The sequence below is a fragment of the Stenotrophomonas humi genome (genome assembly GCF_001431415.1).
GTDB classification, from domain to species: domain Bacteria; phylum Pseudomonadota; class Gammaproteobacteria; order Xanthomonadales; family Xanthomonadaceae; genus Stenotrophomonas; species Stenotrophomonas humi.
The window spans coordinates 1-50,475 of the sequence record NZ_LDJI01000014.1 but is presented as its reverse complement, the minus strand read 5'-3'; the positions used below and the strand labels follow the sequence as shown (position 1 = coordinate 50,475).

Sequence of the window (50,475 nt, the reverse complement as noted above, 5' to 3'; positions counted from 1 at the left end):
GTTGGCCACCACCGAGGTGAAACGGTTCTGGATCGCACCGAGGTCAGCACGCGTGCTGTTGATCGAGCTCAGCGCCTTGTCCACGACTTCCAGTGCCTGCTGAGCACCAAGCACAGTGCTCACATCGAGTGATTGCACGTTGGCAGCGGTGGCGGTGGCGGGGCTATAGGCCGCCGCGGCAGTTCCTGCCGGCCAGGTGGTGCCGGTGGCGTCACTGCGCAACAGAGCGATATCGGCAGCGGCAACGGCCTTGCCTTCCTTCACCGAGCTCAGCTTCATGGTGCCGTCGGCGTTGGCTTCGGCATATATGCCTGCTTCACCGATTTTCGCATTGATGGCCGAGGCCACGGCCTTTGCAGCGTCTCCGGTGTTGGTGCCAGCCTTCAGCTCGACGGTGCCGATATCCACGCCCATCACCTTGCCGCTGATGCGCGTGCCGTCGGCACCGGCAGCTGCAATAGCTGCAGTGGCACCGGTGGCGAAGGTGGCGGTGCCCAGTGATGCGGTTTTGGCATCGACCACCTTGTCGATGGCAATGGACTGGCCCGCATTGGCGCCGACCTGGAACAGCTGGCTGGAGAACGTGCCGTCCAGCAGCTTGGTGCCGTTGAACTCGGACTGCTTGGCAACGCGGTCGATTTCGCTGACCAGCTGCGTCACTTCTGCCTGCAGTGCCTTGCGGTCGCTGGCGGAGTTGGTGGCGTTGGATGCCTGCACGGACAGCTCACGCACGCGCTGCAGGTTGTTGCCGATTTCGCTCAGCGAACCTTCGGCAACCTGCGCCAGCGAAATGCCGTCGTTGGCATTGCGGATGGCAACGTCGGTGCCGCGGATCTGGGTGCCGAAGCGCTCGGAGATGGCCAGGCCGGCGGCGTCGTCCTTGGCGCTGTTGATGCGCGAACCCGACGACAGGCGCTGGATGGTGGTGGCCAACGAGCTGCCGCTGGTGCTCAGGTTGCGCTGAGCATTGAGCGACATCGTGTTGGTGTTGATGACTTGTGCCATGAGGAGAGGTCCTTGAGCAGTTGCACGTACGGTGGGTTAGGCGGTCCTGACGTGCTTCAGGAGCGACTCATGTCAGCGCTGCAACAGGCTGAGCACGTTCTGGGGAACCTGGTTGGCCTGGGCCAGCATGGCCGTGCCGGCCTGCTGCAGGATCTGGGTGCGGGTCAGCTCTGCGGTTTCCTTGGCGAAGTCGGTATCGCGGATGCGGCTGCGCGATGCGGACAGGTTCTCCGAGGAGGTCTGCAGATTGGCGACCACCGAGGTGAAGCGGTTCTGGATGGCACCGAGGTCGGCGCGGGTGCTGTTCACCGACTCCAGCGCCTTGTCGATGATCGACAGGGCCTGCTGTGCGCCTTCGGCGGTGGTGACATTCAGACCGTTGACGAAGCTGTTGCCGGCGCCGGTCAGCGTGCCGCCATTGGTGCTGGTCTGTACCAAGCCGAGATTGGCCAAGGTGGCCGGCGTGGCGGCCGCGTTGGCGGGGCCGGCGAAAGCGAGCGCAAACGCCTGGCCATCCTTGACCGAGGTCAGGCTGATCACACCGGCTTCGACCTTGGCCAGCACGCCGGTTTCGCCCAGCTTTCCGTTGATTGCAGCGGCCGTGGCGGCGCTGATCGATTCGCCGGCCTTGACCGTGATGTCGCCGATGTTGATGGCCGTCGGGGCGGCTGCTCCCGGTGCGGTGACCGAGATCTGCAGCTGCGAGAACGTGGTATCAGCCGTGGCCTTGTCCGCTGCAGCGAGCGACGTGCCGGTATAGACATTGGCAAAGGTGGCCGCGCCCAGCGAATCGGCCTTGGCATTGACCACGCTGTCGATGGCGATGGACTGCCCGGCGTTTGCGCCTACCTGGAACAGCTGGCTGGTGAAGCTGCCGTCCAGCAACTTGGTGCCGTTGAAGTCGGCCTGCTTGGCGACGCGGTCGATTTCGCTGACCAGCTGGGTGACTTCGGCCTGCAGTGCCTTGCGGTCGCTGGCCGAATTGGTGGCGTTGGATGCCTGCACGGCCAGTTCACGGATGCGCTGCAGGTTGTTGCCAACCTCCGACAGCGAGCCTTCGGCGACCTGGGCCAGCGAGATGCCGTCATTTGCGTTGCGGATGGCGACATCCAAGCCGCGGATCTGCGTGGTGAAGCGTTCGCTGATGGCCAGACCGGCGGCGTCGTCCTTTGCGCTGTTGATGCGCAGCCCGGACGACAGGCGCTGGATGGTGGTGGCCAGCGAGGTGCCGCTGGTGCTCAGGTTGCGCTGAGCATTGAGCGACATTGTGTTGGTGTTGATTACTTGTGCCATGGGTCGTCTCCCTTATGGAATCCCGGTGGTTGAAGCGAAATGCCGCCGTTGTTTTGTTTTGTCGGTCGTGCATCTCGCCGGTGCAAAAGGAATAACGGCGCACTGTCAACAACCTTTAGGCGGGGATTTGCTTTGGCCTGTTGCGGGCCACGCTTGGGCGTTCCCGTTCACAGGAGGGCCGTCAAGCAGATGCAGCGGATCCACCTGTGCGATGCGGAACCGGCTGTTTACGGAGCGCATTCAGGGTTTGGAAGAACGGCTGAAAGCGAGGAAAACCAAGCGCTATCGATGCAAAGTCCGCAACAGAGCAACGCAGATGCATCGCCCTGGTCGTGTAGGCGCGGCGCACTTATCGGCATCAATGCAGAACGCTTGAGCCCAAATGCAGAAAGGCCGCGATGCTGTGGCATCGCGGCCTTTGAAGTGAACAGGTCGGGGGAGATCAGCCCAGGCGCTTGAACAACGACATCTGCTGCATCTGCATGAAGATGGTCTGCGCCGCCTGCAGGGCGGTGCTCTCCAGCTGGTACTCGCTGATCGCTTCGGCGTAATCCAGATCGCGCAGCTGGGACAGGGTGCCTTTGATCGTCACATTGTTGGCCTCGCGCGTTGCCGAGGCATCGTCCAGTGTTTTCAGCTGGGCGCCGCCAGACGCACGGGCGTCGATCATGCGTTCGGAAGCACGGGCGACATCGCGCAGTGCGCCCTGCAGTTGATTCTGCTGCGCTGCCATCTGTGCAGGCGTTCCGGTGTCGCTGTTGAGGGCGCTGATCAAGCCGTCCAGCGTGGCGAAGATGTCACGGCTGGTCGCGGGCTGCACGTTGAAGCTGTCGCCGGCGGCGGCTTCGCCATCAATGTGCAGGCGCACGCCGTTGACCACCACGTCCTCGCCACTGGCTGTCGTGCCGGTAGCGGTGACGTTGCCGCCAGCGTCAAGCACCTCGTACTGATTAGCTGCCGTGAAGCGGATGCTGAAGGCGTTGCCATCCCAGCCGCCGTTGCCGTCACGGCCGACATTGGTCAGCACGGCCTTGCCGGTGTTGCCGACTGCGGCAGCACCATCCACCGCGCCATCGCCAGTGGGAATGCGCATGAAGATCTCACTACCGGGCAGGGCATCCCTGGCGTAGGTATCAGGTGCCACTTCGACCTGGCGCTGGGTCTGGTCGCCGTTGTAGACCACCTTGCCATTGATCAGGCTGAAAGGCGGGCTACCGTCCTGGGTGCCACCAAACAGGTAGCGCCCGGTGCCATCGGTTGCATTGGCCAGTGCCAGCAAGCCTTCGCTGATGGAGTTGATCTCCGCCACCAACGCTTTCTTGTCGGCGGCGGCAAGGCCTGGGTTGCTGGCATAGATGGTGAGTTCGGTTACCCGGCCCATCATGTCGTTGACCTGCGCCAGCGTGTTTTCCTGCAGACCCAGCCGGTTCTGCACTGTGCTGCCGTTGAGCTTCATCTGCTCCAGGGCGGCCAGGCTGCGGTCCAGGCCAACAGCGGTACCGGAGGCGACCGGGTCGTCCTTGGCGGTGATGATCTTTTTGCCGGTGGCCAGCTGCTGCTCGAGGTGCGCCAGCTTGCTCTGCTTGGAGAGCATCAGGAAGACCGATTGGTCGTAGATCATGTTGCTGGAAATACGGTTGTTCATCAGCCCACCGCGCGCAGGATTGTCTGGAACATGGTGTCCGCCGTCGAGATCAGCTGCGATGCGGCCTGGTAGGCCTGCTGCAGGCGGAGCATGTCTGCCGCTTCTTCGTCCAGATTGACGCCGGACACCGCATCACGGCCTGCCTGCGCGTTGGCGTTGATGACCTGCTGCGCCTGCAATGAATACTCAGCCGCGCGGGCGGCCGAGCCGACTTGCGTGGTCAGGCCACCCAGCGCACCGTTGAGCGTCACCGTGCCACCACTGAAGGCCTTGGCATCTTCAACGGCGGCAAGGCGCGAGGCGTTGCCGTTGTCGCTGGAGCCGGCAGGCGTCTTGCCGATGGTGAAGCTGTCACCGGCGCCGGGCTTGCCGTCCAGCACCACACTCCAGCCATTGGCGCTGATGGCCTGGCCAGGTGTGTACGGGAACGGGCCGGCGCCGTCGATGGTGTACTGGTTGGCATCGATGAACTCGATGCTGGCCGGATTGAGCAGGGCCGGATTGGCGGCATCGAGCACATCCAGCTTGCCCAGCACACCGGTGCCGGTGTTGGTCAGATCTGCAGCGCCCTTGATCGGGTTGGCGGCGGCAATGCGCGAAGGATCGGTGATGGCGACCGACAAACCGTTGGTAGCGGCAGCTGTGGGTTGCAGCAGGAAGCGATCATTCACTGCCGGCGTGCCGCCGACCACGAACTTCACGCCATTGACCACGAACGGGTCCGTTGCCGTGCCGGCGCCGGTCATCGGCACACTGGCGCCAGTATCTGCGCGGTTGGCTTCCCAGCTGGTGCCGTTGAACTTCAGCAGCAGGTTCTGCCCATCCAGCGCCGCAGTGTCGCCGTAACTTGCGGTCAGGGTGGCGCCGCCGGTGTTGCCGCTGTGTGCGGTGATCTTGGGTGGGCCGAGGGTGAAGAAATCGGTGCCCATGTCACCGTACAGATCCATGCCTTCGCGATGGGCCTGGTTGAACGATTGGGCCATGCCTACGGCGATGCGACCGAGCTCGGCCTGGGCCGGGTTCAATACCGTATCGCGTACTTCCAGCAGGCCGCCGATCTGGCCGCCCATGGCCTTGCTGTCGAGGCTGACCGTCATGCCCTGGGTCTTGATTGCCAGCTGCAGGCGCTCGGGCCGATACGGGTCGGTGGCGGTGGTGATCTGGGACGCATTGGTGCCGATCACCAGTGCCTGGCCGCCCGCCGAATAGACGTTCATGGCGCCGCCGTCCTGGATCACCGCCGTGCCGCCGGTGAAGCCCACCAGCTGCGAGATCAGTTGATCGCGACGGTCCAGCAGATCCGGCGCGGCAGTCGCGGCATTGCTGCCGATGGCGCCGTTCAGCTGGGCGATCTCCGATGCCAGCCGGTTGACCTCGGTTGCAGCCGAGAGCAGGCCGTTGTTGACCTCGTTGTTGAGCGAGTCCAGGTTGTTGGTGAGCTGCTTGAAGCGCCCGACCAGCGTGTTTGCGCTGTCCAGCACGTTGCGGCGGTCCGCCGCGCCCGATGCGTTGGCAGACAACCCACTGACCGAATCAAAGAAGTTGGACCACACCCCGGTGACGCCGGTGGCCGAATCCGAGAACAGCGCATCCACGCGGTCGGCCATGCCGGAAAGCTGCTGCAGCCGCGCCAGTTCGCCGTTGCTGTCGAGCAGGCGCGAGATGGCCAGTTGGTCGGCGACGCGGCGGATGTCGGTGATCTTGGTGCCGTTGCCGACGTCGCCGTAACCGACATCGGTGGGATTTCGCGTGGCGAAATCCACCTTCTGCCGGCTGTAGCCGTCGGTCTTGATGTTGGCCACGTTGTGGCTGACGGTCGCCAGTGCGCGCTGGAAGGCGAGCAGGGCACTGGTACCGGTGGAAAGAACATTGGACATGGACGTCTATCTCAACGACGGGTGGTGCCGGTCAAACCGGCGGTGCTGGCAAAGCTCTGGCCCATGCGCACGCCGGCATCGCTGATGGCGGCGACGGCACGTTCGATGGTGGGGCCGGCGGCAATGGCGGCGATCTTGGCGGCGTAGGCCGGGTCGGTGGCGTAACCGGCGCGCTGCAGGCCCTGTGCGAAGCCGCGCACATCGCTGCCGGCCTTGAGGGCTGCCTGGTAGCGCGGGCTGTTCTTCAGCATGCGCACGTAGTCGCCGAAACTCTCGCCGACCGAGCCATAGGCACGGAAGCTGGCGGTTTCGTTGCGACGCTGGCCGTTGACGTATTCGTGGGTGCCGGTAGTGGCGCGCTCGCCGCTCCAGCCGGTGGCCTTGATGCCAAACAGGTTGTGGCTGCTGTCGCCGTTGTCCCGGCGGATATGGCGCTTGCCCCAACCGGTTTCCAATGCCGCCTGTGCGACCAGGGCGCGCGGGTCCACGCCGAGCTCGCGCCCGGCGCGTTCGGCATGCGGCCAGATGCTTGCGACAAAGCCTTCTGGCGTGTGCGTGCCGAGCTGGTTCGCGGCCAGGTTGGCGGTGGTCGCATCCACGGCGTCACCGCGTTCGGCGGAGGTCACTTTGCTCCAGCGGTCGCTGTCCACCGCCCAGTCCGGAGCAGCGAGGGCATCGGTCTGCTGGTAGGGGTTGTGGCTGCCGAGTGCAGCGTGCAGGTCGCTGGTGTCGCGGCCGGCGATCAGATCCAGCGCCTGTGCCTGGGGCGTCATGTAGGCCGCACGTTCACTCGCGCCCAATACCTCCAAAGCGTCCACATCTGCCGGCGCATCGCTGTGCAGCGGCAATGCCGCTGGTGCCGGGGCGCCCAGCTGGTAGGCGCGCGCCGCGGCGGCTGGGCTGATGGTGCCGTCCAGCGCTGGCTTGCTGGCCGCATCACCACCGCCGAGCTGGCGCGCGATCATCGCCGACAGGCCAAGCCCGCGACCGCGGGTCATCGACTCGGCCATGCGCTGGTCGTACATCTCGCGGAACATTTTGTTCTCACCGGGAAACAACGAATCACCGAAACTGGCTTCACGCATGCTCTTGATCAGCATCTGCGCGAACTGACCTTCAAGCTGGCGTGCGACCTTGTCGATCTTGGCCGGGTCGTTGGCCAGGGTGGGGTTGAGTTCCAGTGGCGAGCCGCTGATACGCATGTCAGATCACCTCAAGCTCGGCGCTCAATGCGCCGGCCTGCTTGAGTGCTTCCAGGATGGCGATCAGGTCGCCCGGTGCAGCGCCGACTTCATTCACCGCGCGCACGATTTCATCCAACGTCGCGCCGCCGTCAAAGCGGAACATGCGGCTGCCTTCGTTGCTGGCAGTAATGGTGGACTGCGGCGTGACGACGGTCTGCCCACCAGCGAAAGCATTGGGCTGGCTGACCTGCGCCGACTCACTGACGGTCACCGTCAATGAACCGTGTGCGATGGCTGCCGGGCTTACGCGCACCTGCGCGCCAATCACCACTGTGCCGGTACGCGAATTGACCACCACCCGCGCCGGTGCAGTACCCGGGGACAGCTCCACATTCTCGATGCGGGCCAGCATGCCGATGCGTGCACCCGGGTCGGTCGGGGCCTGCACCGCGACGGTGACACCATCGACCGCGCGTGCGGCACCTTCGCCGAAGCTGGCATTCAAAGCGTTGACCATGCGCGAGACGGTGGTGAAATCGTTCTGGTGCAGGTTCAAGGTGATTTCGCCGCTGGCACCGAACACGTCGGGCAGGGCGCGCTCCACCGTGGCGCCGTTGGGAATACGGCCAACGCTGGGAATGTTGACGGACATGCGCGAACCATCTTTGCCCTGCGCGCCGAAGCCACCGACGATCAGGTTGCCCTGTGCGATGGCGTAAACCTGGCCGTCAGCACCCTTCAACGGCGCCATCAGCAGCGAGCCACCGCGCAAAGATACCGCGTTGCCAATCGATGACACCGTGATATCGATCGGCTGGCCGGGTTTGGCAAACGGCGGAAGTTCGGCATGAATGGCAACCGCCGCGACGTTCTTCAACTGCGGGTTGACGTTGCTGGGCACGTTGACGCCCAGCTCGCCGAGCAGGTTCTTCAGGCTCTGCACGGTGAAAGGTGCCTGGCTGGTGCGGTCGCCGCTGCCGTCTAGGCCAACCACCAGGCCATAGCCGACCAGCGCGTTGCCACGCACACCACCGACCTGGGCCAGGTCCTTGATGCGTTCGGCATGAGCGGGCAGGGCGCAGGCCACGGTCAGTGCAACGACTGCGCAGCGGAACAGGGAGAGAGTACGCATGGTCATGCTCAGAACGGCGCCAGCGCCGACGTGAAGAAACGACCCAGCCAGCCCATCGCGTTGGACTGCGCCACCGCACCACGGCCGCCATAGGCGATGCGTGCGTCGGCGACCTTGCTGGAAGAAATGGTGTTGTCCGGTGCGATGTCCGCGGCGCGCACGACGCCCTGGATCTGCACCAGCTCATCGCCCTGGTTGAGCCGAAGGTTCTTCTGCCCCTGCACGACCAGATTGCCGTTGGGCAGGCGCTGGATCACGGTGACGGTCACGCTGCCCTGCAGGCGATTGCTCTGTGCGCTGTTGCCCTTGCCGGCGAAGTCGCGTTCACCACTGGCCGAGGCCCCGAGGATGTCCTTGCCGCCCAGTGTCACCGGCGCACCGAACAACGTCGGCGTACCGATGTCGATGTTCGACTCCTTGCTGATCGCGGTGCTGGCCGTGGTGGTGGCGGTGGTGTTTTCGACCAGGGTGATGGTCAGCAGATCGCCCACGTCACGCGCACGCCGATCGCCGTAAAGATTCAGCCCCGGGCCGGCGGCGTAGATGGCACCAGCGGTGGGCGCGGCCGACGGCGCGATGATGGGTTGGATCGGCGCCATCGCCGGGTACGGACGCACATCGCCTGCCAGGACGCAGCCACCCAGCAGGGCGACGGCGATGGCGGCGGAAAGATGGCGCAGCAGAGTGGTGCGGCTCATAGCGGAATTCCTGGGCAGCTCAGACGTTGTTGTTGAGGTAGCCGAGCATCGAGTCGGTGGTGGAAATGGCCTTTGCATTCATCTCGTAGGCACGCTGGGTTTCGATCATCGACACCAGCTCTTCCACCACGTTGACGTTGCTGCCTTCCAGTGCGCCCTGCACGACGCTACCCAGACCATTGAGGCCGGGCGTGCCGTTCTGCGCTGGGCCGGAAGCGGTGGTTTCCAGGAACAGGTTTTCACCCTTTGCCTGCAGGCCGGCCGGGTTGATGAAGTCGGTCAGCGTCAGCGAACCGATTTCCACCGAGGCGGCCTCGCCGGACATCTTCACGCTGATGGTGCCGTCGCTGCCGATGGTCATCGACTGCGCGCCTTCGGGCACCTGGATGCCAGGCTGTACCGGGTAACCGCTATTGGTGACGACTTCACCCTGCGCATTGATCTGGAAGCTGCCGTCGCGCGTATAGGCGGAGGTGCCGTCCGGCATCATCACTTCAAAGAAGCCGCGACCATTGACCATGACATCGAGCGCACGGCCGGTCTGTTGCTGGCTGCCCTGTTCGAACGCTTTGGACGTGGCGACAACACGCACACCGGTACCGAGCTGCAGGCCCGTGGGCAGCTGCGTCTGTGCCGAGGATGAACCGCCCGGCTGACGCACCTGCTGGTACAGCAGGTCTTCAAAACTGGCGCGGTCGCGCTTGAATCCGGTGGTATTGGTGTTGGCCAGGTTGTTGGAGACAACGGACATGCGCGTCTGCTGCGCATCCAAGCCGGTCTTGGCGACCCACAATGCCTGATTCATGGAGCGGTTCCTCTGCTGCTGATGCCGGCCACGATGGCCCTTGCTGCAGTCAATGCATGGCGCGTGCCAAAAGAGGGTGTCGGGATGCTGGCGCGAGCGTTGGCGGAAGGCGGAAGGCCGAGGGCCGAAGTCTCAGGGCCGAAGCTGATACGAAGAGCGGAGACCAAAGCCCCTCTCCCGTTTACCGGAGAGGGGTTGGGGTGAGGGCACTCTTGGCTGCGGCAGACAATCCGACATCAAAGCCGAAGCCGAAGCAAAGAAAAAGCAGCCCTCATCCACCGCTTCGGGGCACCTTCTCCCGTGAACGGGAGAAGGGCAAAAGGCGAAAGGCGAAAGGCGAAAGCAAGGAAAGCCGAAAACCAAATTCCAGCAAGCGCTCCTCAGCCGTTCAATCGCAGCAACGAATTCGCACTGCGCGCGTTCTCGTCGCCGTGCTTGATCACCTTCACCTGCATTTCAAACTGGCGTTGCAGCTGGATCATCTGCACCAGCGCGCCGGCTGCATCGACATTGCTCGACTCCAGCATGCCGCTGTCCAGCGCCTTGCCCTGGCGTTGCGCAAAGGGCTGCTGTGGGTCGCTGTTGCGCATCAGGCCATCCAGTCCGCGCGTCAATCGATCGTCGGCGGCGTCCACCACGCGCAGACGACCAATCATCGCCATCGTCTGCGGGCCCTCGCCCAGCGGAATGATCGACAACGTACCGTCATGGCCGATTTCGATGGCCTGGTGCGGCGGGACCGCGACCGGATTGCCGTTGTCATCGAGCACGGCGTTGCCCTCGGCGGTGACCAGCTGGCCGTTGGGTGTCAGCGACAGCGCGCCACCACGCGTATAGGCTTCGCTGCCGTCACCGGACTGCACCGCCAGCCAGCTACCCGGCTGCAGCGACAGGTCCAGCGCATTGCCGGTGATCTGCTGCGCGCCCACGCGACGGTTGAAACCGGCGTCCACATGCAGCGCATCCACGCGCGATGGAAAGCCCGGCCCCTGGATGCGGAAAGCTTCGGTATTGGCCAGCGCTTCCTTGAAGCCCGGCGTGTCCGAGTTGGCCAGGTTGTGCGACACGGTTGCCTGTGCCTGCAGTGAAGCGCGGGCACCGGTCATGGCGACGTAGAGAGCTTTGTCCATAAGGCGGGGATCGGGGAACCGTGAGTGAGGGGTGACAGGTCAGGGCAGGTGGCAAGGGCAACGAGGAGCCGGGGATGGAAGAGAAAAAGCGCTGCGCGTCATGCAAACAGATGACGCTCAACCAGGTTTCATTCCCGGTCCCCAACCCTCGTTCCAGGCTTTAGCGGATATTGATGATCGTCTGCGTGATCTGATCCTGCGTGGAAACCATCTGCGCATTGGCCTGGAAGTTGCGCTGCGCCACGATCATGTTCACCAGCTGCTCGGTGAGATCCACGGTGGAGGCTTCCAGCGAGCCGGCCTGTACCTGGCCCAGATCGGATGTGTCCGGTGCACCGGTGCGCGGGCTGCCGGAGGAGAACGTCTCCGACCACAGATTGTTGCCCTGGTTCTGCAGGCCCTGCGGATTGTTGAACGTGGTCAGTGCCACCTGGCCCAGAGCCTTGTCATCGCCATTGGTATAGCGGGCATACACCACGCCTTCCTCGGAGATGCTGATCTCGTTGAGCTTGCCGGCCGCATAGCCGTCCTGGCGGGTGTCACGCAGAGCGAACTTCTCGCCGTACTGGGTGGAGCCAGTCACATCGAGGGTCAGATTGACCACGCCCGCGCCCGTGGTGGGGGTGAACGGGTCCAGCGTGATCTTGCCGCCGACAGGGCTGGTCAACGCACCGCTGTTGGAGAACTGCAGCAGCGTGGGTGCGCCGGCAGCCTGGCCATCCACGTAGTTGTGTACCTGCCACTCGTTCGGATTGCCGGTTTTCACGAAGTACGACGTCTGCGTGTGGCTCACGCCCAGCGAGTCATACACGGTGACGCCACCGGTGGAGTGGTTGTAACTGTTGGAGTCGGTCGGATCGAACGTGGCAACGGTCGGCTCGGCGGCATTGCCGGGCAGGGTGAATGCCATGTTGACCAGCGTGCTCTGCTTGGGCGGGCTGTCGGTGGTGAGCAGCTGCAGGTCAGTCAGGCTGCCATCGAACTTGGTACCGTCTGCGTTGGGTTTGAATACCTGCAGGCGTGCGCCCTGCGGGTTGACCACATAGCCGTTGTTGTCGGTCTGGAAATTGCCGGCGCGCGAGTACACACGCGCACCGTTCATGTTCATGGTGAAGAAGCCTTCGCCTTCGACCGCCAGATCCAGGCTGCGACCGGTCTGGTCGATGTTGCCCTGCGAGAACTGCTGGGCCACATTGGTCAGGCGCACGCCGGCACCGACCGCGTTGCGCGACAGGCCGTAGCTGGTCGAGCTGAACAGGTCGGCAAATTCGGCACGCGATTCCTTGAAACCGGTGGTGTTGACGTTGGCGATGTTGTTGGCGGTGACGTTCAGGTCGGCGTTGGCGGCATTGATGCCGGACAGCGATACGTTGAAGCCCATGGCGTTTACTCCTGCGGAATGCGTGGGTTGGCTCAGCTGATGCGGAGCACGTAGTCGAGCGGGGCGGTGCCCAGGCCCTTGAGATTCAGGTACAGGCCGTCAGCACCAACGGTCACGCTTTCCACCTCGGCCTGCACATAAGTGTTGAGCTTGCTCTGCGCACCGGAGCTGTCGGTATGGGTGGCGGTGATGGTGTAGCTGCCCGGCGGCATGCGCTTGCCATCGGCATCGGTACCGTCCCAGTCGAAGGACACTTCGCCAGCGGCGGTGGCCGGCACGCTCAGCTGGTCGACCTTCACGCCGTTGGCGTCGGTGATGTCGATCGTTACCGTGCCGGCGCCGGGCGCGGCAACGGTGCCGGTGGCGCCGCCTTCGGCTTCCAGCGACAGCTTGGTGGAGGGCACCAGTACCTCGTGGCCCACCAATGCCGCGCCACGCAGAATCTGGTCGCTGGACATCGATTGCTGGAAGCCTTTGACCGTGCTGTTGAGGTCGTTGATGCCCTGCACGGTGGACAGCTGCGCCATCTGCGCGACCATCTGGCTGTTGTCCATCGGCTTGAGTGGATCCTGGTGCTGCAGCTGCGTGGTCATCAGGCGCATGAAATCGGCCTGGTCCAGCGTGTCCTTCTTCTTGGTGCTGGTGGCGTTCGGCGCATTGAGGCCGAGCGAGCTGTAGAGATCGGTATTGACGCCCGTACTCATGGCGGCGGTTTCCTTCAGTGGTGGGCTCAACGGCCCATGGTCAGCGTGGCCAGGGCAAGTTCCTTGGCGGTGCTGAGCATTTCCACGCCGGCCTGGTAGTTGCGCGAGGTGGAGATGAGGTTGACCATCTGCGCCACCGGATCCACATCCGGTGCATAGACGTAGCCATCACCATCGGCCAATGGATGGTTGGGCTCGTAGCGCTTGATCGGCGGTGCATCGCTCTGCACGACTTCCTTGACTTGCACGCCGGTGAGGTTGGGATCGGTGCGGCTGGTGACGGCCTGGAAGATGGGTTCCAGCGGCCGGTACACCGCATCCGGCGAACCGGCGACGGAGTCGGCATTGGACAGGTTGGAGGCGATGGTGCTCATGCGCACCGACTGCGCCTTCAGCGCGGAACCGGCGATATCGAAGATCGGCAGGTTGCTCATGGCAGCACTCCTTACTGGCCGGTGATCGCGGTGAGCATGCTGCGCACCTTGGATTCGACGAAGCTCAACGACGCGCGGTATTCCAGCGCGGCGCGGCCATAGGCGGCGCGCTCGGTGTCCGGGTCGACGGTGTTTCCGTCCAGGCTGGGCTGCGCGGCTTCACGGGTGATCTGGAACGGATTGAGTCCGTCACCGCCGATGGCGTAATGCTGCTCCGAGGTGGCGGTCATCAGGCCATTGCCGGTTGCTCCCTGGGCATGGCGCAGGGCGGCATCGAAATCGAGATCGCGGGCCTTGTAACCGGGCGTATCGGCATTGCTCAGGTTGCTGGCGATCAGCTTCATGCGTTGCTCGCGCAACGGCATGGCCTGGGCATGGATGCCCAGGTAATCAGAAATCAGGTTGGCCATGTGGAACCTCCCACGGAACGTTGCCGGGGAAGTTGCAAGGCGCGTGCCAGTGGTACGGTCAGGGGCCGGGTGAGGGCGAGCTTTCAGCTCTGAAGGCCTTCAGGCCCGGCCTTCAAGCCGCCTCGGCCACATGTCGCAGCCGCGTCAGCACGAAGTCGGCCAGTTCATGCGGGCTGTATTTGGCCACGAACGCATTGGCCCCCACGCGCTCCACCATGGCGTTGTTGAATACGCCTGACAGGGAGGTATGCAGCAGCACATACAACCCGGCCAGGCCGGCATGGCGGCGGATTTCCGTCGTCAGGGTGTAGCCGTCCATTGCCGGCATCTCGATGTCCGAGATCACCATGGCGTAGCGCTCGGCAGGGTTTTCGCCGGCTGCGTGAATCTGCAGCAGATGGTCAAGCGCCTGTTTGCCATCGGAAAGCAGGGTCGCCGTGACGCCCAGCTGGTCGAGCACACTGCGTATCTGCTGGCGCGCAACCCGTGAGTCATCGACCACCAGCACCTGCATCGGTGGCGCATCGGCCGGCAGGGCCATCGAGGGGTCCAGCACCGCTTCACCGCGCAGCTGGGCGATATCGGCCAGCACGCTTTCCACGTCGATCACCTGGATCAGCTCACCTTGGAAGCGCGTTACCGCGGTCAGGTAGGTGGACTCGGCGCCCAGCTCCGGCGGCGGCTGGATGTCCTCCACCGCGATGTTGACGATCCGTTCCACGCCGCTGACCAGGAAGCCCTGCACCGAACGGTTGAACTCGGTGACCACCAGGTAGCCCGGCGACCGGTCCGCCTCCGGCTCGCGCTCCGGGTGGCCGATGGCCAGACCCAGGTCGAGCACCGGCACCGAACGCCCACGGACATCGGCCACGCCGGCGAACTGCGGCGGCAGGCCCGGTACCTGGAACAATGCCGGACGGCGCAGCACTTCCTGCACCTTGAATACGTTCACGCCAAAAAGCTGACGGCCGCCGAGACGGAACAACAGCAGCGCAAGGCGGTTGTGGCCAGCCAGTCGCGTGCGCTGGTCGATGCGGTTGAGCAGGTCTTGTGACATGCAGCCTGTATCGGCGGGCAGGGCGCGCAACTTGAGCGCCAGCCACATCGCGTTCTGGCACGCCGCTTGCCTGTGCAGGGGCGTACTTCATTGCCGGGAGGCTCTGCCTGCATGCGCCTGCTCCTATCTTTATGTGTGTTGCTGCCGGTTGCGGCCTGGGCCAGCACTTTCCAGCCGGTCGAGTCGATCCGTGCCGCTGCCTTGAGCACACTGGCACCGGGTGAAGAAGGTGATGCAGGGGTCGATGCCGGGCTGCGCCTGCCCGCGTGTCCGGCGCCTCTGCAAGCGCGTGCGACGGCCAACACCACGGTCGAGGTGTCGTGCCCGCAGGGCAGCGGCTGGCGTCTGTTCGTACCGGTGAAGGTGCGACGTGAGCAGCAGGTGTTGGTGCTCAATCGTGGCGTGGCCGCTGGAGAAACCCTCGCTGCGGCCGATATCGGTACCGTGAAACGCGACACCGCGCGGATCGCCGGGGCGGTGCTTTCCTCGCCGGAGGTTGCCATCGGCCAAGTGGCCCGTCGCGCCCTGTCGGCCGGCAGCCTGCTGTCCGCCGCCGACTTGGTGGCACCCCGTATTGTTCGCCGTGGCGATAATGTGGCCCTGGTGGCCCGTCGCGGTGGGGTGGAAGTACGTGTTGCCGGACGCGCCCTCGGGGATGCCGGGGCGGGGGAGAGGGTCTCGGTGGAGAACCTGTCTTCACGCCGGGTGATGCAGGGTGTAGCCGCGCCGGGTGGCGATGTGTTGGTTACCCGATAAATTTTGCTAAAGAACCGCCGGCCACTGCCGTTATCGTTTTTGAACCGAATCAGGATTTCCGTCACATGAGCCAGAAAATCGACGGTGGAATCGCAGCCGCAGCGCAACTGCGCAGCGTTGCAGTCAACACCAAGGTAGCCCCGGCCGGTGAAGCCAAGACCCAGGCCGTGCAGTCCGTGGACAGCGTGCGCCTGACCGACGAGGCCACCCAGCTGCAGGCCATGCAGCGCGAGCTGAGCACGGCCCCGGCCGTGGACATGGCCCGCGTGCAGGCCGTCCGTGAGGCACTGGAGAATGGCAGCTACCGGATCAACCCGGACGCCATCGCCTCGCGCATGCTGGACCTGGATCAGCAGCTGCGCGGATGAACCTCACCCTGGCTGATCCGTTGCAGCGGCTGAGCGATGCGCTGGATGGCGAGCAACAGGCGCTGGTCGAACACGACGTCGCCGCGCTGGTCGCCGCCACCGGCAAGAAGCTCGATGCCCTGCGCGAACTGGAACGGAACCCGCCGCTGCAGGAAGCCGCGCGGCTGAAGGAACTGGCTGAGCGCAACCACGCCAATGGCGTGCTGTTGTCGCGCCGTCGCCGCGAGGTCAACTGGGCATTGCGCCAGCTTGGCCGCAGCGAAGATGCTCCGGCTTACGACGCCAGGGGCCAGGCGCAGACGATGCATACCCGCCGCCCACTGGCGGTGGCCTGAGATATCGCAGCTGCCCGCCCCGAGCACGGGGCGGCAGGCACGCTGTCCATCCGGCTATAGTGACGGCCCATTCCCGCGCCGTGCCTGTAGCCGTGACCCAGTCCTTCAGCTCCCCACTTGTTTCCATGCCGTCCCAGGCCGTCCTGCGTGCGCTGGGTGAGCGGGTCAAGCTCGGCATTCTCGTATTCAACGGCAGGTTTGAAGTCAGCATCGCCAACAAGCTGGTGCGCGAGCTGTTTGGCGTGGATGAGCAGGGCGCCGCCGCCTTGGCGCGCAATCTGGAAGCGCTGCTGCCGCCGTTCGCCCTGCCGCAGTCGCGTGAAACCGGCACCTGGACCGGCAGTCTGCCGATTGGCGAGCGGGTCATCACCGTGCACCTTCACCACCATGCCGAAGGTGGCAACGAAGCCTTCCTTGCCATGTTCCAGCAACTGGAAGGACCAGAGGACTACGAGCGCGAGCTGCAGCAGCGTCATGCAGAACTGCGCCAGGCCTATCTGCGCCTGAACGGCACCCAGGAAAAACTGCTGCAGTCGGAGAAGATGGCTTCCATCGGCCAACTCGCCGCCGGCGTTGCCCATGAAATCAACAACCCCATCGGGTATGTGCACTCCAACCTGGGCAGCCTGCAGGAATACCTGCGCAGCCTGTTCACGGTGATCGAATCCTATGAGCGTGCCCTGCGCGCGCCCGATCCCAAGGCCTTGATCCATGAGATCGATGACATCCGCAGCCGCCTGGATATCGATTTCATCAGTCGTGACCTGCCGCAGTTGATGGCCGAGTCGCGCGAAGGCATCGAGCGGGTGACGCGCATCGTGCGCGACCTGAAGGACTTCTCGTACTCCGGACGCGATGAATCCTGGAAGCTGGTGGACCTGCATGCAGGTCTTGAATCAACCATCAACATCATCTGGAACGAGCTCAAGTACAAGGTGACGCTGGAGCGTCGCTACAGCGAGCTGCCGATGATCGAATGCCTGCCGTCCGAGTTGAACCAGGTCTACATGAACCTGCTGCTCAATGCCGGGCACGCCATCGCGGACCGCGGCAACATCGTGGTCAGCACCGGCGTGGATGGCGACGAGGTGTGGGTCGAGTTCCAGGACGATGGCGCCGGTATTTCCGCCGACCTGCGCCAGCGCATCTTCGACCCGTTCTTCACCACCAAGCCGGTGGGCAGCGGTACCGGACTTGGCCTGTCGATTTCCTACGGCATCATCAACAAGCACCACGGTCGCATTGACCTGGAAAGCACGGTGGGCGAGGGTTCCCGCTTCCGTGTGGTACTGCCGATCCGTCAGCCAAAGTAACCGGCCACGTCAACCGGGAATCGGGCATTCCGCGCTGCGGTCTTCCCGTTTCCCGGACCAGGCTTTCACACCGGAATGCCGCCGCGCTTTTCGTCATGCGTGCGGAAGGCCTGGCGGATATGCTCACGCAGCTCATCATCGTTCCAGGGTTTGGTCAGGAAGCGGTAGATGGAGCCACGGTTGATGGCGTCGGTCACGGTATTCAGATCGGTGTAGCCGGATAGCACCAGGCGAATCGTGTCCGGGTACAGCATCTTCACCCGGCCCAGGAATTCGGTGCCGCTCATGTCGCTCATGCGCTGGTCGGACAGGATCACCTGCACGTCATTGATCGCCAACAGGTCGAAGGCGTCGCGCACATTGCCGGCGGCCAGAATGCGGTAGCCGTCGCGGCGGAACAGGCGCACCAGCGAGCGCAGCACGTTTTCTTCGTCATCGAGCAGCAGCAAGGTGCGATCCGGCCGTGTCTCGGCGAATGCTTCCGGGCGCAGGTAGCGGCGACGCAACGTCATGCCGGCAGCATCGGCCGACATCGGTTCGCCGAACAGATAGCCCTGGAACACATCGCAGTCATTGCGCCGCAGAAAACCCAGCTGCGCCTGTGATTCCACGCCGTTGGCAATCACGGTCATGCCCAGCTGGTGGCCCATCGCGATGATGGCGCGACTGATCGCGGCCTCGCGGTTGGCGGCCGGCGCGCTCTTGATGAAGCTGCGGTCGATCTTGAGCTTGTCCACCGGGTAGCGCACCAGTGCGCTCAGGCTGGAATCGCCAGTGCCGAAATTGTCCAGACTCAGGCTGATGCCTTCATTGCGCAGGTTGGCCAGGGTTTCGTGGACGAAGTTGACGTTGTTGGTCAACGCGCTCTCGTTGATCTCCAGCGTCAGCATGCGTGCCGGCACGCCGATGGACTGCAATGCCGCCATCACTTCGGTGAAGAAGTTGGGGCGCAGCAGCTGCAGCGTGGAAACGTTGACCGCGACGTTGAAATCCTCGAAGCCCTGGTCACGCCACGTGCGCGCCTGGCGCAATGTCATCTCCAGCACCCATGCGCCGATCTGCACGATGATGCCAAGGCGTTCGGCGGTGCGCATGAAGCGCTCGGGCACCAGCATGCCCAATGTGGGCGACTGCCAGCGCAGCAGCGCTTCCATGCCAACCACATGACCGTCGCGGGCACTGACCAGCGGCTGGTAGCGCAGGCGAAGTTCACCGTTGTCGATGGCATCCACCAGCTGCCGCGAGATGATGCTCTCGCTATGCGCGCTGCTGGGTTTGTGCAGCACATGCACATGCACGGTGTTGCCACCTTCGCGGCTGGCCTGGTGCAGCGCGTCCTCGGCCAGGTCCAGCAGGCCGTTGGCGCTGGTGCTGTGCTCCGGGCACAGGCTGACGCCAATCTTGCCGGTCAGGAAAAGTGTGTAAGGCAGTACCGACAGCGGCAGCTCGATCTGCTGCCGGATCTGTTCGGCGATCTCTTCCGGCGACGCGGTATCGCTGTTACGTTCCATCGCCAGCAGGAATTCGTCGCTGCCGTGTCGCCACAAGCGTCCGCGGCCCGCCAGGAACTCCCGCAGACGCTCGGCGATCATCACCAGTGCCTGGTCACCCACTTCCGCGCTCATGTTTTCGTTGACCGAGGCGAAGTGGTCGATATCCAGGTGCAGCAGCATCAGCGACGGACCATGCCGGTTGGCGGCATCCACCATCGCCAGGAGTTCGGGGTTGCCGGCACCCAGGCGAACAGTGCGCGCATCCGTGCGATCAGGGCTGGGTTGGGGGCTAGGGCTCCACATATGAACGTTGTCCTGGTGTTCCGTCAGCGTGCGGGGGTGGTGTAGGGCAGGCGCAGATTGATGCAGGTGCCTTCGCCGGGTGCGGTTTCAATCTGCAGGCTGCCACCTGCACTCTGCGCGCGTTCGCGCATCACAATCATGCCCAGTCCGCGCGGTGCGGAGGGATCAAAGCCTTCGCCGTCGTCGACAACCTGCAGCAGCAGCTCACCATTGCGGCCATCACGCAGCAGCAGCGACACCTGGCTGGCACGGGCATGGCGCAGCGCGTTGGTCAGTCCTTCCTGGGCGATACGGAAGCATGCCTGTTCAACCTCATTTCCGGGGCGCTGGGCGAGGGTGTCCACGTTGAGCAGCAGCTCGACCGGGGTGGAACGAAACAGCATGTTGGCCTGCCAACGCAACGCTGCTTCCAGCCCGAGTGCGTCCAGCTGCGGCGGACGCAGCAGCATCGACAGGTTGCGCAGTTTGACGACCGTACTGTCGGCCAGTTCGATGATCTGATCGATGTCTTCGTGCCGGCGCGTCTGGTCTTCCTCATCGCGTGCGGCACCGGCGGCCAGCTTCATCGCGGTGATCGCCTGGCCGATGTCGTCATGCAGATCGCGGGAGATGGAGCGGCGCTCGTCTTCCTGCAAGGAGAACAGCCGGCCAGCCATGGCCTGTAACTCGGCGTTGCTGGCGGCCAACGCATCGCGGCCGCGCTCCAACTCGCTCAGGTCATGGATCACGAACAACCGGCATGGCAGTCCGGCATGAACCACGGGACGGGAGCTGACCGAAGCATTGAAAGGCGTTCCATCGGGCCGCTGCAGTCGCACCGTCACGGTGGTGGCAGTACTTTCGCCTTCGCCAACAGCGGTGAGCAGAATGCGGCCGATATCAGCCAGATCAGCCGTCCGCAGCATCGTCGCGGCCGCGGGATTGGCGTAATGCACCGCCTGAGCGCCGGTGATCACCAGGCCATCTCCCAGCGCTGCGCCCAACTGCTCGACAAAATGAGAGCTTTCATCCACGTCGTGCGTGCGCCGAAGATCTCGGCGTACCTGCCGCCGATGCCACAGTCCGATCAGGACAACCATCAACAGCAGCGCGATGGCGATCACAGTCCAACTCATGCCGACGTTCCCCATTCCCCTGTCAGAGCTGTCGTTGCCATGCCCTCGGTCAGCGCTGAAAGGGGCAGTGCACAAGCGTGGCTTGTGACGCTGCGCGGCCCGCGCAGTGGCAGGGCTGCAACGGGTGCGGGAAACGGTGTGACCGGGCCGGCATCCATGGGGGCGTAAGAGTTCGGGGCTAGCAAAGTGCCATCTTAACGAGTTGTACGGATGCGGACGACGGAATGCTCAATTCTGGGCTGTGCATGCCGTTATCGGTTTAGTCCCCGGTTTTTCGGGCATGGAGATAGAGCGCGTGGATCGCGGCGTAATTGCAAGCCTGCTCAGCCATCCGTTGGATGCGGCCGTAGTGCTGCTGGATACGGAAGGCCAACCCCTGGCAGCCAACGCGGCCGCCAGGGAACTGGGGTTGCCCGGACGCCTGTCACGCTACACCGGGCAATTGTCCGGCATCCGTCAACAAGCGGCAGCGAACGGGCCACTGGCTTGCCCATTGCCCGGCACACAGGCATCACAACAAGGCTGGTTGAGTCGGCTGCAGGCGCCATCAGGCGCTTCGTTGGGCTATCTGTATTCGGTCACCAGTGATATGGCCTCGGCAGACATGCTGTGCCGTATGGCGATGCAGTCGGCAGGCCATGAACTCTGGGATTGGGATGTCGCTGCCGATCGCGTCACCCATATCGGCATCAGCGCCTCAGAACAGGCGCCGCCGCTGGCGGGCTTGCTTGAGCAGGTTCACCCGGACGAGCGCGCCCTGGTCAGGCAGGCCATCGCAGCTCATCTGCATGACCCGGCGACGCCGTTCGCCTGCCAGTTCCGCCTGCGGGATGCGCATGGCCAGTGGCGCTGGGTAATCGACAAAGGCAGTGTGGTCACGCGGGGCGCGGACGGTCAGCCGCTGCGCATGGTGGGCACGCGCACCGAGCTGCCGGCACACCGGCCATTGGAAGAGGAATTCCGTTCGCAACTGGCGCTGTTGCAGCGGGCACAACAGGCCGCAGGCATGGGCAGTTGGGCCTGGGATTGCAGGCAGCAGCGGATGCACTGGTCGGCAGAGGTTGCCGCTGCCATCGGCTGGGACGGCAACGCGTTGCCCAGCGGCCGCGAGTGGTTGCGGCAGGTACCGGCGGAGGCACGTCAGCATCTGCTCCTCAGTTGGCGTCGTCTGCTGGCCGAACCGCAGCCGCTGTGCTTCGAGTTGGCCTGGGGATTGGATCCGCTGCTGCAGCAACAGCTGCGGGTGTGGGTGGAGCCCGAATGCGATGCCAACGGCAAGCTGTTGCGTGTGATCGGGCAGGTGCAGAACATCAGTGGCCAGCGGCGTACCGATGCGCTCATCCGCTGGCGCACGGAACTGCTGAATCGCGTCTCGGCGTTGGGCCGTATTGGCGGCTGCGAGATCGAGGTCGAGACCCGGGGCATGCAGTGGACCGAGGAGTGCTACCGCATCCACGGTCTACGCAAGGCGCCGATCACGCTGGACGAGGCCCTGGCGCTGTACACGCCGGACTCGCGCGACAGTTTCGAATCCGCCCTGCAGCGCATCGTCGATGGCGGTCTGCCGGAGCAGCTGGACCTGTGCTTCTACCGCCCCTCGGGGCAGCGCATCTGGGTGCAGGTGCTGATCGAACTCGACAAACGGGAAGGGCTGCCCGAGCGGCACGTCGTGCTGTTCCGCGACATCACCCGTGAACGCGAGGCGGATGAGCGGATGGAACTGCTCGCACATTACGACCTGTTGACCGGGTTGCCGAACCGTATGTTGCTACGCGAGCAGGCCTCGGAAGCGATCCTGGAGGCGCGCGATCGTGGCGCGACCCTGGCCATGCTGTTCGTGGATCTGGATGGCTTCAAGGCGATCAATGACACCTACGGTCACGCCACCGGCGATATTCTGCTGAAGTCCGCCGCCTCGCGTCTGCACCAGAACCTGCGGACCGCCGATCTGTTCGGCCGTTTCAACGGCGATGAATTCATCGTCGTGCTGCGCAACCTGGTGGAGCCGGAGGATGCGGGCCACGTGGCGCGCAAGCTGATCGCCTCACTGGCCGAGCCGCTCTATCGTGAAGACGTCACCCTGAAGGTAGGGGCGAGCGTCGGCATTGCATTGCTGGACAACAACCGCAGTGATTTCGACAGCCTGTTGCGTGCGGCCGATGCCGCCATGCATGCGGCCAAGGAAGCCGGGCGCAACACGTATCAGTACTACAGCCAGGATGCATTGGCGCGCACGCAGCGGCGGCTGGATATCGAGCATGCGCTGAATGGCGCCATCGATCGTGATGAGTTCAGTCTCGTCTACCAGCCATTGGTGCATGCCGTTGGTGACCAGCCGCCGTCGATCGAGGCACTGCTCCGTTGGGAAAGTGCACGACTTGGCCCGTGCAGTCCGGCCGAATTCATTCCCATTGCCGAAAAATGCGGTGAGATCATCCGCATCGGCGATTGGGTGCTGGATGAGGTGTGCCGGCAGGCGCGGGTCTGGCAGCAGGCAGGGCTGAGTTTTGACCGTGTCGCGGTCAATGTCTCGGCGTTGCAGCTGCGCGAGCGCGGTTTTGCCGAGCGTGTCATCGCACTGTGCAACCGGCATGGCTGGTCGCCCACGCGACTGGAACTGGAACTGACCGAATCGGCGCTGATCCGCGACACCGACGCCTTGCGACAATGTTTCGACGTGTTCGAACGTCACGGCGTGCCGTTGGCGGTGGATGACTTCGGAACCGGCTTCTCCAATCTGCATTACCTGAATCGCTTCCCCGTGCAGCGCCTGAAGATCGACCGCAGCTTCGTGCAGGGCATGTTGCATGACGCCGGAACGGCGGAAGTCACCCAGGCGATCGTGCATCTGGGGCATGCATTGGGCATGCGTGTGGTCGCCGAAGGCGTGGAGACACCGGCCGAGGCTTCGATGCTGCAGCGGCAAGGCTGCGACGAGCTGCAGGGCTACCTGTTCTCGCAACCCTTGCGTCCCCGCGAGATGGTGCAGTGGCTGCGCAGCAGTCAGGAAGGCGAGCCGGGCGCCCATGCGGCGATGATCGCGGTGCAGGGGATGGGGAATCTGGAAGCAAGGTGAGGCTGGTGCTGTTCTGGTGTCCAGCTCCTCGTTTCCGCAACACCTCGATTCCTGGCCGAAGAATGCCAGCCCATCACTTTCCCGTTCATCCGGGTCGCCGTGGCCCCGCCTTGATCGACCGGCATCCAGACCGTCGTTCTTTCTGACAAGACCAGGATCAGGCCCGCTGCAGCCCGGTAAGCGCTACGCATCCGGGAATTCGTTTGGGCAACAGGGCTGAAAGAGTGGCCGGGCATTGACTGGGTGCGCCCGGCTGGAGCCCAGGATGCACGGCGCTTGCCCAGCCAGGTACTCTGCTTTCTCCATCGGATCTGCAGACACTGTCGAGCGTCGATCTGCGCATGGATCGCCACCAATCAATCGATGCGTGTCGGGATATGAGGGCTGTGCTCGGCATGTGTCACGTGTCATGCGAACGGCGGGCAGCGACCAGGATTGCGTAGGCGCCAGGCAGGTAGCGAGCTTGCGGCGTTCCAGTCTGCGGATGCAGCGCGTGCGCGGCGCAGGTGCGGTACGGCCATCCTTCCCGCAGCCGCCAATCGTTGCGGGTGTTTGACCGGATTCGCGGCTCAATCCGCTGCTGCAAAGGCGTGCATGACAAGCCGCTGCGACGTCCTTTCTTTCCCCGTTCCCTGCGGCGGCTTCAAAGCGCCGACAGATCCCAGTCGATGCTGCTTGCCAGCCAATCCGGCATTTCAGGCGTCGTGCATTGTGTACGCAGCAGCGCGATTTCCTGTTGCGCGGCCTGCTCCAGTTGAATCAGGTGCTGCCTGCGCAGGGGGGCGATTGCAAGCGCTGCGGCAACGGGGGGCGTTGCCGATTCTTCTGTGGCTGCACCTGTTTCGGATGCATGTCCGGGCGTGATCGATAACGTCATGGCGGTTCGGGATGGACGCATGACAAAGCCCCGGTCATGAACCGGGGCTTTGCTGAAAAGCAGGGAAGGGCAGGATCAGAACAATTCCACCGTGCCGGCACCCATGCTCTGCTGCGTCACCGGCTTGTGCGGCGGACGCTCCCATTCGCTGCGCATTTCACGCAGGCGGCTGCCGGTACGCTGCAGGGCAGCGACCATTTCCCCGTCGAACACGCCGCCGTTACGGTGCAGCAGTTCCTGCAGGGCGACAGCCTCGCGGTTGATCGCGCCGAGCCGGTCCAGATGCGTGTGCACACCGCCCAGCGCCTGGGTGGCGATATCCTCGAACTGCAGGGCGCGCACGGCTTCGGCGACGCTGCCGTCGATGGCGCGGCCGCACTCCGAGATCTCGCGCATGCCTTCGCCCAGCGAGGCATTGATGGCCGCGACGTTGTCCAGCATCGAAGCCGCTTCCTGGCGCGCTTCACGCGAGCGGTCCATGTCGCGCGAGGCCATGTGCGATACCGTCTCGCGAACCTTGGCAATCGCGTCCTTGGAGCTATGTGCCAGCTTGCGGATCTGCTCGTTGAACGTGGTGGAGCGCTCGGACAGATTGCGCACTTCATCGGCGACCACGGCAAAACCACGGCCAGCTTCACCTGCACGCGCCGCTTCGATGGCAGCGTTGAGTGCCAGCAGGTTGGTTTGGTCGGCGATCGATTTGACGTCTTCGAGCAGGGCGAAGATGCCGTCCAGGTGCTGGGCCATCTGGTCGATGTGCTGCACAGTGTTGGAGCTCTGGCCGCTGACCTGTTCCAACGCTTCCACCAGCTGTTCCATCTGGTGGCTGGCGTGTTGCGCGAAGCGGGCGACGTCCAGCCCGGCGCTGCCTTCGTCACCGGTACGGTCGACGATGCGGGCCAGGGCCTGGCTCTGCTGGCGCGAGCGGCGGTTCATCGCGTCGAAGCTGCCGCCCAGCCCGCCGACGGCCTGGCGGATGAGTTCGCGGGCGCGCTCGATCTCGCTGCGCGAGCCGTCGATTTCATTGCTGACAAAGCTGCGCAGCTCGTTGAGCAGCTGGTCCTGCTCGCGCAGTACCTTGGCATGCTCGGGCGAACGCTGGGTCTGCGAGTGCACGCTCCAATAGGCGAACACCAGCCAGCTCAGCACCATGGTGGTCAGGATCGCCCAGACGGCGGCCGTTGGCCATGCAAGTGCAGCAGCAAGCGGCAGCAGAAAAGTGAGGGCCAGTGGGGCGGCCAGGCGGATTGCAATACGTGAGTACATGGACGTTCTCGGGAGAGTCACGAGTGCAGTATCGGCCGTAGGCCAAGCCTCTTTAGCACCACGATCACAATCGGCGAACGTTTACCGCAGCCCCGTGCGTGAACAGGGCTGCCTATCGAAAGGCCTCAGCGCAGGCGTCTTTCGATCGCTTCAAGCATGGTCTTGCGTGAGAACAGGAAGTCCAGATAACTACCGCCCAACTGGCGCCACAGCACCGCTGAACGGACGGCCGCCAGCAACAGGGCGCGGATTTCCGACACCACGGCGGCCTGGCCCAGGTAATGCGGGTTGCCCTGCACCATGATCTTCGGCTTGAGCTGGCTGATGGTGTCGGCGTACAGGCTGCCCAGTGCCGACAAAACGTCCGGATGACTGCTGTCACCCAGCTCCTGCGCGCGTGCCGCTGCGCGCTCGATACCGGCGGTCACCTTGTTCACGGTGGCGTCTTCACGCACGAAACGACGTTCCAGCTGCATCACCGTCAGCGCCAGGCGCGGGAGCAGGTCGTCCTTGCCTTGATTGCGGAAGTAGTCACGGAGCAGGCGCAGGCCAGCCTCGACCTGCATCGGGCTGCCATACACCGCGCCCGGCGAGCTGGCGTCGATGCGCATCACGCTGTCCATCGCGGTACGCACGATGGCGTTCTCCGAATGGCCGGTTTCAGCGATGCGGCGCACCTGCTGCAATGCCTGGGCAATGCCGGCCAGGGCAAGTACGCGGTCATCGATGGGAAAGCTCATGGGTTACCTCTCAAGGGGATACAGGGGCGCCCAAACGGCGCTCCAAAGGGGCATCGGTGGCGGCGATCACGGCGCCGCCCAGGCACTGTGCACCGTCGTACAGCACCAGCGATTGTCCGGGCGTCACCGCCCGTTGCGGGCGACTGAAACGGACATCCAGGGTGCCGTCATCACGCACCTGCACGCTGCAGGGTTCGTCCGGCTGACGGTATCGGGTCTGCGCGGTGCATTCGAATTGGCGAGCGGGTGGGGCGCCTGAAATCCAGTGCATGGTCTCGCTGCGCAGCCAGTTGGACTGCAGCCACGGGCTGTCGTGACCCTGGTCGACGTACAGGATGTTGCGCTCCACATCCTTGCCAACCACAAACCACGGAGCGGCGGGGCGGCCACGTACGCCGCCGATGTTCAGGCCCTCGCGCTGGCCCAGAGTGAAATAGAACACGCCGGGGTGACGCGCGATGACCCGCCCATCCGGATCGTGGATTTCACCTTCGCGCGCAGGCAGGTACTGGCCCAGAAACTCACGGAAATCACGCTCGCCGATGAAGCAGATGCCTGTGGAGTCCTTCTTGGCATGGGTGGGCAGGGCCGCCTCGCGGGCGATGCGCCGCAGCTCGCTCTTGTCCAGGTGGCCAATCGGAAACAGGGTTGCCGCCAGCTGCGACTGACCCAGCTGGTGCAGGAAATAACTTTGATCCTTGCTGCGGTCGGCGCCACGCAGCAGCTGCCAGAGACCGCCGGATTTGACCACCTGCGCGTAATGGCCGGTGGCGATACGCTCGGCGCCCAGTTCGCGGGCAGCATCGAGGAAGTGCTTGAACTTGACCTCGCGGTTGCACAGCACGTCCGGGTTCGGCGTGCGGCCGGCCGCGTATTCGGCCAGGAAGTGTTCGAACACGCCCTGCCAGTATTCGTTGGAGAAATCGCGGAAATGGAAGGGAATCCCCAACCGGCCGCAGACGGCCACTGCGTCACGGCGGTCATCCTCGGCACGGCAATGGCCGCTGCCGTCATCGGCCCAGTTCTGCATGAACAGGCCTGCGACATCCAGGCCTTGCTGGACCAGGGTCAATGCGGCGACAGACGAGTCCACACCGCCGGAAACGCCAACAACAACACCAGGACTACTCACAACACCTGCCTCAAGATCGATAGCGGATAACGCTGCCCGGCCAGCCAATCTGCGGCCGTCTGCCAGACCAGCGGGCTGCGCAGCCGCGCCATGTCAGCCTGCAGTTGCGCCGGCGTCAACCACAGTGCCTGCAAGATACCGTCGTCCAGCTGCTGCTCGGGGTGATGGCAAAGCGGCTCGGCGGCAAAGGCGAAGCGCAGGAACGGCGTGCCGTTGGTGGCGGTCCACTGGTACGTGCCGATGAAGCCGGTCAAGCGCACATCCCAGCCGGTTTCCTCGCGGGTTTCGCGCACGGCGGCCTCAAGCAGGCTCTCGTCCGGCTCCAGATGGCCGGCCGGCTGGTTCAATACCCGCCGGCCGTCCTTTTCCTCTTCCACCAGCAGCAGTTGCCCGGCGCGGGACACCACGGTGGCCACGGTGACGCGTGGCGCCCATCGCTGGGACTGCAAAGCATTCACGCTCAGTAATCGTCCTTCTTGGTCAGTTCCAGCTCAATGGCATCGGCGCTACGGGAAGCGGCATCGATGGCATCGGAGAGCTGCTCTGCATTGGCGTTGGCATCGATCTTGACCACGAACATGGCCAGGTCTTCCTGCTTCACCCAGCTGCCCATCTTGGATTCGTTCGAATCTTCCAGCAGGCGGTTGGCCACGGCAGCCGGGAACTGCGGAGTGGTGGACTTGTAGCCGGGCGACCAGATTTCACGGACGCGATGGCTGCCATAGGTTTCCACGCTGGAACGCACGAACACCATCTGGGTGCGGTCGCCTTCCAGTTCAAATACCAGACGATAGTCGCCGTCTTCGTCGACCTCGTACTTGTACTCCAGCGTATCGAGCAGGCGGCCGGTAGCTGCGTCCGGCTCGGCGGCAAGTGCGCTCCCTGCCGCGCCGGCCATCACGGTGGCCATTGCGATACTTGCCAGATACTTCTTCATGCGATCCCCATCGTTGGTTGGTTGTTTGATCTGTAAATTGTGCGGGGGCGAGGGGGGCTGCGTCCATTGGCAGGAGGGCAGGGCGGGAGGAAACGCTATAATCGGCGGATGCCTTCAACGCCCCAACATGAAAATGACCATGGCCTGCTGGTCGCCCCCAGCAAGCCCGAGCTCGCGCCGCCGCCGCAGTATCAGGTGATGCTGCTCAACGACGACTACACGCCGATGGACTTCGTCGTGACGGTGCTGCAGAACTTCTTCTCGATGGACATGGACCAGGCCACCCAGGTGATGCTGCACGTCCACACCCGCGGGCGCGGCATCTGCGGCATTTACAGCCGCGAAGTGGCTGAAACCAAGGTCGCCCTGGTCAACGAATTCTCGCGGATGAACCAACACCCGCTGCTGTGCACGATGGAGCGGGCCTGACCCCACCCCGTGCAGGCCGGCGGCGTCTGCTGGCCGCGCAAACGTTGCCCGGCACCGCGCGGATGACAGCTTCCTGCATCTGCCAGAACATCCCGCGACACCCTCTGGTGGCTGGGAAACAGCATCCCGTCCGGACGCGCAATGTCCTGCCATGACCACGCAATGGCGGGCTTTTCGTGCCCGGAAAGCTGAATGCAGGATTCACAACCCGCCAGATTGCCGTTTTTTTCTGACGCGGCGTGTACATCCGCGTCGCTAGGGTGCTGGAAAACCTGAAGCAAGGCCGCATATTGTCTTCAACCGCAACCGGAGTGCCTTATGTTCAGTAAAGACCTCGAGCAGACCATTGGTCAGTGCTACAAGCGCGCCCGGGAAGCCCGTCACGAGTACATGACGGTTGAACATTTGTTGTTGGCCCTGCTTGAAAACGCATCCGCGCAAGCCGTACTGAAGGCTTCTGGCGCCGACCTCGAGCGCCTGCGCGCCGAGCTGGAGAAGGCGATCAACGCGTCGGTATCGATCCTGGCCGAAGACGATGGTCGCGATACCCAGCCCACCCTGGGCTTCCAGCGGGTGCTGCAGCGCGCCGTTTACCACGTGCAGTCCTCCGGCAAGAAGGAGGTCACCGGCGCCAACGTGCTGGTGGCGATCTTCGGCGAGAAGGAATCGCACGCGGTCTACTACCTCAACCAGCAGGACGTGACCCGCCTGGACGTGGTCAATTACCTGTCTCATGGCGTGGCCAAGAGTGGCGAAGAGGCTGACTCGTCGGGGTCACTGGATGGCGAAAGCCGCGTGGAAGGTGCCGACAGCGAGGGCAAGGGCGATTCGCTGACCGAGTTCGCCAGCAACCTCAACGAGCAGGCCTTGGCCGGGCGGATCGATCCGCTGGTCGGCCGCCGCGATGAGATCGAACGCACCATCCAGGTCCTGTGCCGCCGCCGCAAGAACAACCCGCTCTATGTGGGCGAGGCCGGCGTGGGCAAGACCGCCATCGCCGAGGGTCTGGCCAAGCGCATCGTCGATGGCGAAGTGCCGGCGGTGCTGGCCGATGCGGTGATCTACTCGCTGGACCTGGGCGCCCTGGTGGCCGGCACCAAGTACCGCGGCGACTTCGAAAAGCGCCTGAAGAGCGTGATCGGCGCGCTGAAGAAGATTCCCAATGCAGTGCTGTTCATCGACGAGATCCACACCATCATCGGTGCCGGTTCGGCGTCGGGCGGCACCATGGATGCCTCCAACCTGATCAAGCCGGCGCTGGCGTCGGGCGAGCTGCGCTGCATCGGCTCGACCACGTTCCAGGAGTACCGCGGCATCTTCGAGAAGGACCGTGCGCTGGCACGCCGTTTCCAGAAGATCGACATCGTCGAGCCGACCATCAGCGAGACCTACGAGATCCTCAAGGGCCTGCGGCCGAAGTACGAGGCGCACCATAGCGTTACCTACGGTGACGATGCGCTGCAGGCGGCGGTGGATCTGTCGGTCAAGCACATCGGCGACCGGCTGCTGCCGGACAAGGCCATCGACGTGATCGATGAGGCCGGCGCGCGCCAGCAGTTGTTGCCCGAGGGGCAGCGCAAGGCGCACATCGACATCGAGGAAATCGAAACCATCGTGGCCAAGATGGCGCGGATCCCCGCCAAGCAGGTCACCGCGACCGACAAGGACGTGCTGCGTCACCTGGAGCGCAACCTGAAGATGGTGATCTTCGGACAGGATCCGGCCATCGACAGCCTGGCGTCGGCCATCAAGCTGTCGCGCTCGGGGCTGGGCAACCCGGAAAAACCGATCGGCAACTTCCTGTTCGCAGGCCCGACCGGCGTGGGCAAGACCGAGGTCACCCGTCAGCTCGCGCTGCAGCTGGGCATCGAGCTGGTGCGCTTCGACATGAGCGAGTACATGGAGCCGCATTCGGTCAGCCGCTTGATTGGTGCGCCTCCGGGCTATGTCGGCTTCGACCAGGGCGGCCTGTTGACCGAGAAGATCGTCAAGACGCCGCACTGCGTGCTGCTGCTGGACGAAGTGGAGAAGGCACATCCGGACATCTTCAACATCCTGTTGCAGGTCATGGATCGCGGCATCCTCACCGACACCAACGGCCGCGAAGCCAACTTCAAGAACGTGATCCTGGTGATGACCACCAATGCGGGTGCCACCCAGGCCGCGCGCCGCTCGATTGGTTTCACCAAGCAGAACCATGCCACCGATGCGATGGAGATCATCCGCAAGAGCTTCACGCCGGAATTCCGCAACCGCCTGGATGCGGTGGTGCAGTTCCAGCCGCTGGGCTTCGAGCACATCCTGCGCGTGGTGGACAAGTTCCTGATCGAGCTGGAGATGCTGCTGCAGGACAAGCACGTCTCGCTGTCGGCTACGCCGGCGGCGCGTGAGTGGCTGGCTCAGCACGGCTTCGATCCGGAAATGGGCGCCCGCCCGATGAGTCGCGTGATCCAGGACAAGATCAAGCGCCCGCTGGCCGACGAGTTGTTGTTCGGCAAACTGGTGGGCGGCGGCAAGGTCAGCATCGACGTGCGCGAAGGCGAGCTGGTGGTCGATACCCAGGCCGAGCCGGAGCACCTGTTGCCGGCCACGGTCGACTAATCCAGCGCTACCTGGGTTGAACCTGATGCCCGCATCCAACGATGCGGGCATTTTTCTTCGCAGGAGCGGCCGTGGCCGCGAAGCAGGGAAGTGCATCAGTCCTGGTGCATCCGGCAGCCCGCCGGTCCCGCATCTTCCGTACCAGGCACACCAACAGGTCGGATCGGCCTGGCGTCGCATTGCCTCCGGTTTCGTGGCCGAGGCCGCTTCCATGAAGATCCGGGGCATATCGCAGGCACGCAAAAAAGCCAGCCACGAGGGCCGGCTTTTCTGGCGAACGCCTTGTTTACCGCATTACTTCATGCGGTAGGTGATACGGCCCTTGGTCAGGTCGTATGGCGTCATCTCGACCTTGACGCGGTCGCCGGTCAAGATGCGGATGTAGTTCTTACGCATGCGGCCAGAGATGTGGGCGATGATTTCATGCCCATTTTCCAGACGAACACGGAATGTGGTGTTCGGCAGCGTCTCGCTGACGGTGCCTTCGAACTCGATGGAGTCGTCTTTCGACATGTAGTCCTGTGCGGTTCTGCGGACGGCCCTTCTGGGCCTAAGGGCGGGGATTTTACGCTGAGACGCGCAATCATGCAAAGTTTGCGTTAAGCGGTTACGGGTTCAGCAAGGAATGCGGCGGAAAGCTCGCCAAACCGGCCAGTCCACGAGCCCACCTCAGCCGGTTGCCGCACCAGCTCGCGGGCTTGGCGGAGGAAATCGGCTCGGGGCAGGTGCTCGGCGCCCATCCGCATCAGATGCGGGTTTTCGACCTGTGCGTCGATCAGTGGCCATCCCCAGCCGTCCAGGGTCCGCGCCAGCGCTGCCAGTGCCACTTTGGAGCCGCCGCTGCGGCCGCTGAACATGCTCTCCCCGAAAAACATCCGGCCGATGGCCACGCCGTAGATGCCGCCGACCAGTTGTTCATCGTCGAACACTTCCACAGAGTGCGCATAGCCCAGCCGATGCAGCTCCACGTAGGCGTGGTGCATGTCGGCGGTGATCCATGTGCCGTCCTGGCCGGGCCGCGGCGCCTGCGCGCAGACCTGCATCACCTCGGCGAACGCGGTGTCCGCACGTATCCGCCATGACGAATTGCGCAGTTCACGGCGAAATCGCGAAGACAGATGCACGCCGCCGGTGCGAAACACCATGCGTGGATCCGGTGACCACCACAGCAGCGGTTGGCCTTCCGAGAACCACGGAAAGATGCCACCGGCATAGGCATTGAGCAGACGCACCGGGCTGAGGTCGCCACCGACGGCGAGCAGCCCGTCCGGATCGCGCAACGCGAGTTCAGCCGGCGGGAACGGGGCGTCGCTGGCGTCGTCCAGCAGGAACGGGCCTTTGTTGCTCATGGCGTGTCCTGCGATTTGAAGGGGGAGTGGCGTTGCAGGGTTGCGTGATAGGCGCTGACCTCGGCGCGCTCGCGGGCGCACCAATCACGTAACGCGCTACGGAACTCGGGGTGCGCGATCCAGTGATGGCTGTGCACCTCGGTTGACAGGAAGCCGCGTGCAAGCTTGTGCTCGCCCTGTGCGCCAGGCTCGAAGCGGTCCAGCCCTTCGCGAAGGCAGTATTCGATGCCCTGGTAGTAGCAGGTTTCAAAGTGCAGGCCGGGCAGGGTGGCGCCGCCCCAGTAGCGGCCGTAAAGCGTGTCGGTGCCGCGCAGGCACAGCGCCCCGGCAATCGGCTCGTCATCCTGCAGCGCGAGGAACAGGACGAGCTGGCGCGGCAGCTGCGTCGCCAGATGGCGCAGGAATGGCAGCGTCAAGGCAGGTGAATTGCCGTATTCGGCGAAGGTCTGCAGATAGAAGCCATGCATGGCGCGCAGCTCGTCCGGGCTGGCCTCATCGCCGTGGCGCACGACGAAACGGATGCCGGCGCGACTGACCTTGGCGCGTTCCTGGCGGATGTTCTTGCGGTGTTTGTGGTCCATCGACGCGAGGAAATCGTCGAAGCTCCGCCATTGCGCTTGCCGCTGCCATTGAAACTGCACGTCGCTTCGCTGCAGCCAGTCATCGCCGAAGCAGGAGGCCTCTCCCGGCAGATGGAAGTTGATGTGCGCGGACGAGAGATGTTCCGCCTGCACGTGCGCAACGATGGCTGCGAGCAGACTGTGCCGATCCGCATCATCCCGAGCGAGCAGGCGCGGCCCGGTAACCGGCGAGTACGGCACGCCACCGAGCCACTTGGGGAAGTAGTCCAGCCCATTGCGCGCATACGCGTTGGCCCAGGCATGGTCGAACACGAATTCGCCGTGCGAGTTGTGTTTCAGATAGCCCGGTGCCGCTGCGATCAGTTCGTCGTCGCGCCACAAGGTCAGATGCTGCGGCTGCCAGCCCCATTCCGGGCGCAGGCAACCGTGTTGCTCCAGTCCACTGAGGAACGCGTGGCCAACGAAGGGATTGCTGCCGTCGTGTAGAGCATCCCAATCAGCGGCGATTACCTGCGTCAGTGACGAAAGCGCTTGAACCCGTGTGCTCATGGCTGCAACTGCAACACGTCGATGGTTGGCGGATTGAGCAGCCGTAACGGCAACCCGATTTCACCGACACCGCGGGTAGTGAATACGCGCACCGGCCCATCCGGCGTGCGTGCGAACTGCTCACCGCGGTCGAAGTCGTATTGGGTCGGAATCACTTTCCGGTACAGCCATGGGATGCGGATCTGTCCGCCGTGAGTGTGGCCGGCCAGCACGATGGCTGCCTCGGACGGACGCAGTTGCATGGCGCTGTCGGGGTTGTGGGCGATCACAATGGCGGGCCCCTTGAGGGCACCGGCTGCACGCAGGAATCCGGGGTCGTCCTTGCCTGCCCAGCGATCGCCAAGACCGGCCCATTGCCGGCCTTGCGCGTCAGTGATGATCTGGCCTTCGATGACCTTCACGCCGAGCGCGTGCAAGGCGTGACGAAGCGCTTGGTCAACATCCGGCCCGGGCTTCTGCTGGTCATGGTTGCCAAGTACTGCATATGCAGGAGCCTGCAGGCGAGCGAGCGGCGCGAACAGATCCTGCAGGTCACTGCCTTCGGGCTCGTAAGTCAGGTCTCCTGCGATAACCACCGCATCCACCGGCAAGGTGTTGATGCGATCAACCAAGCGTTCAAGAAACTGGCGGTTCTTGTATACGCCTAGATGGATGTCGCTGATTAACGCTATCCGGGCACTGGTCCCGGTGTCGCGCAAGACCGTTTGGTTGACCTGGATGATCTGCGGCTCGATGAAACGTGCCCACGCAAACAGCGTGCAGGCAATCAGCAACAGCGCGAGCAGCCATCGATGCTGGCCGCCGCGCCAGTGCCACAACAGCCATGCAATGGCGGGAAAGACCAGCCAGCTGCCGTGAAACAGCAGCTGCTTGATCAGTACCTTGTCCATGCCGGCTGTTGCGAGGTCAGGTGGTCAGGCGCTGTGCGTGTCCAGGAAGCGCTCGGCATCCAGCGCGGCCATGCAGCCGAAACCAGCCGAAGTGATCGCCTGGCGGTAGTGCTGGTCGGCGACGTCACCGGCGGCGTACACGCCTTCCACCGAAGTCTGGGTGGCGTTGCCGCCAAGGCCGGAGCGGATTTCCAGGTAGCCGTTGTTCATCGCCAGCTGGCCCTTGAACAGGTCGGTGTTGGGCTGGTGGCCGATGGCCACGAAGAAGCCGTGCGCCTCGATGTCGCGGGTGCTGCCGTCCTGGGTGGACTTCACGCGCACACCGGTCACGCCCATCTCATTGCCCAGCACTTCGTCGACCTGGTGGTGCCAGACGGTCTCGATCTTGCCGGCGGCCACCTTGGCGAACAGCTTGTCCTGCATGATCTTCTCCGCCTTCAGGGTGTCGCGGCGGTGCACCAGGTAGACCTTGCGGGCGATGTTGGACAGGTACAGCGCTTCTTCCACCGCGGTGTTGCCGCCGCCAACCACGACCACGTCCTGGTCCTTGTAGAAGAAGCCGTCGCAGGTGGCGCAGGCCGAAACACCACGGCCCTTGAAGGCTTCCTCGGACGGAATGCCCAGGTACTTGGCGGTGGCGCCGGTGGCGATGATCACCGCGTCGGCGGTGTACTGGGCGTTGTCACCGATCAGGGTGAACGGGCGCTTGGACACGTCGGCGGTGTGGATGTGGTCAAACACCACTTCGGTATCGAAGCGCTCGGCATGGGCCTGCATCCGCGCCATCAGGTCCGGGCCCATCAGTCCGTGCGCGTCGCCCGGCCAGTTGTCCACTTCGGTGGTGGTCATCAGCTGGCCACCCTGCTGCAGGCCGGTGATGACCAGCGGCTTGAGATTGGCGCGTGCGGCATAGACGGCGGCGGTCCAGCCGGCAGGGCCGGAGCCCAGAATGATCAGCTTCTGATGGCGGGTGGGCAGGGTCGGGGCGCTGGAAGTGCTCATGTATACTCGCGAAAGTCGGGGGTGAAGGCACGATCGCCGCATTGCGCAACCGTCCGGGCAAGCCCATAGAGTGGCGGTCGAGTCACAGTGAATCAAGGCACGTGAATGGAACTGCGCGGCCCGTTGGATGGCAAACCTTCCCTTGCTTGCATGTCACCACCGCCAACCGGCGGTTTTTTGGCGTTTCCTGTATCTGCGCAGTACAACAGTGTCTGCCGAGCGGATGAAACACCGCGTTCCGTCGTTTAATATCAATCACTAACCGTGCATTTCTAAGGTCTGGTCAAAGGTGGCGAAACAGGTCCCGGAACGTGGCAAGAACTCCAGCGTGGGCGCCAGCGCCCGCAAGCAGGCGGCCGCGATGGACAATCCGCGCCGGCATAAGCTGTGGCGCGATCTGGCGTTGATCGCCATCGCCCCGGCGCTGCTGTATCTGCTGGCAAGCCTTTTCACCTATTCACCCACGGACCCGGGCTGGTCGCAGGCCGGCTCGGTGGTCGCGCCTGTGCACAACGTGGGCGGCCGGGTAGGGGCTTGGATCGCCGATGTCATGCGCCAGTTGTTCGGCTACGTGGCTTACCTGATCCCACTGGTGCTGGCGGCGGTGGCGTGGATTGCGATGTTCGGCCTCAATCGCGAAGAGCGCGGCCAGGATGACCTGGGCCCGGCGCTGCGGCTGGTGGGCATCGTCGGTTTCCTGATCGGTGCCACCGGCTTTCTGTATCTGCGCCTGCCGCCAGGCGACGTCGCCCGTGCCGGTGGTGGCCTGGGTGTGCTGGTCGGCAAGTCGCTGCAGAGCGGTTTTGGACCGGTCGGCAGCAACCTGTTCCTGCTGGTGCTGCTGCTGACCTCGATCACCCTGGCAACCGGGCTGTCCTGGTTCCTGGTGATGGAGAAGATCGGCAAGTGGGTGTTGGCGCTGGGGCCGCTGCTGGCCAAGAAGACCGAACAGGCCAGCGAATGGCAGCAGACCCGCGTCATGCGCGAAGAGCGTGAGGAAGTGCGCAAGGTCGATGCCGAGGTGCGCGCCAAGCGCGAGCCGGTGAAGATCGAGCCGCGGCCTGCACCGGTGATCGAAAAGAGCGACCGCGCCAAGCGCGAGACGCAGATTCCGATGTTCCAGGGCGTCAATGGCGACGGCTCGGATATCCCGCCGCTGGCTTTGCTGGACGACCCCAAGCCGCAGCCCAAGGGCTATGACGAGCAGACGCTGGAAACCTTGTCGCGGCAGATCGAATTCAAGCTCAAGGATTTCCGTATCGATGCGGTCGTGGTCGGCGCCTATCCAGGTCCGGTGATCACCCGTTTCGAGATCGAACCGGCACCGGGCATCAAGGTCAGCCAGATCAGCTCGCTGGACAAGGACATCGCGCGTGGCCTGTCGGTCAAATCCGTGCGTGTGGTGGATGTGATTCCAGGCAAGTCGGTGGTCGGCCTGGAAATCCCCAACGTCACCCGCGAGATGATCTACCTGTCCGAGCTGCTGCGCTCGAAGGAATACGACAAGTCGGCCAGCGTGCTGACCCTGGCGCTGGGCAAGGACATCGCCGGCCGCCCGACCGTGGCCGACCTGGCGCGCATGCCGCATCTGCTGGTTGCCGGTACCACCGGCTCAGGCAAGTCGGTGGCGGTCAATGCGATGGTGCTTAGCCTGCTGTACAAGGCCAGTCCGAAAGACCTGCGCATGCTGATGATCGACCCGAAGATGCTCGAACTGAGCGTCTACCAGGGCATCCCGCATCTGCTGGCGCCGGTGGTTACCGACATGAAGGAGGCCGCCAACGGCCTTCGCTGGTGCGTGGCCGAAATGGAACGCCGCTACAAGCTGATGAGTGCGGTGGGCGTGCGCAACCTGGCCGGCTTCAACAAGAAGATCAAGGACGCCATCGACGCCGGCCAGCCGCTGATGGACCCGCTGTTCAAGCCGAACCCGGAAATGGGCGAAGCACCGCGTCCGCTGGAGCCGCTGCCGTTCATCGTCATCTTCATCGACGAATTCGCCGACATGATGATGATCGTCGGCAAGAAGGTCGAAGAGCTGATCGCGCGTTTGGCGCAGAAGGCGCGTGCGGCGGGCATCCATTTGATCCTGGCAACGCAGCGCCCGTCGGTGGACGTCATCACCGGCCTGATCAAGGCCAACATTCCGACCCGCATCGCCTTCCAGGTGAGTTCCAAGATCGACTCGCGCACCATCCTTGACCAGTCCGGCGCTGAAGCGCTGCTGGGCAACGGCGACATGCTGTACCTGCCACCGGGCACCGCGCTGCCGGACCGTGTCCATGGTGCGTTCGTCTCCGATGAGGAGGTGCACCGCGTGGTCGAGCACCTCAAGGCCAGCGGCCCTGCCGACTACATCATGGGCGTGCTGGACGAAGTGCAGACCATGGGCGATGGCATCGTGGTTGGCGCCACCGGCCTGCCGGAGGCCAGCAACGGTGGCGGTGATGAATCCGACCCGTTGTATGACGAGGCGCTGCGCATCGTCACTGAGACCCGTCGCGCATCCATCTCCGGTGTGCAGCGGCGCTTGAAGATCGGTTACAACCGTGCCGCGCGCCTGATCGAGGCGATGGAGGCGGCCGGCGTGGTCAGCCCGCCGGAGCACAACGGCGACCGATCGGTACTGGCACCACCTCCGCCGAAATAAACCTCCGGGCGGGCATTCACCTTTGAATTGCCGCCCATTCAGATTGAAAGAGGCAGACTCTGCCTCACTCCATCCATCCCAGATCACGACCCGCCATGAATGCTTTCCTGCGCCATTCGTTTATTGCTGTTGCCTTGGCCTGTACCGGCGTTGCTGCAAACGCCCATGCCGGTGCCCGTGACGACCTGAAGACCTTCACCACCGGCCTGCGCGGCCTGGACGGCCAGTTCTCGCAGCAGGTGTTCGACGCACGCGGCAAGTTGAAGGAAACCTCCGGCGGCCGCGTCGCACTGTCGGCGCCGCGCCTGTTCCGCTGGGAATACACCCGCCCGCACCCGCAGCTGATCGTCGCTGACGGTGCCAAGGTGTGGGTGTACGAGCCGGACCTGGAGCAGGCCACGGTGCGCGAGCAGGGCGCCGAAGAGCAGAACAGCCCGCTTACCGCGCTGATCAATCCGGCCCTGTTGGAGCGCCAGTACGATCTCAGCGAAGAGGCCGCGCCGCGCGACGGCATGCAGTGGCTTTCGCTCACCCCCAAGCGCGAGACCGAGGCCAGCTTCCAGTTCGCTGCCCTGGGTTTTGCCGCAGGTGGCCTGAGCCGCATGGAAGTGGTGGACGCCGTGGGCCAGCGCACCGTCATTGATTTCAGCGGCTGGAAGAAGAACCCCGGCTTCGCCGCAGGCACCTTCCGCTTCGTGCCGGGCAAGGACGTGGACGTCATCGGCGAACGCTGAGCCAGGCGCCGCAGGGCAGAAGTGCTGGCCAAGCCCTCTCTCTGCCGCATGGGGGAGGGCATGCAGCATGCTCGCCCCCACCGGACTTCGACGTTCCATTCCACGCACCGGCCGCGCTCTGACGCCAGATCAGGGGCGGACCACGAACCGGTCTTTGCCAGCGGTTTCCCTGAGCCTGCGCCGGAGCGGTGCCTTCGGCGCGAATCCGATCCTGCACGGGCCGGAGTCCTATTACTCATTCAATCTCCGCCGGTGATACCGCGCGGAGCAATGAAGTGGCCGCGTTAGAATGGCGGCGTGGCCAGATCCCGAAACATCTTCATAGACGACGCCCCTTCCGACCTGCTGAGTGTCGACAGGGAAAGCATGCGCCCGCTCGCCGAGCGCATGCGCCCTCGCACGCTGGACGAGATGGTCGGCCAGAAGCGCCTGCTTGCCGCCAATACCGCGTTGCGGCGTGCGGTTGAATCCGGCCATGTGCATTCGATGATCCTGTGGGGGCCCCCGGGCTGCGGCAAGACCACGCTCGCGTTGCTGTTGGCGCAGTATGCTGACGCCGAGTTCAAGGCCATTTCCGCCGTACTCTCCGGCCTGCCCGAAGTGCGCCAGGTACTGGCCGCTGCCGCACAGCGTTTTGCCGATGGCCGACGTACGGTGTTGTTCGTGGACGAAGTGCACCGTTTCAACAAGGCCCAGCAGGATGCTTTCCTGCCTCATATCGAGCGCGGCACGATCATCTTTGTCGGCGCGACCACCGAAAATCCCTCCTTTGAACTGAACTCGGCGTTGCTGTCGCGTTGTCGCGTGCATGTGCTGGAGTCGGTATCACCGGAAGATGTCGTCGACGCGCTGCAACGTGCGCTGGCTGATGACGAGCGCGGCGTTGGCGGACAGAACATCACCGTTTCAGCGGAGTCGCTGCTGGAAATCGCCCGTGCCGCCGATGGTGACGTGCGCCGAGCACTGACGCTGCTGGAAATCGCCGCGGAACTGGCCACGGGCGAGGGCGGGGAAATCACCCCGGAAACCCTGCTGCAGGTGCTGGCTGACCGTACCCGTCGTTTCGACAAGAACGGTGAACAGTTCTACGACCAGATCTCGGCGCTGCACAAATCCGTGCGCAGCTCCAATCCCGACGGCGCGATCTATTGGCTGGCGCGCATGCTGGATGGCGGTTGCGATCCGTCCTACCTGCTGCGCCGGTTGACCATCATGGCGGTGGAGGACGTCGGCCTGGCCGATCCGCGTGCGTTGGAAATGGCGATCAACGTGTGGAACGCCTATGACCGCATCGGTGCGCCCGAAGGCGATATCGCGCTGTCCAACCTGGTGGTCTACCTGGCCAGCACCGCCAAATCCAACGCCAGTTACATGGCATTGAAGGCGGCCCGCAAGGATGTGGCCGAGCTCGGTACGCAGCCGGTACCGATGCACCTGCGCAACGCACCCACCCGTTTGATGAAAACGCTGGGGTACAGCCAGGGCTATCAATACGATCACGACGTCGAAGGCGGCATCGCACTGGACCAGACCGCGTTCCCGGATGAGATGGGTGAGCGGGTCTACTACCACCCGGTGGAACGCGGGTTGGAGATCAAGCTCAAGGACAAGCTCGACCGCCTGCGCGTCGCGCGCGAGCAGGCGCGTGCCCAACGCAAGCCTGGGGCCTGATGCGCTGCCCCCAACGCACATCGGGAGAATGACGGCATGTGGCTTTCCTTCCTGGCCATCGGTGTCGGTGCGGCCCTCGGGGCATGGCTGCGATTTGGCCTGAGCCTGTGGTTGAACCCGATGACCGGTTCGGTGCCATTGGGCACGTTGGCGGCCAACCTGTTGGGCGGATATGCGATCGGGCTGGCCTTGGCGTGGCTGGCATCACGCCCGGATCTGGCGCCGGAGTGGCGGTTGTTCGTGGTGACCGGGTTGCTGGGCGGTCTGACCACGTTTTCGACCTTTTCCGCAGAAGTCGTGGACATGCTGCAGCGGCAGCACTTCGGCTGGGCCTTGACCACCATCGGGCTGCACCTGGGCGGTTCACTGTCGATGACGGCGCTGGGTTGGTGGACCTGGCGGGCGGTGCGGCCATTGATCTGAAAGCAGCATTCCAAACACCGGGACGATGCCGCATGATGCGCGCACCCTCGACCAGGAGCGTCAAAAACATGCCGCAGCTGCAAGCAAAAGGAAGGGCAGGCCTGTGGCCTTGAGCAGTACGTCTGACGTGGTGGAAACCGCTGGCGCCGTTGCGCCTGTCGCCCTGATTGGTGCCGATGTCGGCGGTACCTATGCCCGCCTGGGCTGGGCCGAGCTGGTTCCCGGAAAGCCCATCGAGATACGTGATTTCCGCAAATACGCCTGCGCCGAGCATCCCAGCCTGGCTGCGATTCTGCGCGACTACATGCAATCGCTGCAGCAGCAGACCGTGCTGCCACCGGTGCGGCACGCGGTGGTGGCCATTGCCGGGCTGTTGGATGGCGACACGTTGCTGAATACCAATCTGGCATGGCCGGTGTCACTGGCCGCCACCCAGCGTGATGCCGGATTGGAGCGGTTGGAACTGATCAACGATTTCGTGGCGGTCGCGCAGGCGATGCCGCATGTGGATCGCAATACGCTGCACCGCATCTGCGGTCATGACGATGAGAGCACCGGGCCGGCCCTGGTGCTCGGGCCTGGTACTGGCCTGGGTGTCGCATTGCGCCTGGGCGCAGGCAACAACCCGTCGGTGCTGCCCAGCGAAGCCGGCCACGCCGCACTTGCTGCAAATACCGCGCTGGAGCGCGACGTGGTGCAGCTGCTGTCGCAGCGGTACGAGCATATCGACAACGAACGCGTGTTGTCCGGCCCGGGCCTGATGGCGCTGTATGCCTGCCTGTGCGAACTGCGTGGCGCCGCCGTGCGCTGGCGTGACCCGGCCGAGCTGGTTGCTGCCAGCCGTGGCGGTGACCTGCTTGCACGGGAGAGCATCCAGGCGTTCTGCGGTTGGATGGGCAGCCTTGCCGGCGACCTTGCACTGACCTTCGGCGTCCGCGCGGTATACCTCACCGGTGGCGTTGCCGGCCATCTGGCCGCCGAACTGCATGACGGCACGTTCCAGCGCCGGTTCTGGAGCAAGGGCGCATTGTCGCCGGCCCTGCGACAGGTGCCGGTATGGCGTGTGGATCACGGCGAGCTGGGCGTGCTCGGTGCGCTGGCCTGGCATGCAGATCGGCTGGGTGCTGGCCTGTCCAACAACGCAACAGGAGCGTGACCCATGAGTACTCGCAGACAGTTCCTGCAGACCTCGATGTTGCTGGGCGCCGCCGGCGCCGCGCCGGGCTTGCTGGCCTCGCCAACGAGTGCATCCGGTGCGCGCGTGGTCTCCACCTGGGATTTCGGCGTGGGTGCAAATCAAGCCGCATGGAAAGTGCTGGCTGCCGGTGGCAATGCGTTGGACGCAGTGGAAGCTGGTGCGCGTTGGGCGGAAAGCGAGCTGTGCAATCACACCGTCGGCCGCTGCGGCAACCCGGACCGTGATGGGGTGCTGTCACTCGACGCCAGCATCATGGCCGGCGACGGCCGCTGTGGCTCGGTGGCGGCATTGAGTGACATCCTGCATCCGGTATCGGTTGCGCGCCGGGTAATGGAACAGACACCCCACGTGATGCTGGTAGGCGAGGGCGCCCAGCAGTTCGCCGTGCAACAGGGTTTCGAGCGCCAGCAGTTGCTGACGCCGGAGGCCGAGAAGGCATGGCGCGAATGGTTGAAGACCGAGCACTACGCACCGCAGATCAACGCCGAGCGCCGGGGCCGCCCCGGTGACAAGGACAATCACGACACACTGGGCATGCTCGCCATCGATGCCAATGGCCAGATGGCCGGCGCCTGCACCACCAGCGGCATGGCCTGGAAACTGCACGGTCGCGTCGGTGACAGCCCGATCATCGGTGCGGGCCTGTATGTGGACAACGAAGTCGGCGCGGCCACCGCATCGGGCGTGGGCGAGGAGATGATCCGCAACGCGGCATCATTCCTGGTCGTCGAACTGATGCGACAAGGCTTGTCCCCGGCTGACGCATGCCGCGAGGCCATTGGCCGCGTCGTGCGCAAGCGCCCGGAAGCCAGCCGCACCCTGCAGGTGTGTTTCCTGGCGTTGAACCGCCATGGCGAGGTTGGTGCATACGCCCTGCATCGCGGTTTCGTCTACGCCGTGTGCGATGCAAAGCGACAGGACGCGCTACTTGATTCGTCTTCGGTGTATTCGAGCACGCAGACGTGATGATGACCTACCTGCTGGAAATCGCCTGCAATTCCGCAGCGTCCGCGTTGGCGGCGCAGCAGGGCGGGGCGGACCGCGTGGAGTTGTTCGAGAACCTGGAGCAGGGAGGCACAACGCCGTCTTACGGCACATTGGCTGTGGCGCGTGACCGTTTGAGCATTCCGCTGTTCGTGTTGATCCGCCCACGCCCCGGCGATTTCGTTTACGACACGCTTGAGCGCGACATCATGCTGCGCGACATCGAGACCTGCCGCCGGCTCGGCTGCGATGGCGTGGTGATTGGTGCGTTGAATTCGGCTGGCGATATCGACCTGCCGCTGTGCCGAGAATTGGTCGCTGCCGCGGGCCCGTTGGGCATTACTTTCCACCGGGCATTCGATGCGGCACGGGATCTGCCCGCTGCGCTGGAGGATGTGGTGAGCCTGGGCTGCCAGCGCATCCTCAGTTCGGGTGGCGCGGCCAGTGCGTCGGAGGGCAGTGCGATGCTGGCCCAGTTGGTGAGGCAGGCCGGCGCTCGGATTCAAATCATGGCCGGGGCCGGTTTGAACGCACAGAACATCGCGCGGGTCGCCAAGCACAGTGGATGTCGGCAGCTGCACGCTTCCGCCAAGGCAGTGCGCAGTTCGTCGATGCGTTTCCAGAACCCGGCGCTGATCGGCCTGCAGAATGATTGGACACAGACAGATGCCGAGCGTGTCGCCGCATTGCGGCAGGCGCTGGAAATCGGCGTGCAGCTGCCCTGAGGGGCAGCGCGAACGCGCAGGAGCTACGTCTTTTCGAGGCGTGTGCGGGCGCCGGCGATAAGCATGTCCAACACCACTTCCATCTGCGTAGTGCCGTAGGTATCCACGCCCAGTTCGGCGATCCTGCTCAGATTCGTATACGCGACAGGTTGTGCATCGCGTAATGCGGCCTTGAGCGCGCGGGTACGAGGGCGGTCGCCTTCGGCCACCGCCTGTGCGGCATCGCGCGCATGGCTCAGTGACATGGAGATCAACATCGCCACCAGTCGCACGGCTGCTTCGTCCGCAAAGCCCGCGTCTTTCAGCCGTTGGAACAATGCTTCGCTGGGTTCCAATGCCCAGGCCGCGACGGAGCCACCGAACCACAGGTATTCGGCCAGTCCGCCCACGCTGCGCACGCCCTCGAAAAAGCCCATGCCGTAGATCCTGCAGGCGTCTTCCCAGCTGTCCGCCGCAGCGATGTCGGTACCGGAAAAACGTGCGGAGAACGCATCCATCGCCATCAGGCCCAACAGTGTCGGCTTGTCCTTGACGTGATAGTTGAGCGCCTTGCGATCCACGCTGAGGCTGTCGGCCAGCGACTGCATGGACAACGCATCGACCTCGATCAGGCGTGCCGCATCGACGATCTGCTGCAGGTCAAGACCCGCACGTTTGCCCGGCTTGCGTTGCGCAGTGGTGGTGGTCGGCTTGCGGATTCTGGGCATGAATCACTGAGAAGGCAGCGGGAGGTGATGTGATTGCGGCGCAGGGCCGCGCCCACTGTATCGCGTGGGTGCCGCCTGGCAGAAGTCAGTGGCCGGCCCAGCCCCGTTGATCACGGCATGCGGGGAGATGCTGCGGCCGCACTTGACGTCCTCGACCTTCTGGAATAGCGTCCGCCAAAACATTATTCCCGCGCGGGAATATAACTTCCAGAGGACGAGCCGATGAGCACCAAGGCAAGCGGCGTTACGACCCAGCCCAACAAGGTAGTGACCCGGGAGCGGTTGCTGGGCACTGAAAGCCGGTGGCGACGCCATGGCGAGCCCACCCCGGCAGCCGCCGATGACGCAGTGGATGACGGGGTGTTCGGACCGGGCTCGGTGGCCTGGGATGTGCTGCTGCACCCAGCCACCATCGTGTTCCAGACTGCCGCGCAGGCGGTACTGCAGTTCACCTACAAGCCCATCTACGCTGGCCTGCGTGACTGGGACCCGATGTCCCGCAAGGGCAGGGCGGGGCAGCTGACCCTTTTCGATGTGTTCGACCGCCACCAACGCAACTCCGGCATCCACGCACCGATGTGGTTGGGCGATACCGAAACCGCCAAGCGCGTGGCCCTGCATCTGGCGCGGATTCACGACAAGGTGAAAGCCGACCTCATCGACGGGGGCGAGCCTGCATTGGGGGGATATGAGGCCAACTCACCGCGGGAGTCGATGTGGGCTGCGTTGACCGAGCTGCACTCGATGCTGTGGTTGTACGAAGGCCTGGCATTTCGCAATGGCCGGCTGCCGCATCGGCTGCCGCCTGACAAGCGTGACCGCTTCGTGGGTGAGGTGGCCGAGTACTGCAAGTTGTTTCCGGCCCGCGAGGAAACATTGCCCCGCAACATGGCCGAGTTGCAGGCGTTGTACGAACGCGACGCGCGGCTGTTCGGCATGCCGCACTCCATCCATATCATCCCTGAGACCGGTGAGAGCTTTCCGCAGGTAGTGGCGGATTCCATCCGCAAGAATCACCATCGTTCGCAGTACCGGGTGAAGATCCAGCTGTTTCTGCAACGCAGGGTATTCCGTCTGCCGGTGTTGGCTGCGGTGTCGGGCAAAACCCGCCGCTCAATGGGTATTGGCCCATGGCAGGAGCGGGCGATTCTTGCAGCACGTTACGTATTGCTGCCGATGATCTGGTTGGCACAGCAGCCGCCGGTGGAACGCTATTTCATGCGGATGATGTGGGGCCCGGATGCGGTCAATTTGATCCAAGCAGCACGGCAGAAGCAGCAGTCAGCAAGACAGGCGCGCCAGTCCTCGTTGGTGAATTGACGCCCTGCTTCGGCGATGGATCCTGCGGCCGCAATGAAGCGCGTCGGTCCGCAAGGAATGTAATTCCGGAAGCCTGATTGGGCTCCTCACTGTGCGCGATACCTCGCCTGCAGGCTTTGCCATCTGCCTGAAAGGCGGCAGTCGAGGATGCGGGTCTCGCTTGTCCGGCCCTTGAAATATCTTCCGTTGGAGAGACTGAAGATGAGTACGTCGAACATCTACTGGCCAAACCCTGGCATCAGGCAATGCCTGCAGTGCCTGTTTGCCACCTGCGCATCGTTGCCGGTTGGCTTTGCCTGCGCTGCCAACAATGATCTCAGCAATGAAAGCGCGCCGGATAGTGTTACAACAGCACAGTCCACACCGTCCACAGCAAGCAGCGTGCCGAACGTCTACGCCACGTTTGATCGGCTGCGCGAACAGGGCACCTTGGTCAAAGTACCTTCCACCAAAGACACGCTGCTGCACGATGCCGGAGGCTTGCGCTCGGCGCTTGCCGAGCATGGCATCGGCGTGATGCTGATCAGCCTCAACAACGCCGCCTACGATCTTTCCTCGCCGGTGCCGGCGTCGCCGCAGCGCTACAACGGGCAGGATTTGACCGGCACCAGCATGCAGCAGTTGCTCGTCACGTATGACCTTGGCCAACACGGAAATGACCAGAGTCAGTTGATCCTCGGCGTCACTTCGATGGCGGCCAGCTGGGAGCCGCTGGGACCGCGGACCAAAGCCGCGCTCAGTCGGCTGGCCTATTACCGCACCTTCAACAACCGCCGATGGGAACTCAAGCTGGGCTATCTGAGCAACGCGCTGGAGTACATCGGTGTCTATACCGGCGGCTCGTTGGCTGGCGGGGCGCAGGGGCCAAACGCGGTGATTCCGTTCCAACTGGGGCTGGCGCGTCTGCCGATGGGCGCACCGGGGCTCAACCTGCAATACAACGGCAAAAACGGCTTCTACAACAAACTGGGACTGCAGCGCAGTACCAGCCCGGACGGCGCACAGGTCGAGGTGGACGCGCATTCGGGTGGATTCCGTTTCCGTACACCGCGCAGCAATCTGCTGCTCATCAATGAGGCGGGCATCAAGCGTGATGCCACGTCCAACCGACAATCTGTGTGGTTTCGCGTGGGGTTCATCCAGAACTACTCGGACTACAAACGCTTTGATGCGCCTGCGCGCAGTGACGCCAATCATGCCTTGTACGCCGCAGGCGATGTACAGCTGACTTTGCCGCCCAACCGCACGCTGCCGTTCCAGGGCTGGTACGCGGGCGCAAGCGTGCATTACGCACCGCCGGACAGGAATCTCTACTCCCGCTATTACGAAGCACGCGCCTACAGGATCGGCACGTTTCGCAATCGCCCGGTAGACATGCTGTCGATGACTTACAGCCATACCAGATTCAGCAGTGACGCCGCGGAACTGTATGCAACACGCGGACTGCCGAGCGAGAGCAGCACCTCGGCCATGACCGTGTCCTACATGACGCGCCTGCAAGCCGGCATGTATCTGAGTACCGGTTTGAGTCGTGTTTCCAATCCCACATTCAGTCCACGCATGGACGATGCGTTGAACCTGATGGTGGGGTTGAATCTATTTTTCTGAGTGGCTTGCGAAGCAGGAGCGCAGACCGCTTTTCCCGGCATGGCGCGTCTTCCCAGCAAGCAGGAGAGACGCCCTGTGAGTAGGCTTTCTGCTCCTGCGAAGACCATTCGCCTATCCGATATTCAAGGGCGGGGCGGGGGAGGGGTTGATGCCAGCGGTAGGACTTCCGGAAACGCAGGTGGCTGCGCGTGCTCATGCAACTGCCAACTGCAGGACACGATCAGCCTTGCCGGGGTGTATGCAAAATATTTAGTGATTCGTCACTAAATTTGACTGGGCGGTTGATGCCTTGGCAGCACAGTCCCGATCAGGCGGAACTGTGCTGTCGGCGTCAAAGGCGTCTGCTGCTTCACCAATCGGTGGGCGCATAGTCCTTCAGGAACTGGCCCCAGACATGCTCGCCGCTGTTGAAGCCGTGGATGATCGGGTCGACGATGCGTGCGGCACCATCAATGATGTCCAGCGGCGGGTGGAAGCGTTCTTCCTGCACCTTGCGTGCGGCGAGGCCTGCGGGGTCTTCGTCGGTCACCCAGCCAGTATCGACACTGTTCATATGGATGCCGTCGTTCTGGTAATCGGCGGCCGAGGTACGGGTCATCATGTTCAACGCGGCCTTGGCCATGTTGGTGTGCGGGTGCCGGGTGGTCTTGAAGTTGCGATAGAACTGACCCTCCATCGCCGACACGTTGACGATGTGCTTGTCGCGTTCGGGGGTGGCAAGCATCAGCGGCTTCAACCGCGCATTGATGATGAAGGGTGCGATGGCATTGACCAACTGCGTTTCCAACAGCTCTACCGAAGGCACTTCAGCCATGCGCAGACGCCAGGAATTGCTGTCGCGCAGATCCACCTGCTGCAGATCCTGATCCAGGCGACCTTCCGGGAACAGATGATGCTGACCCAACAGTTCATCTGCCAGCAGCGGCACCTGCGACAGTTCGGCGGCGCGGGTCAGGCCATCTGCACTGGAGCCTTGAGGTGCCGACAACGCAGCGGTCGATGCCACGGGCAGCAGATCAGCACTGCGCAGGCCTTCATAGTTGCCGATCAATTTGCGGATCGTCTCCGGCAACGCATGCACTGCTGCCGTTTCACCGGCCATCATGTGCGCATAGAACTGCGGCGGGCGGCGCACGGTCTGGCACGCGTTGTTGATGATGAAATCCAACCGCGTGCGCGTGGCCAACAACTCGCTGCAGAATGCCTCCACGCTGGGCGTATGGCGCAGATCCAGCCCATACACCTGCAGGCGGTGGCCCCAGACCGCAAAGTCGCGTTCTTCGGCATAACGCGCGGCCGAGTCACGCGGAAAACGCGTGGTCACGATCAACTCGGCACCGGCGCGCAGCAGCTTCAGACCGGCCTGGTAACCGATTTTGACCCGGCCGCCGGTAAGCAACGCTACTCGTCCGCGCAGATCTGCGGTTTCGGTGCGCTTGATGTAGTTCAGATCAGCGCAGACCGGGCACATCTGGTCGTAGAAATGGTGCAGCTGGGTGAACTTCTGCTTGCACACATAGCAGTGACGCAGCTCTGGCGAGTGCACCGGCTCTGCCAGCGCGGCGGCACCTTCGCCGTTGTGTGCGTCATGCAAACCCGCCGCGTGCGGTGGGAAATAGTTCGGCGTACTGAACACGGGCTTGCGTCGCAACGCACGGATGCCGGTTTGTTCAAGCAGCGCCTCGGCCTTGCGCACCTTCTCCTGGTGGCGCTCACGTGCCTGCTGCTTGAGCATCTGCCGGCGCGCTTTCGGCTCAGGGTGGTAGACCTTGGCCACCACCTGGTGCAGGCGCACGCGGTCGGCTTCGGGCAGCGTATCGAGCATGCTGCGATCGGCTTCGATTGCTTCCAGCAAGTCCAGTGCTTCGCGCAGGCGGTCGGTCAAGGGCAGGGCGGCGGAAAGGGGTGCGGCGATGGTGTTCAATTCAGATCCGGAAAGAGCGGCGGCGAGCCGTGGATGGACAGCAGAGCGATGACCGCTCAATGCGGGTCCATGCTGTAGCGGACCGGGTATGCCAGGTCGCCGGCAATTGTCCCCGATATCAGGGTATTGGCGCCAATGCAGGACTGATTTGGGCCGAGTGCGGGCAGCGGCGAGCTGTGCTGCCAAGCAACGGGCCGACACGTCATGATTTAGTGATTCGTCACTAAATTAACAGGCGGATTGGGGACGTCCCGCCAACCGCATTCGATACATTCGAAGCGTCTACCGCCCATGCATCGTTGTCCTGTGCGCACAGATCTGCTTCGCCGAGGACGTGGGCTCTCGGCGTTCCCGTTCCATACAATCCCCATGGGACTACAACGCCAGCCCAAGAGCTGACCGACTTCCTGTCTTTCCTGATTGCCTTTGGTCATAGCCGACCCAACTAAAAGTGCTTCTTCCTATGTCCTTATAAATCAATTATTTGCGTGAAAATTGAGTCCAAAAGTAACACTTTCCACTGACCATTCCTCCAACTAAATTTGATACATAAGCTGCGCTCCAACTGAATCGCCCAGGCTTTTGTAGACACTCTTCAGCCGTTTAGTGCGTACTGCCGTTCAAACTCTATCGGGGACAGGCCGCCATTGGACCAGTGTCGCCG

General features: G+C 63.7%; 44 protein-coding genes and 1 pseudogene. 16 read left to right on the top strand and 29 right to left on the bottom strand.

The features are described 5' to 3' along the window. The 14 genes from ABB26_RS08475 to ABB26_RS08410 form a co-directional block, all read right to left on the bottom strand. Window positions 1-1,005, bottom strand: a 1,005-nt coding sequence (locus ABB26_RS08475; protein ID WP_057633242.1) for a flagellin, incomplete at its 3' end; no start/stop codon positions are given. 72 nt (window positions 1,006-1,077) lie between these two features. Beyond that, complete coding sequence (locus tag ABB26_RS08470; RefSeq protein WP_057633241.1) at window positions 1,078-2,298, bottom strand: flagellin; 1,221 nt, start codon at window positions 2,296-2,298, stop codon at window positions 1,078-1,080. 442 nt (window positions 2,299-2,740) lie between these two features. Next, window positions 2,741-3,943 carry a flagellar hook-associated protein FlgL gene (gene flgL, locus ABB26_RS08465; RefSeq protein ID WP_057633240.1) on the bottom strand — a complete coding sequence of 401 codons (1,203 nt, stop codon included), beginning with the start codon at window positions 3,941-3,943 and terminating at the stop codon, window positions 2,741-2,743. Beyond that, the gene (gene flgK, locus ABB26_RS08460; protein WP_057633239.1) at window positions 3,943-5,820 is read right to left on the bottom strand and encodes a flagellar hook-associated protein FlgK; all 1,878 of its coding nucleotides are present in this window, start codon (window positions 5,818-5,820) and stop codon (window positions 3,943-3,945) included. The genes flgL and flgK overlap by 1 nt, the downstream gene beginning before the upstream one ends. Window positions 5,821-5,831: 11 nt before the next feature. Further along, a complete protein-coding gene (gene flgJ / locus ABB26_RS08455; RefSeq protein WP_057633238.1) occupies window positions 5,832-7,022 on the bottom strand; it encodes a flagellar assembly peptidoglycan hydrolase FlgJ in 1,191 nt (396 codons plus the stop codon). A 1-nt stretch (window position 7,023) separates the two neighbouring features. Next, window positions 7,024-8,142, bottom strand: a complete 1,119-nt coding sequence (locus tag ABB26_RS08450; protein ID WP_057633237.1) for a flagellar basal body P-ring protein FlgI — start codon at window positions 8,140-8,142, stop codon at window positions 7,024-7,026. Window positions 8,143-8,144: 2 nt separating this feature from the next. Further along, window positions 8,145-8,834 (bottom strand): flagellar basal body L-ring protein FlgH, encoded by a 690-nt coding sequence (gene flgH / locus ABB26_RS08445; protein WP_057633236.1) that lies wholly within the window; start codon window positions 8,832-8,834, stop codon window positions 8,145-8,147. Between the two features lie 19 nt (window positions 8,835-8,853). Beyond that, complete coding sequence (gene flgG, locus ABB26_RS08440) at window positions 8,854-9,639, bottom strand: flagellar basal-body rod protein FlgG (protein WP_057633235.1); 786 nt, start codon at window positions 9,637-9,639, stop codon at window positions 8,854-8,856. Window positions 9,640-10,019: 380 nt separating this feature from the next. Continuing rightward, window positions 10,020-10,769: a flagellar basal body rod protein FlgF gene (locus tag ABB26_RS08435; RefSeq protein ID WP_057633234.1), complete on the bottom strand. Its 750-nt coding sequence runs from the start codon at window positions 10,767-10,769 to the stop codon at window positions 10,020-10,022. 160 nt (window positions 10,770-10,929) lie between these two features. After that, entirely contained in the window at window positions 10,930-12,150 is a 1,221-nt protein-coding gene (flgE, locus tag ABB26_RS08430) for a flagellar hook protein FlgE (protein ID WP_057633233.1), read from the bottom strand. A gap of 32 nt (window positions 12,151-12,182) precedes the next feature. Further along, window positions 12,183-12,854 (bottom strand): flagellar hook assembly protein FlgD, encoded by a 672-nt coding sequence (locus ABB26_RS08425; protein ID WP_057633246.1) that lies wholly within the window; start codon window positions 12,852-12,854, stop codon window positions 12,183-12,185. Between the two features lie 26 nt (window positions 12,855-12,880). Beyond that, window positions 12,881-13,288 carry a flagellar basal body rod protein FlgC gene (flgC, locus tag ABB26_RS08420; protein WP_057633232.1) on the bottom strand — a complete coding sequence of 136 codons (408 nt, stop codon included), beginning with the start codon at window positions 13,286-13,288 and terminating at the stop codon, window positions 12,881-12,883. Between the two features lie 11 nt (window positions 13,289-13,299). Beyond that, the gene (gene flgB, locus ABB26_RS08415; protein WP_057633231.1) at window positions 13,300-13,698 is read right to left on the bottom strand and encodes a flagellar basal body rod protein FlgB; all 399 of its coding nucleotides are present in this window, start codon (window positions 13,696-13,698) and stop codon (window positions 13,300-13,302) included. Window positions 13,699-13,810: 112 nt separating this feature from the next. Further along, on the bottom strand, window positions 13,811-14,755 hold the full coding sequence (locus ABB26_RS08410) for a chemotaxis protein (RefSeq protein ID WP_057633245.1): 945 nt from the start codon (window positions 14,753-14,755) through the stop codon (window positions 13,811-13,813). A 111-nt stretch (window positions 14,756-14,866) separates the two neighbouring features. On the opposite strand from ABB26_RS08410, the gene flgA reads away from it, so the two are divergent. The 4 genes from flgA to ABB26_RS08390 all read left to right on the top strand — a co-directional run bounded on the left by flgA (window position 14,867) and on the right by ABB26_RS08390 (window position 17,527). Further along, window positions 14,867-15,511, top strand: coding sequence for a flagellar basal body P-ring formation chaperone FlgA (flgA, locus tag ABB26_RS08405; RefSeq protein WP_057633230.1), 645 nt, complete (start codon window positions 14,867-14,869; stop codon window positions 15,509-15,511). A gap of 65 nt (window positions 15,512-15,576) precedes the next feature. After that, window positions 15,577-15,879, top strand: a complete 303-nt coding sequence (flgM, locus tag ABB26_RS08400) for a flagellar biosynthesis anti-sigma factor FlgM (RefSeq protein ID WP_057633229.1) — start codon at window positions 15,577-15,579, stop codon at window positions 15,877-15,879. Further along, entirely contained in the window at window positions 15,876-16,214 is a 339-nt protein-coding gene (locus tag ABB26_RS08395) for a flagella protein (RefSeq protein WP_057633228.1), read from the top strand. The genes flgM and ABB26_RS08395 overlap by 4 nt, the downstream gene beginning before the upstream one ends. A 125-nt stretch (window positions 16,215-16,339) precedes the next feature. After that, window positions 16,340-17,527: an ATP-binding protein gene (locus ABB26_RS08390; protein ID WP_057633227.1), complete on the top strand. Its 1,188-nt coding sequence runs from the start codon at window positions 16,340-16,342 to the stop codon at window positions 17,525-17,527. A 65-nt stretch (window positions 17,528-17,592) separates the two neighbouring features. Here the strand turns inward: ABB26_RS08390 and ABB26_RS08385 are convergent, their stop codons facing one another. Further along, window positions 17,593-19,323 (bottom strand): EAL domain-containing protein, encoded by a 1,731-nt coding sequence (locus ABB26_RS08385; protein WP_057633226.1) that lies wholly within the window; start codon window positions 19,321-19,323, stop codon window positions 17,593-17,595. A 23-nt stretch (window positions 19,324-19,346) separates the two neighbouring features. Next, a pseudogene (locus ABB26_RS08380) lies at window positions 19,347-20,375 on the bottom strand (sensor histidine kinase); the annotation flags it as partial. A gap of 358 nt (window positions 20,376-20,733) precedes the next feature. Between ABB26_RS08380 and ABB26_RS08375 the strand changes: the two are divergent. Beyond that, a complete protein-coding gene (locus tag ABB26_RS08375; protein WP_057633244.1) occupies window positions 20,734-23,514 on the top strand; it encodes a bifunctional diguanylate cyclase/phosphodiesterase in 2,781 nt (926 codons plus the stop codon). Window positions 23,515-24,157: 643 nt separating this feature from the next. Here ABB26_RS08375 and ABB26_RS08370 read toward each other — a convergent pair. From ABB26_RS08370 to ABB26_RS08345, 6 genes are all read right to left on the bottom strand, one after another. Further along, complete coding sequence (locus tag ABB26_RS08370) at window positions 24,158-24,391, bottom strand: hypothetical protein (protein ID WP_057633224.1); 234 nt, start codon at window positions 24,389-24,391, stop codon at window positions 24,158-24,160. Window positions 24,392-24,466: 75 nt separating this feature from the next. Then, complete coding sequence (locus tag ABB26_RS08365; protein ID WP_057633223.1) at window positions 24,467-25,657, bottom strand: methyl-accepting chemotaxis protein; 1,191 nt, start codon at window positions 25,655-25,657, stop codon at window positions 24,467-24,469. Between the two features lie 125 nt (window positions 25,658-25,782). Continuing rightward, window positions 25,783-26,397, bottom strand: coding sequence for a high frequency lysogenization protein HflD (hflD, locus tag ABB26_RS08360; protein WP_057633222.1), 615 nt, complete (start codon window positions 26,395-26,397; stop codon window positions 25,783-25,785). 10 nt (window positions 26,398-26,407) lie between these two features. Continuing rightward, window positions 26,408-27,529, bottom strand: coding sequence for a tRNA 2-thiouridine(34) synthase MnmA (mnmA, locus tag ABB26_RS08355; RefSeq protein ID WP_057633221.1), 1,122 nt, complete (start codon window positions 27,527-27,529; stop codon window positions 26,408-26,410). After that, a complete protein-coding gene (locus ABB26_RS08350) occupies window positions 27,526-27,987 on the bottom strand; it encodes an NUDIX hydrolase (RefSeq protein WP_057633220.1) in 462 nt (153 codons plus the stop codon). Before ABB26_RS08350 ends, mnmA begins: the two co-directional genes overlap by 4 nt. 2 nt (window positions 27,988-27,989) lie before the next feature. Then, complete coding sequence (locus ABB26_RS08345) at window positions 27,990-28,466, bottom strand: hypothetical protein (protein ID WP_057633219.1); 477 nt, start codon at window positions 28,464-28,466, stop codon at window positions 27,990-27,992. Window positions 28,467-28,574: 108 nt separating this feature from the next. Here ABB26_RS08345 and clpS point away from each other — a divergent pair, with 108 nt between their 5' ends. Next, complete coding sequence (gene clpS, locus ABB26_RS08340; RefSeq protein WP_057633218.1) at window positions 28,575-28,895, top strand: ATP-dependent Clp protease adapter ClpS; 321 nt, start codon at window positions 28,575-28,577, stop codon at window positions 28,893-28,895. 318 nt (window positions 28,896-29,213) lie between these two features. After that, window positions 29,214-31,496 (top strand): ATP-dependent Clp protease ATP-binding subunit ClpA, encoded by a 2,283-nt coding sequence (gene clpA / locus ABB26_RS08335; RefSeq protein ID WP_057633217.1) that lies wholly within the window; start codon window positions 29,214-29,216, stop codon window positions 31,494-31,496. Between the two features lie 294 nt (window positions 31,497-31,790). Here the strand turns inward: clpA and infA are convergent, their stop codons facing one another. The 5 genes from infA to trxB all read right to left on the bottom strand — a co-directional run bounded on the left by infA (window position 31,791) and on the right by trxB (window position 35,867). Continuing rightward, complete coding sequence (infA, locus tag ABB26_RS08330) at window positions 31,791-32,009, bottom strand: translation initiation factor IF-1 (RefSeq protein ID WP_005409596.1); 219 nt, start codon at window positions 32,007-32,009, stop codon at window positions 31,791-31,793. An 86-nt stretch (window positions 32,010-32,095) separates the two neighbouring features. Then, window positions 32,096-32,845, bottom strand: a complete 750-nt coding sequence (aat, locus tag ABB26_RS08325; protein WP_057633216.1) for a leucyl/phenylalanyl-tRNA--protein transferase — start codon at window positions 32,843-32,845, stop codon at window positions 32,096-32,098. After that, window positions 32,842-33,975, bottom strand: coding sequence for a GNAT family N-acetyltransferase (locus ABB26_RS08320; protein WP_057633215.1), 1,134 nt, complete (start codon window positions 33,973-33,975; stop codon window positions 32,842-32,844). Before ABB26_RS08320 ends, aat begins: the two co-directional genes overlap by 4 nt. Continuing rightward, entirely contained in the window at window positions 33,972-34,865 is an 894-nt protein-coding gene (locus tag ABB26_RS08315; protein ID WP_057633214.1) for a metallophosphoesterase, read from the bottom strand. The genes ABB26_RS08320 and ABB26_RS08315 overlap by 4 nt, the downstream gene beginning before the upstream one ends. 24 nt (window positions 34,866-34,889) lie before the next feature. Then, window positions 34,890-35,867: a thioredoxin-disulfide reductase gene (gene trxB, locus ABB26_RS08310; RefSeq protein WP_057633213.1), complete on the bottom strand. Its 978-nt coding sequence runs from the start codon at window positions 35,865-35,867 to the stop codon at window positions 34,890-34,892. A 289-nt stretch (window positions 35,868-36,156) separates the two neighbouring features. On the opposite strand from trxB, the gene ABB26_RS08305 reads away from it, so the two are divergent. From ABB26_RS08305 to ABB26_RS08275, 7 genes are all read left to right on the top strand, one after another. Next, a complete protein-coding gene (locus tag ABB26_RS08305; RefSeq protein WP_057633212.1) occupies window positions 36,157-38,517 on the top strand; it encodes a DNA translocase FtsK in 2,361 nt (786 codons plus the stop codon). A 95-nt stretch (window positions 38,518-38,612) separates the two neighbouring features. Then, entirely contained in the window at window positions 38,613-39,251 is a 639-nt protein-coding gene (gene lolA / locus ABB26_RS08300) for an outer membrane lipoprotein periplasmic chaperone LolA (protein ID WP_057633211.1), read from the top strand. A 366-nt stretch (window positions 39,252-39,617) separates the two neighbouring features. Next, window positions 39,618-40,922: a replication-associated recombination protein A gene (locus ABB26_RS08295; protein WP_083490737.1), complete on the top strand. Its 1,305-nt coding sequence runs from the start codon at window positions 39,618-39,620 to the stop codon at window positions 40,920-40,922. Between the two features lie 36 nt (window positions 40,923-40,958). Continuing rightward, a complete protein-coding gene (gene crcB / locus ABB26_RS08290) occupies window positions 40,959-41,345 on the top strand; it encodes a fluoride efflux transporter CrcB (RefSeq protein WP_057633209.1) in 387 nt (128 codons plus the stop codon). A 103-nt stretch (window positions 41,346-41,448) separates the two neighbouring features. Continuing rightward, the gene (locus ABB26_RS08285; RefSeq protein ID WP_057633243.1) at window positions 41,449-42,501 is read left to right on the top strand and encodes a glucokinase; all 1,053 of its coding nucleotides are present in this window, start codon (window positions 41,449-41,451) and stop codon (window positions 42,499-42,501) included. 3 nt (window positions 42,502-42,504) lie between these two features. Beyond that, complete coding sequence (locus ABB26_RS08280) at window positions 42,505-43,509, top strand: glycosylasparaginase (RefSeq protein ID WP_057633208.1); 1,005 nt, start codon at window positions 42,505-42,507, stop codon at window positions 43,507-43,509. Then, window positions 43,509-44,252, top strand: coding sequence for a copper homeostasis protein CutC (locus ABB26_RS08275; protein ID WP_057633207.1), 744 nt, complete (start codon window positions 43,509-43,511; stop codon window positions 44,250-44,252). Before ABB26_RS08280 ends, ABB26_RS08275 begins: the two co-directional genes overlap by 1 nt. Before the next feature lie 23 nt (window positions 44,253-44,275). On the opposite strand, the gene ABB26_RS08270 is transcribed toward ABB26_RS08275, so the two are convergent. Further along, window positions 44,276-44,959: a TetR/AcrR family transcriptional regulator C-terminal domain-containing protein gene (locus ABB26_RS08270; RefSeq protein ID WP_057633206.1), complete on the bottom strand. Its 684-nt coding sequence runs from the start codon at window positions 44,957-44,959 to the stop codon at window positions 44,276-44,278. Between the two features lie 222 nt (window positions 44,960-45,181). Between ABB26_RS08270 and ABB26_RS08265 the strand changes: the two genes are divergently transcribed. Next, on the top strand, window positions 45,182-46,279 hold the full coding sequence (locus ABB26_RS08265; RefSeq protein WP_057633205.1) for an oxygenase MpaB family protein: 1,098 nt from the start codon (window positions 45,182-45,184) through the stop codon (window positions 46,277-46,279). 201 nt (window positions 46,280-46,480) lie between these two features. After that, the gene (locus tag ABB26_RS08260; RefSeq protein WP_057633204.1) at window positions 46,481-47,887 is read left to right on the top strand and encodes a carbohydrate porin; all 1,407 of its coding nucleotides are present in this window, start codon (window positions 46,481-46,483) and stop codon (window positions 47,885-47,887) included. 349 nt (window positions 47,888-48,236) lie between these two features. Here ABB26_RS08260 and ABB26_RS08255 read toward each other — a convergent pair whose 3' ends face one another. Further along, the gene (locus ABB26_RS08255; protein WP_057633203.1) at window positions 48,237-49,811 is read right to left on the bottom strand and encodes an SDR family NAD(P)-dependent oxidoreductase; all 1,575 of its coding nucleotides are present in this window, start codon (window positions 49,809-49,811) and stop codon (window positions 48,237-48,239) included. Window positions 49,812-50,475 lie beyond the last annotated feature (664 nt).

Coding starts and splice junctions, on each gene's coding strand:
- flgA (WP_057633230.1), top strand. CDS start 14,867: ATGCGCCTGCTCCTATCTTTATGTGTGTTGCTGCCGGTTGCGGCCTGG.
- ABB26_RS08435 (WP_057633234.1), bottom strand. CDS start 10,769: ATGGACAAAGCTCTCTACGTCGCCATGACCGGTGCCCGCGCTTCACTG.
- crcB (WP_057633209.1), top strand. CDS start 40,959: ATGTGGCTTTCCTTCCTGGCCATCGGTGTCGGTGCGGCCCTCGGGGCA.
- ABB26_RS08385 (WP_057633226.1), bottom strand. CDS start 19,323: ATGTGGAGCCCTAGCCCCCAACCCAGCCCTGATCGCACGGATGCGCGC.
- flgM (WP_057633229.1), top strand. CDS start 15,577: ATGAGCCAGAAAATCGACGGTGGAATCGCAGCCGCAGCGCAACTGCGC.
- ABB26_RS08275 (WP_057633207.1), top strand. CDS start 43,509: ATGATGACCTACCTGCTGGAAATCGCCTGCAATTCCGCAGCGTCCGCG.
- ABB26_RS08410 (WP_057633245.1), bottom strand. CDS start 14,755: ATGTCACAAGACCTGCTCAACCGCATCGACCAGCGCACGCGACTGGCT.
- ABB26_RS08370 (WP_057633224.1), bottom strand. CDS start 24,391: ATGACGTTATCGATCACGCCCGGACATGCATCCGAAACAGGTGCAGCC.
- aat (WP_057633216.1), bottom strand. CDS start 32,845: ATGAGCAACAAAGGCCCGTTCCTGCTGGACGACGCCAGCGACGCCCCG.
- hflD (WP_057633222.1), bottom strand. CDS start 26,397: ATGAGCTTTCCCATCGATGACCGCGTACTTGCCCTGGCCGGCATTGCC.
- flgL (WP_057633240.1), bottom strand. CDS start 3,943: ATGAACAACCGTATTTCCAGCAACATGATCTACGACCAATCGGTCTTC.
- flgG (WP_057633235.1), bottom strand. CDS start 9,639: ATGAATCAGGCATTGTGGGTCGCCAAGACCGGCTTGGATGCGCAGCAG.
- ABB26_RS08395 (WP_057633228.1), top strand. CDS start 15,876: ATGAACCTCACCCTGGCTGATCCGTTGCAGCGGCTGAGCGATGCGCTG.
- ABB26_RS08315 (WP_057633214.1), bottom strand. CDS start 34,865: ATGGACAAGGTACTGATCAAGCAGCTGCTGTTTCACGGCAGCTGGCTG.
- ABB26_RS08260 (WP_057633204.1), top strand. CDS start 46,481: ATGAGTACGTCGAACATCTACTGGCCAAACCCTGGCATCAGGCAATGC.
- ABB26_RS08270 (WP_057633206.1), bottom strand. CDS start 44,959: ATGCCCAGAATCCGCAAGCCGACCACCACCACTGCGCAACGCAAGCCG.
- flgE (WP_057633233.1), bottom strand. CDS start 12,150: ATGGGCTTCAACGTATCGCTGTCCGGCATCAATGCCGCCAACGCCGAC.
- ABB26_RS08320 (WP_057633215.1), bottom strand. CDS start 33,975: ATGAGCACACGGGTTCAAGCGCTTTCGTCACTGACGCAGGTAATCGCC.
- flgH (WP_057633236.1), bottom strand. CDS start 8,834: ATGAGCCGCACCACTCTGCTGCGCCATCTTTCCGCCGCCATCGCCGTC.
- ABB26_RS08425 (WP_057633246.1), bottom strand. CDS start 12,854: ATGAGTACGGGCGTCAATACCGATCTCTACAGCTCGCTCGGCCTCAAT.
- flgJ (WP_057633238.1), bottom strand. CDS start 7,022: ATGCGTATCAGCGGCTCGCCACTGGAACTCAACCCCACCCTGGCCAAC.
- flgB (WP_057633231.1), bottom strand. CDS start 13,698: ATGGCCAACCTGATTTCTGATTACCTGGGCATCCATGCCCAGGCCATG.
- flgK (WP_057633239.1), bottom strand. CDS start 5,820: ATGTCCAATGTTCTTTCCACCGGTACCAGTGCCCTGCTCGCCTTCCAG.
- ABB26_RS08345 (WP_057633219.1), bottom strand. CDS start 28,466: ATGAAGAAGTATCTGGCAAGTATCGCAATGGCCACCGTGATGGCCGGC.
- ABB26_RS08390 (WP_057633227.1), top strand. CDS start 16,340: ATGCCGTCCCAGGCCGTCCTGCGTGCGCTGGGTGAGCGGGTCAAGCTC.
- infA (WP_005409596.1), bottom strand. CDS start 32,009: ATGTCGAAAGACGACTCCATCGAGTTCGAAGGCACCGTCAGCGAGACG.
- ABB26_RS08365 (WP_057633223.1), bottom strand. CDS start 25,657: ATGTACTCACGTATTGCAATCCGCCTGGCCGCCCCACTGGCCCTCACT.
- ABB26_RS08280 (WP_057633208.1), top strand. CDS start 42,505: ATGAGTACTCGCAGACAGTTCCTGCAGACCTCGATGTTGCTGGGCGCC.
- trxB (WP_057633213.1), bottom strand. CDS start 35,867: ATGAGCACTTCCAGCGCCCCGACCCTGCCCACCCGCCATCAGAAGCTG.
- ABB26_RS08470 (WP_057633241.1), bottom strand. CDS start 2,298: ATGGCACAAGTAATCAACACCAACACAATGTCGCTCAATGCTCAGCGC.
- clpS (WP_057633218.1), top strand. CDS start 28,575: ATGCCTTCAACGCCCCAACATGAAAATGACCATGGCCTGCTGGTCGCC.
- flgC (WP_057633232.1), bottom strand. CDS start 13,288: ATGAGCAACCTGCCGATCTTCGATATCGCCGGTTCCGCGCTGAAGGCG.
- ABB26_RS08295 (WP_083490737.1), top strand. CDS start 39,618: ATGCGCCCGCTCGCCGAGCGCATGCGCCCTCGCACGCTGGACGAGATG.
- lolA (WP_057633211.1), top strand. CDS start 38,613: ATGAATGCTTTCCTGCGCCATTCGTTTATTGCTGTTGCCTTGGCCTGT.
- clpA (WP_057633217.1), top strand. CDS start 29,214: ATGTTCAGTAAAGACCTCGAGCAGACCATTGGTCAGTGCTACAAGCGC.
- ABB26_RS08450 (WP_057633237.1), bottom strand. CDS start 8,142: ATGACCATGCGTACTCTCTCCCTGTTCCGCTGCGCAGTCGTTGCACTG.
- ABB26_RS08265 (WP_057633205.1), top strand. CDS start 45,182: ATGAGCACCAAGGCAAGCGGCGTTACGACCCAGCCCAACAAGGTAGTG.